This is a genomic window from Armatimonadia bacterium (assembly GCA_039679385.1).
In the GTDB taxonomy this organism is placed as follows: Bacteria; Armatimonadota; Zipacnadia; order Zipacnadales; family JABUFB01; genus JAJFTQ01.
The window spans coordinates 1-57,671 of the sequence record JBDKVB010000005.1; the positions used below are offsets into that span (position 1 = coordinate 1).

The window sequence follows — 57,671 nt, forward strand, 5'->3', positions numbered from 1 at the left end:
AGCTTCTACGCCGTGGGATTCTGTGGGCTGCGCGGCGCGAGGACGCGATCTGACGCCGCCGACCGTCGGTCCGGTGAGTCCCAGGCTGCCAACGGGATGCGCTGACCACCCATCAGCGCTCTGGGCGCGTGGTGCCTTTGCCGTCGTCGTTGCCGTTCCCCCTCGCCACTGCGTGGAGAGGGGGACAAAGGGGGTGAGGTGCCTTTGCCTTTCCCCTTCGCCCAAAGCGGCGCGTCGTTGCTCTGCTCGTGGAGAGGGGGCTGCCGAAGGCAGGGGGTGAGGTGCCGTTCGAGGGCCGCCACGGCCAGAACCTCGGCCTCTTGCAGACGGTCTGCGCAAAAGGGCATAATGCAGCCATGCTGCCTGCCAAAGAGACTTCTACTGCGACCGCAGTCCTGCACTCACACTCACCCGGGGAAACGCGCGACCTTGCCGCACGCCTGGCTGCATACCTGAAGGTCGGCGATGTGGTGGCTCTCTCGGGGTCGCTCGGGGCAGGGAAGACCTGTTTCGTCCAGGGCCTCGCGCGGGGTCTGGGTATCGAAGGCTACGTCACGAGCCCGACCTTCATTCTCATGCGCCACCATCCCGGTAACCCGTCCCTGTGCCATGCGGACGCCTACCGGCTTGAATCGCCCGAGGAACTTGAGGACCTGGGCCTTGAGGATGTCCTGGCCGGTGCCGTCCTGGCGCTCGAGTGGGCCGAGGGTGTGGCCGATGCACTCCCCGCTGAGCGTCTTGAGGTCCACATCACCTCCGACGGGGAGTCGACCCGCACCTTACACATCGAGGGCCGTGGCGACCGTTTTTCGGCAGTAGTCCGGGAGGCCTTTGCGTGAAGATACTTGCCCTGGAGACCTCGGGAGAGCCCGCAAGCGTGGCCCTCCTGGAGGGCGACCGACTACTCGCCCAGCGGACCTTCCCGAGCCGGATGGCGCTCTGCCGCACCTTGCCCGGGCATATCGGCGAGGCACTGTCCGACGCCGGCTTGTCCTCACTGGACAAAGTGGACGCGCTGGCCGTCTCGCTGGGCCCCGGCTCCTTCACTAGCCTTCGAGTGGGCGTGGCGCTGGCCAAGGCCGCAGCCCATGCACTACATCGCCCGCTGGTCGGCGTCCCGACCCATGACGTGCTGGCCCTGGGCGTCCTGCGAGCGATGGGGGAGAGCCTGGCGCCGGACTCCATGATTTGTGTGGTCCAGAGCGCGCGCAGGGAGGACGTCTACACCACCGGCTACACCGTCCAGGGGGCTTCCGTGACGCCCCTTGGTCCCTGCGAGGTCTGCGGCCTCCAGCAGGTCCTTGACCGGCTCCAGGCGAAACAGACACCGGTTGTCCTGGTGGGCGACGGCGTCGTCCTCCACCGTGACAAGCTGCTTGCCCACAATCCCGGGGGACACGTGACTCTCGGCTCCGACGACCTGCATGCTCCACGGGCCGAGTTTGTGGCGGCGCTCGCACAGCCTCAACTCGCAGCCGCCGACCCCTCGGCCGCTTTCGGTCTCCGCCCGATCTACGTGCTTGCTTCACAGGCTGAGCGCTCCCAGGGCATCGACCTGGGCCTCAGCTAGCCCATACCGCAGGGAAGGGTGAGCCAGATGAAGCCGGTGCTCCCACTGACGGTGCCGCTGCTGATGGTCGTGCTGAGCACAGTAAGCTGCTCTGCCCAGGACTGGACCGCCAAGCAGGCGCTGGCCGTAGACCCGACGACGCAGGTCCAGCTTCTGCCGAACGGTGACCTGGAGCGAGTGCAGGAGAAGACCTTCGAGGGATGGCGGCCCTGGCAGATTGGCTACGAGGTGGACGATCAAGTCAAGCACGGCGGCCGCTACAGCGCCAAGTGCACCTCGGCCTCCAACGACGAGCAGCGTGGCATGACCTACGTCCTCACGCTCAACCAGAAGACGCCTGCGCCGATCATGGCCGAGCTCTGGAGTAAGGCCGAGCAGGTCACCGGCGGCCAGGACAGCAACTACTCCCTCTACCTGGACCTGGAGTACATGGACGGCACCCCTCTGTGGGGGCAGGTCTCACCCTTCAAGCCCGGAACTCACGACTGGCAGAAGCGCACGGTAGTCGTGACGCCCGCCAAGCCCATCAAGTCCGTCTCCGTGCATGGCATCTTCCGCGGTCGCACCGGCACCGCCTGGTTTGACGACTTCCGCTTCTGGGAGGTCAGGGTGCCCGGCGGCGTGCAGCAGTTCGACAGCGTGACCATCGCCTCCAGTCAGCCACCCACCGGCCCAGGCACTCCGGGAATCCCGGTGCGCCTGTTCTGCCGTGACGTGGCGGCCAAGTCCAGCTTCCTTGGCCCAGAGCAGACCTGGAGCGCCCCGGTGGACGGTGTCTCGACCTTCTCCCACACGATCGAGGCGCTCAAGCTCTCCCTCGCCGCAACCTGGAAGTCGATCGGTCGCGACGCCTATCGTCTCGACCTGACGGTGAAGGACCTCAGCGGCGCTGACCGGGCTCTGACCGTCTACTGCAGCGTACCCGTCGACGCCGTGCTCTGGACCTGGTACGACGATCAGCGCACCCCCAAACCGATCGAGGAAGGTGGCAAGTACTCGAACTACACCTCCGTCCGCGCCGGTGCCAACGGCATGGCTTCGCGCTGGCCGATTGCCTGCGTTGCCGGTCGAACCGAGGCGATGGTCATCGGCGCTCCCCTCGATGTCCCGCGTCTGTGCCGGTTCTCCTATGACGCCGGTTCGCGCGAGCTGTTCGCGGCAGTCGATCTGGGCCTCTCGGCTGCTGTCCGGCGGTACCCTTCGCAGGCATCCATGAGCCTCGTCGTCTACCGCAGCGATCCGCGGTGGGGGTTCCGGTCGGCCCTGCAGCGCTACTACGAGCTCTTCCCTGACTGCTTCACCAAGCGGAACACCAAAGAGGGCATCTGGATGCCCTTCACCGATATCGCCAAGGTCGAGGGCTTCCAGGACTTCGGCTTCCAGTTCCATGAGGGCAACAACAACGTCGCCTTCGACGAGAAGAACGGCATCGACAGCTTCGTCTACGTGGAGCCCGCGAGTCACTGGCTGTCCATGCCCAAGGATATGGAGCGCACCAACGACCGGGCCATCGCGTACCTGAAGGAGAAGGCCTCCAAGGGCGATCTGCAGTCCCAGGCGACCCTTAGCTCGGCCCTGGAGGATCCCGAGGGTGCCTGGTACGGCGGCACCATCACCGCGCCCTGGTGTGACGGAGCACTGTACTACAACAACCCGAGCCCCTTCGTGAAGGGGCTGGACCCGGCAAGTGTCACGCAGTTTGACGTCCGCTGGCGGAGCATCGACGGGGCCTTCAAAGCGGCGGAGAAGCTGCCCGAGAAGGCAGTCCTCGACGGTACCTATGTTGACTCCTTCGAGATGGCGGCGACGCAGCTCAACTACCGACCGAGTCACCTTGCGGAGACCGGCACGCCACTGGTCTACGACACCGACGGCCGCCTGTGCCAGATGGAGATCTTCAACAGCCTCGACTTCGCCGCCGAGCTTGCTCACCGGATGTGGGGAGCGGGGAAGATGACCTTCGCCAACTCCACGCCGGCCAACTTCCCCTGGGGTGGAGCGTGGTTTGACGTGATGGGCACTGAGACGAACTGGTGCCCGGGAGGCAAGTACACGCCGAACGCCGACGCAACGATGAACTACCGCCGGGGCATCTGCTACCAGCGACCGTATCTTCTCCTCATGAACACGGTCTTTGACGACATGAAGCCGGAGTGGATCGAGCTGTACATGAAGCGCTGCGTGGCCTACGCCATCTTCCCGGGCTTCTTCAGCCACAACGCTTCGAGCGATGTGTACTTCAGCCGGCCGCTGCTGTACAACCGCGATCGGTCGCTGTTCCTCAAGTACGTCCCGGTGATCAAGACCCTGAGCGCCGCGGGCTGGCAGCCGATCACCTGGGCGTGGCCGAAGGAGGCGAAGGTGTACCTCGAGCGGTACGGCGATGGCGCCGGTCCTGTGTACCTAACGGTGTTCAACGATTCCCCTCAGGCGGTGACAACGGAACTGAGCATCGACCTCGCGGCCCTGGGAAGGCCGCTGCAGGCAGCAAGCGTCCGCGAACTGTTCTCGGGCAGCGACCTCGCTTACGACGTCAGCGGGAAGTACGCTCGACTGCCAATCAGCCTCGGCCCAGAGGATGTTAAGGTTCTGTTATTGGGCCGATAGGGAACTTGCGGGTGCTGCGCCTTTGTTGTAGCCTTCCGCTCGTTGTGTATGCTCGACCAAGCTTTGCTGCGGGGTCCTGTCTGGTCTTCCGCGGCCGTAGATACCGATGGGAAGCCAGAAGCGAATGACCAACAGCACAACGTGTTGCCGTACTGCCACCACAGGCGACCAGCCCTCCACCACAGCCCCCGGATTCCTGACCCGTTGGGGTTGGCTGGCGGTCGTGCTGGTCGGTCTGGCCATGTACTTCGTGGGGATCTGGAGCTACCACTTCCTCGACCCCGACGAGGGGCGCTATGCCGAGATTCCGCGCGAGATGCTGGAGAGCGGCGATTTCGTCACCCCGCGCCTCAATTACGTAAAATACTTCGAGAAACCGCCATTGATGTACTGGATCACGGCAGGCGCCTTCGCTCTTGCCGGGGAGAAGGAGTGGGCAGGCCGTGCGGTGCCGGCTACTGCGGGGTTCCTGACGCTGCTTCTGGTTATGGGGCTGGGCCGCCGCATGTGGGGGAAACGCGGCGGCGTGATCTCCGGTTGGGTCTACCTCACCAGCGTTCTCCCGCTGGTGATGGCGCGCCTACTGATCATTGATGGGTTGTTCGGTCTCTGTTTGTCCGCCTGCTGGGCCTCGTGGTGGCTGGGAACAGACACGGAAGAGGCCGTCCCCAAGCGACGTTGGTACCTGGCAGCCTGGGCCTGCCTTGCTCTGGCAACCCTGGCCAAGGGTCCAACAGCGATCGCGATGAGCGTGGGCGTGGTTCTGGTATACTGTGGCCTGCGCCGTGACTTCCGTCCCTTGCGCGAGATGGCCTGGGCCTCGGGGCTGCTGCTCTTCGCAGTGATCGCCTTGCCCTGGCATGTGCTGGTCAGCCTGGCGAACCCGGAGTTCCCTTACTACTACATCGTAGTGCAGCATCTGCTCCGCGCTGCCGGCCAGGAGCATATCAAACCGGCGTGGTACTTCTTCGTCATCACGCCCCTGGGGATGTGGGGCTGGGCGCTCATCGCCCTGCCTGTGTTCTGGGCCGCCTTGCGGAAGTCCCTGACCCTGTGGCGCCGCCCTGTGACGACCGAAGCACAGGACGCCGACACACAGCGAACCGACCGCGAGCACTCGGCCGTGACCTTCCTGGTCGTCTGGGCGCTGGGGGTCGTCGTCTTCTTCAGCCTGAGCCGGTGCAAGCTGGTGCCCTACATGCAGCCGGCGTACCCGGCCCTGGCCCTGCTAATCGGTTGGTACCTGACACGTGGTGTCAGGGCCGTAACAGCAGTAAGGGTCGCTGCAGCGGTGACCGGACTGATGTTCTTGTGCCTGGGAATAGCCGCACCCTTCCTGGCCGCCGACCAGGATGTCGTACCGGCAGCCAGCTTCATGCCTCTTGCATACGGGCTTGCCGCGGGCATGGTGATCAGCGCCCTTGCGCTCTTTGTCAGCTCCTTCCGGGGCCGGTGGCTGACCTTCACGCCCGGTCTGGTACTTGCGCTGATAGTGCCTTTCCTGGTCGCCAACATCCCGCTCTTTGCCCAGTACAAGCGCGTCGGTGCTATACTTGACGGGATGCCGCAACCCATGCCCGCCGATGTGCGGATCGCCGAGTGGAACAGCTACGACCAGAGTCTGAGCTTCTACCTGCACCGCCGCGTCGCCCTGATCGGCACACGGGACGAGCTGAAGTTCGGCAGCGAGATCGGCGACAACCGAGAGTACTTCCTGGAGGGCCCTGAAGACCTCCCGGCCCTGTCCAGCAAGGGGCCCTTGCTGCTGCTTGTGATACCGCGCGACTGGAGCACCGCCAGAACCTGGGAGGAGTTCCAGGTGGCGGCCGCCAACAGCAGCAACATCATGCTCGGGAACCGGGCCTTCTTCGAGCGCACCAAACTGCGGCCCTGGCCGCACGAAGCCGTCACCAAGTCGCCGCTGCTCTTGATGCCGCAGCCGCAGGGCAGCGCTACTACACCTCTACCTGCACGATAGGGAGATGCTCCTTCGTGGGTGAATCACCAAAGCAGCCGCTACGAGACGAGGTCCTGCCCTTCAGCCGCCCGCGCATTGGGGATGAGGAGGTTGACGAGGTCGTAGCGGCCCTGCGTTCGGGCTGGCTGACCACCGGGCCACGAGTCGATGCCTTCGAAGCCGCCCTGGGCGAGTACTTCGGAGCGGGCACCGAGGTCGTCTCGGTAAACTCCGGAACGGCGGCTTTGCATCTCGCCAATCTGGCCACCGGCATCGGCCCCGGCGACGAGGTCCTTACGACCCCGCTCACCTGGGCCGCGACCTCGAACATGCTGCTCCTCGTGGGCGCCAAGCCCGTGTTCGTCGACATCGATCGTGACACCCTGAACATGGATGTCGCTCTGCTGGAGGCCGCGATCACCGAGCGCACGAAGGCGATTCTGCCCGTGCACTTCGCCGGCCTGTGCTGCGACATGGTCCCCATGATGCAAGTGGCGCGCGACCACAACCTCTTCATCATCGAGGACGCGGCACACTGCTTCGGGTCGACCTGCCCCGCGGGAGTTGCCGGGATGATCGGCCGGGCAGGCTGTCTGAGCTTCCATCCCAGCAAGCCCATCACCACCGGCGAGGGCGGCGCGCTCCTCACCCGTGACCCGGAGGTGGCGGAACGTGCCCGACTGCTGCGCTTCCACGGCGTGACCCGTGGCGCACGAGCACGGATGTCGGGCACGGCTGAGTATGAGGTGGAGGCGGTCGGGTTCAAGTACAACATGCTCGACATGCAGGCCGCGATCGGGCTTCACCAGATCAAGCGTGCCGCCCAGACGCGCCAACGACGCTCGGAACTTGCCGCCCTCTACCGCAGTCTGATGGCAGACCTGGACGGGGACGTGCTGTTCCTCCCGGCGAATCCACCGGCTGACTGGCAACATTCCTGGCACTTGTATGTCATAAGACTGAACCTCGATCGTGTAACGCTGGACCGGCCGGCTTTCCGGCAGGCCTTGCGCGACCGTAACATCGCCACAGGTCTGCACTACCGCAGCCTGCACGTCGAGCCGCTCTACCAGCGCGAGCTCGGATGCAAGACCGAGGACTACCCCAACGCAGCCTGGGCTTCCGACCGCGTTGTGAGTCTGCCGCTGTTCGCTGACATGACCGACGAAGATGCCGTGTATGTCGCCAACGCAGTTCGTGAGGTGCTCGATGGGAACCGCCGCTGACCGGCCTGCAATCACGCTCCTGGTGCCGGTCTACAACGAAGAGGACGCGCTCCCCAGCTTCTTTGAGGCCCTGGAGGCTGCTGCGTCCGGGCTACCCAAGCCGCTGGAGTACGTCTTCGTCAACGACGGCAGCATGGACCGATCCTTGTCCATGCTCCACGAGTTCCGCAGCGCGCAGGCAACCGTCAAGGTGGTCGAGCTGACCGGAAACTTCGGCCAGCACGCCGCGATCATGGCAGGCTTCCAGGAGGCACAGGGGGAGATCGTCGTCACCCTGGATGCCGACTTGCAGAACCCGCCTTCCGAGATACACAAGCTCGTCGACAAGGTCCGCGAGGGCTACGACGTGGTGGCCGGCTGGCGTGTGAACCGCCAGGATCCACTGACGCGACGTACTGCCTCCTGGATGATGAACAAGGTCGTGGGCACCACCACCGGGCATCACCTGCACGACTACGGCTGCATGCTCCGAGCCTACTCGCGGCAGGTCGTGGACTGCGTCAACCAGTGCCCGGAGCGGCACCTGTACGTTCCGGTACTGGCCAACTCCTTCGCACGTAGGGTCACCGAAGTCGGCGTCGAGCACTCTGAGCGCGAGATGGGGCAGACCAAGTACTCCTGGGGCAAGCTGTGGCGACTGAACTTCGACCTGGTCACCGGCATCAGCACTCTGCCGCTGCACTGGGTGAGCTTCGGGGGCCTGGTGATCTCCCTGTTCGGCCTGACCTTCGGCATCTTCCTTCTGGTCCGCCGCTTCATAGTGGGCGCCGAGGTCGAGGGCGTGTTCACCCTCTTCGGGCTGCTGTTCTTCCTGGTCGGCGTTCAGATCTTCGCCATAGGGCTGATCGGCGAGTATCTCACCAGGATCTACGATCAGGTCCGTGGTCGGCCGCGCTATCTGGTGCGAGAGGTCACGACTTCTGATCCCCAGACGTCCTAGTGGGGCTGGGCGTCTGTCGCACTCCCTTTGGGTTCACAGCCTGGCAGTACCTGCACATGGAGCGTGCCACTCGTGAGGATCGCCTGCCTGACCTACCAGCTCATCGGCCATGCCGCACTCAGCTACCTGCTGGAAGAGACGGAGGACGAGGTCGTCGGCGTCTTCACCCACGAGGATAGCCCGGGGGAGGAGATCTGGTGGCCGTCGGTGGCCGAGTTGGCTGCCGGTCACGGGGTCGAGGTGCTCACTCCCGAGAACCTCAATGCACCCGAGTGGGTAGAGCGTCTGCGGCAGATGAAGCCGGACATCATCGTGAGCGCCTGGTACCGCAACCTGGTGAAGCAGCCGATTCTGGACATCCCGCCCCTCGGGGCGTACAACCTGCACGGTTCGCTGTTGCCGCTCTACCGGGGACGCGCCCCTGTGAACTGGGTTTTGGTCAACGGTGAGCAGGAGACTGGGATGACCCTGCACCAGATGACGGTGCGGGCCGATGCCGGCGACATCGTGGGGCAGGCAGTAGTCCCGGTTGAGCTGGATGACACCGCGGCGACGCTTTACGAGCGCCTGGCAGCAACCGGCAAGGACGTTCTGCGAGCCGCCTGGCCCCTGCTCCGAGAGGGGAAGGCGCCACGGCGGGTGCAGGACGTGGCGAAGGCGACCTACGTGGGCCGTCGCACGCCCGCCGACGGAGAGTTCGCTTGGGACTGGCCGGCACGGCAGATCCACAATCTGGTCCGAGCAGTAACGCACCCGTACCCGGGCGCCTTTGTAGAGGGGCCCAGGGGTCGCGTGTTTGTCTGGCAGTCGCATCCGGTGCCGGGTCTGCTGTTTCCGAACCCGCCGGCTCCCGGGTCGGTCTGTCGTTGGTCACCCGCGGGTCTGGAGGTCGCAACCAGCGAGGGTAACCTGCTGGTCACCCGCCTCCAGAGGCAGGGGGAGGAAGAGCTGGACGCAGAGGCGTACGTACAGCGGTACGGCGTCGAGGTCGGAGACATTATCTAGGCTACGACACGAGCAGCATCGGAGGAGAACCAATGAAAGTTCTGGTTACGGGCGGTGCGGGGTTCTTGGGTTCGCATCTTTGCGACAAGTTCCTGGCCAGGGGCGATCAGGTCATCTGCATGGACCTCGGCTCCATCCACAAGGTCCAGCACAACTTCAGCAACCCGCGCTTCACTTACGTTCATGACACGATCCTCAACGAGCCGATGGTCGATTCCCTGGTGGCGCAGGCCGACGTCGTCTACCACATGGCTGCAGTTGTGGGCGTCGAGCACTACGTCGCCGACCCCTACAATGTGCTGAACGTCAATGTGAACGGCACCCAGGTCATCCTCCGCTCGGCCTACAAACATGGCAAGAAGCTCGTCTTCACCAGCACCAGCGAAGTCTATGGCCGAAACCCCAAGGTGCCCTGGTCCGAGGACGACGACCGTGTTCTGGGCTCGACCCGCATCGACCGCTGGTGCTACTCGACCTCCAAGGCGGTCGGCGAGCACTTCTGCTTCGCCTACCACAAGATGGGGCTGCCCGTCGTCGTGGTCCGCTACTTCAACGTCTATGGCCCGCGTCTGGACGCTCTCGACCGCGGCCGCGTAGTGACGATCTTCCTGGGACAGGCCCTGCGGAATCGTCCTGTGACCGTCGTCGGCGACGGGCTCCAGACGCGCTGCTTCACTTACATCGATGACGCCATGCATGCCACCCTTGAGGCCGGGCTTCGCGACGAAGCAGTCGGCGAGATCATCAACATCGGTTCCGACGTTGAGTGGAACATGAAGACGCTGGCCGAGATGGTCGTCCGCCTGTCCGGCTCACAGTCGGAAATCGTGTACGTTCCGCAGGAGCAGATCTACGGCAAGAGCTATGAGGACGTGCCCCGGCGCATCCCCGACGTCCGCAAGATGCGGGAGATGCTGGGCATCACCGCCGAGACGCCCCTCGAGGAGGGCCTGAAGGCCACCGTCAAGTACTTCAAGGATCAGCTTGCCTCCGGTGGCGAGTAGCGCTCCGGCCTGAACCTGGCCCACAACCGAACGGAATCCACCATGAGCCTCTCCGCAAAGACCGTCTGCTTGAAGGTGGATGTGGACACCCTCGAGGGCTACCTCGAGGGTGTCCCGCGTCTACTGGACATCATGGAGCGCGTCGGAGTGCCGGCGACCTACTGTGTTGCCATGGGTCCCGATCGCTCCGGCCTCGCCGTGCGTCGCGTGCTGATTCGCCGCGGGTTCCTCGGCAAGATGCTCCGCACCCGTGGAGCCATCAAGTACGGCATGAAGACCATGCTGTACGGTACGCTCCTACCCGCTCCCCGGATTGCAGCCCACAAACCTGAGCTGCTGCAGCGGATTGCCGACGCCGGCCATGAGGTCATCCCGCATGGCTGGGACCATATCAACTGGCATGACTTCCTGCTCAAGTGGCGGCCGGAGAAGGTCCAGGAGCAGCTTGCCCTGGCCTGCGAGGAGTGGGAGCGCTACCTACCGGGCAAGTGCGAGGCTTTCGCTTCTCCCGGTTGGCAAGCGAATGAGACCAGTGTGCTTGCGCAGGAGGCACGAGGCCTGCGATACGCTGCCGATACGCGCGGTGCGACGCCCTTCTTCCCGTTGGTCGAAGGGCGTCGCGCGAAGGTACTGCAGATCCCCACCACACTGCCGACCCTGGACGAGCTGATTGGGCTACCCGAGGTTCCCCTCGACGAGGAGGGCATGCTGAAGCATGTTCAGGGCCTGTTCGCGACTCCTCCGGCCCTGAGTGGCGAGGCCGGCCTTCGCGCAGAGGAGTGGTCCGGGCTGCACATCTTCACCCTCCACACCGAGGTTGAGGGACGGACCTGGGCCACGTGGTTTGAGCGGTTGCTGCGCTCTCTGCAGGAGGACGGCTGCGAGTTTGTGACTCTCGGTGCCCTGGCCGACCGCATGTGTCAGTCGGGAGCAGCTCGCACGGCGTCCCTTCATCAGGGAACGCTCCCCGGCCGGGGTGGGACTGTGTCCTGCCAGGCAATGGGGGAGTAGACAGCGGGCAGTTCGGGGCTAGTGTGGCGCGCACCGCCGGTGCGTGCCTTGATACGTGCAGGGACCAGGTGCTATAATGCCAGCCTAAAATCCAAAGTCAAAGGGCGGCGTAACAATGTCCGGACATTCGAAATGGGCCAACCGCGTCCACCGAAAGACGCGGCAGGATGCCAAGCGCAGCAATCTATTCAGCAAGTTGTCCCGGGAGATCATCGTAGCGGCGAAGGAAGGCGGAGGAAGCCCGGACACCAACATCCGACTGCGCTATGCAATCGATGCGGCCCGTGCCGAGTCCATGCCAAATGACAACATTGACAACGCCATCAAGCGAGGGATGGGTGAACTCGAGGGCGTTGTCTACGAGCCCGTAACCTACGAGTGCCATGGCCCGGCAGGCGTCGCGATCATGATCACCTGCCTCACCGACAACCGGCAGCGCACCGTCGCCGAGTTGCGCAACCTTCTCAGGAAGCGCGACGGCGCCCTGGGCGAGCCGGGCTCTGTGGCCTGGGCTTTCGAGACGAAGGGCGCCATCATCGTGCGCCGCGACGTCACCGATGAGGACACGCTCTTCATGGCCGCCGCCGACGCCGGCGCTGAGGATGTTCTGACCGATGACCCCGAGGTGTTCGAGGTCCGCACGCCGCCGAACGTCTTCGCGCAGGTTCTGGACGCCGTCAAGGAAGCGGGCATCGAGTACCAGCGCGCTGAGCTGACCATGATCCCCACCTCCACGACGCCGGTTCCCGACGAGCAGGCGCCCAAGCTGTTCGCACTCCTTGAGGAGATTGAAGACCACGACGACGTGCAGAAGGTCTTCGCGAACTTCGAGGTCTCCGACGAGGTCATGGAGAAACTGGCAGCGGAGTAGGTCTTCTGCCTGCAGGACCGGCACAGGAACGGGATCCCTCGGGGGAGGCCCGTTCTTTTGTGATGGGACCTAGTGAGGCGCCCTGTCCCCGAGGCAGAGCGCATCGAGCAAGGAGTTAGCAATGGTTGACCTCACCACGGATTTCTGCGGCATCAAGCTCCGCAACCCGATCGTTGCGGCCCCGGCCGGTATCACGGAGAGCGCCGACCGCCTCAAGCGCTGCGATGATGCGGGCTGTGGCGCCGCAGTCATCAAGAGCTACTTCCAGTATGAGCCTGCACGTCACTCCCCGAGCCCGCGGTTCCGGGTGCTTCGCCACCAGATGGGACGGCACCGGACCTTCGCCCTGTACTCCTACGAGCAGGCGAACGTCTACGGGCTGGACGAGTTTGGCGAGCAGATCCGCACCGCCACCGAGCAGTGCGAGATGCCCATCTTCTCCAGCATCAACTGCAACACTCCGGACCGCTGGGAGGAGAGCGCACGGGTGTCGGAGCAAGCCGGTGCCAAAGCCATTGAGCTGAACGTGTCATGCCCTCACGGCACCCACATCATGGCCCACTGCGCGATGCTCGACACCATGGTTGAAGCGGTCGAGGCGGCCAAGAGGGGTGCCCCGAACACCCCGATCATCCCTAAGGTGACCGGACAACTGGACAACCCCGGCGGCGTCGTCCGTGGCATTGCTGAGAGGGGCGCCGACGGAGTGGTGATGTTCAACCGCTTCACCGGGCTAGATATCGACCTGGAGAGCGAGACGCCGGTGATGCACGGCGGCTACGCAGGGCATGGTGGCCCCTTCGCCATCCACTACGTACTGCGGTGGATCTCCGAGACCTACCCGGGGCTGCCGGTCCCGATCGCGGGCAGCGGAGGAGTCACCAACGGGGGAGACGTGGCCAAGTACATCCTCGCCGGGGCGACGACCGTCCAGGTGTGCACGGCGATCGTGATGGAAGGCTACGAGGTAGTGGGCAAGATCCTGGGTGGGTTCACGGAATGGATGGAGCGGAAAGGCCACAGCGACCTTGCTGCAATCCGAGGAAGCGTGTGCGGCAAGATCAAGGGCAATGATGACGTGCAGCGCGAACAGGTCTGTGCCGCCCAGATTGACGCCGAGAAGTGCGTGAACTGCGGGCTGTGCGGCCGAGTGTGCATCTACGGAGCGGCCAGGCCGGCCGGGAAGGTCCATACGGTCGCGCGGGAGACCTGCGTGGGCTGCGGGCTGTGCGCAGAGCTGTGCCCTGCCTCGGCCATTGCGATGACTGAACTCGCAGAGCCTCGGGGGTTTACCCTTGGGGTGAAGTAGCGGGACGCGTGTGGTCAACTGAGGACTGAGACGAGGGGCGCGGCGATATGCCGCGCCCCTTTTCGTGTCTGGAGGAGGGCCACCCTGAGCGCGTGGCCCGGGTCCTGAGGGTCATCGTTTCCCGAGCACCTCGGCTACGGCCTCAAGCAAGGCGTTGCGGCTCACAGGCTTGTCGAGGAAGCGGGCGGCTCCGAGTTCCACCAGTTCCCTGGCGGTGCCGCTGTCGTTCATCCCCGTCATGATGATGACTGGGGGAGGTGCCGCGAGCTTCCCGGCTTCTGCGAGGATCTCACGCCCTCCGCCACCGGGCAGCAGGAGGTCGGAGAGCACCAGGTCGAAGCGGGCGCTCTGGAGCTTCGCCACGGCCTCGGCGGTGGTCATCGCCATCGTCACATTGTGGCCCTCGTGGGCCAGGATGGCGCCGAACAGCACGACCAAGTCTTCGTCATCCTCAGCCAGCAGGATTGCCCGCGACGGCTGCGAGGGGTGCTCAACCTTACCGCCCGGTTGCGCCTGCGACTCTGGGGCTTCGGCCGACGACGACCGAGCCTTGTAGGCCGGGAAGCAGAGGCTGAAGGTGGTGCCGCTCCCCAGGCTGCTTCGCACCTCCATCGTACCGGCGTGGGCAGCAACGATGCGCTGCGACACAGAGAGCCCCAGGCCGGTGCCTCCACGCTGGCCCTGCGCGGGGTCTCCCTTGGTAGTGAAGAAGGGCTCGAAGATCCGTGCCAGATTGTCCGGTGCGATGCCGCAGCCGGTGTCGGCCACCGTCACGCAGACCCAGTCTGAGCCGCCCTTCCGCAGTGGCTCCGTTCCAACGGTCAGCGTGCCTTCAGCCTTGGCTCTCCCGTTGGTGCACATGGCGTCGCAGGCGTTGATGATCAGGTTCAGGAAGACCTGTCCCAGTTGCCCACCATCTGCGCAGATGCGCTCGCCCTCCGTCTGATAGGTCCGACGGACGATGACGTTGGTCTTGTGGAGGCGACCGGCGGCGAGGGAGATCGCAGCCTCCATGACCTGCTCTACGTAGATGGGCTCCTGGGAGGGCTCACTCGGTTTGCCGAAGGCCAGCAGGCTTCGGCAGACCTCTGCTCCGTGAGCACAGGCGCGGGTGATGAACTCCGGCAGGTCGCCGGCAGAGGTGTCGGCGGCGAGGTCTGCCTTTGCCATCATGCCGGCCAGCAGGTTGTTGAACTCGTGCGCTACGCCGGCAGCAACCTGGCCAAGCGTCGCCAGTCGGTGGGTTTCCTCCGCTCGCTTGAGGTCGGTCACGTCGTGCATGGAGGTCACGACCTGTACAACCTGGCCGTTCTCAAACACAGGGGCTTTGGTCGTCTCGAGGGTCAGGACGCTGTCTCCCAGGTGCACGGATTCCACAGTGGTCTGCTTCCTACCGGTGACGAGCAACTCCTCGTAGCTGTTCACCATCTCCGATGGGAAGTCGGGGAAGGCAACCGAGACTGGCAGCCCGGTCACATCTTCTGGTCTGCCGGCCCGGCGAAGCGCCTCGCGCAGGCTCCGGTTGGCCACGAGGACCTTGAGGTCGCCGTCTACGACGAACATCCACGCCTGCACGGCGTCAAGGGCCGTCCGGTACAGCGCCTCGGAGCGTCGCAAGGCGTTCTCAGACCGCTTGAGCGCGGTGATGTTGCGGCTGATCGTGGCCACGCCGGCGATGCTGCCGTCTGGGCCATGGACGGGGCTGCGGTTATCAGAAAACCACTCTTCCTCGCCCTGCCAGGTGACGCTGGTCTCGAAGGTCATGGTCCGGCCGGTCTCGACGACCTGGCGCAGCTGCCGGAGCATCTCCTCGGACTGTTCCGGTGGGAAGAAGGCACCGATCTCCGTCCCCGCCACTGCATCGCGCGGGACTCCGTACCGGGACGGCCCGTTATAGTAGACTATCTGTCCCTCTGCGTCGCTGAGGAGCACGATGTCATCGGTGCTTTCCAGCACTACCCGCAAGCGTTCCTCGCTCTGCTGAAGCTCGCCCTCGGCACGCTTGAGGTCGGAGACGTCGCGAGACACCCCCACGACAGAGGTTGCCGTCCCCGACGCATCCTTGACCGGCACCAGGCAAGTGTCCAACCAAAGCTCGCAGTCGCCGACGGTCACCGGGCTTGTCACTCGGTACATCTCACCCGTCTGGCGCACGCGTTCAAGAGACGCGTTCTGATGCTCGTAGGCCTCCGCGGGGAAGAGATCGGAAGGCATCCTGCCGACGATCTCGGCGAGGGAGAGGCCGAGGAGGCCTCTCGCATGGCGATTGGCGTACTCGATACGGTTGTTCCTGTCCAGGGCGAAGACGAAGTCGGGTGACGCCTCAACCATCACCTGGAACCGCCGAGTGATCTCCCGGGGTACGCACAGCAGGTTCCCCTCGCCATCGATGGTGAGGGCCGTCACTGTTGCCCCGAGCCTGTATCCCTCCCAGGACAGGGGCGCGACGCGGATCAGCCCGCCACAACCGCCTGAGAGTTGCGTCTGTAGGTTGGCGGGGGCCTCCCACGCTCTCCCTTGGCGGCAGGCTACCACGACGGCGTCGATCACTGCCGGGTCTTCGCCTGCGACCACCGGCAGCACGTCTCGCACCGGCTGCCCCAGGCACTCGGAAGTGGCGTTGGGTAGCACGCGCTCAAGATATGGGCTTACGAACATAACCGTGCCTTCGGGATCTACAGCCAGTGCAGCATCCCGTACCTGTCTGGACACGGACTTGAAAGCGCTGATCAGATCCATAGCTATGGAACTCCGAGTTGACATCGTTCTCCATCGACTGGTCCTTAACGGAAGCCGACTATACTACTCCCGCGAGGCGAGGGCAACCTCTGCTGCGATCCCTGGAGGGCCAGAGCGGGCAATCGGCCTCACCAGTTCAACCCTCGAAACTGAACCTGTCGTCGAAGCGTGCCTGACAGTAGCCTGATAGTGCATCCTGAGGCGCTTGCCGAAGCAACTCAGCAAGGTCTTCGGGCAGGTCGAGGTCCAACTGTAGCCCGGGACGCCTGACGACTTCGACACACAGGTCGTGCCCGAGGGCCTGGTCTCGATGGGTGTGGAAGCTACCTGGACCGACGGCCTCCCCGAAGGCATAGGGGAACACTTCGGGCTCGTTCACAAGCAACGCATTCGTCCCTCGCTCCCGTCCATCCGGCGCCAGGACCAGGTCAGCGCAGCGGTTCCAGGCCTCCACCAGCGCCTCCAGGTCCTCGACGGTGACCAGCGGCAGGTCGGAAGAGACGAACAGCATGGCGCTGCGCCCGGCGATCCTCGGGTCACGAGCGGCCGCCATCACATCACGCCGCATTCCCGCTTCGCCACCCGCAATCAGGGTCGCGCCATACTCGCCGGCCAGCGGTTCCAGTTCGGGTGGCGCACACAGGAGCCGCTGCGTCACCCCCTGGAGTTCATAGCATACCCCAAGGACGTGGCGCAGCATCATCAGCGACAGCGCTTGCCGTGCCTCACGCGACAGGACGGACCGCAGTCGCGTCTTGGTGCGCTGCAAGCTCTTGTGGGGCACCAGAACCACGAGTTCCGCCCGCTGTCCCAGTCTCATCGCCGACAGATTCCCCGCTGACCGCACCTCGTCCTGCCCGGGTCTCTCCGCTTGCGACGGTTCAGGGCCTGTGCGGCCTTCGCTGTGCTATACTGGGCGCCATGCCTGAAGTGCAGATTCGTGAGTGCCAGACTTACGAGCGTCCCCTTGTGTCGCAGGCGGTGCGCTCGTGCTTTGACGCTCTGGCGTCAGCGTCCCAGTTGCTCCGTCGCGGGGCCCGGGTGCTCGTGAAGCCCAACGTGATCAATGCACGACCGCCAGAGCGTGCGGTATGCACCCATCCTGAGGTCGTCCGAGCAGTGGCCGAGATTGCCCTGGAGGCCGGCTGTGAGGTGCTGGTCGCCGATGAGCCGGGCTACGCGCTCACCGGGGTGCCGGAGTTGGTCTTCCAGTCCTCCGGGATCGCCCAGGGATGCGAGGGCCTGCCGGTGGAGTTCGACATGCTCAAGCGGGGCGGCTACCGCACAGTGACGGTCCCGCACCCGCTGCAGCTCGAGACCGTCTCCATTGCCCGGCGAGCCCTCGACGCCGACGTGGTCATCAACCTCGCCAAGTGCAAGACCCATCCCCAGACGCTGCTGACGGGTGCGGTCAAGAACATGTTCGGCACCGTGGCCCCGCGGGAGCGCATCCAGGTCCACACCCTGGGGACCTTCAAGGCCCTGGGCGAGGCCCTGGCTGACACCTTCTCGGGCTGCGTACCCCACCTCAACGTCATGGACGCCGTGATCGGCATGGAGGGCAAGGGCCCAAGCCATGGCGTACCGCGTCCCCTGGGGCTGATCTGTGCCTCTGAAGACGCCGTGGCCCTCGATGCGGTGATGGAACACATCACAGGTTTCGCACCGGGTGAGGTGCGTACCACGACCGCCGCAGCCGAGAAGGGCCTCGGGGAAGCTGACCTCTCCCGCATCCAGGTTCGGGGCGCTGACCTGGCCTCGCTGCGGCACCCTCTGAAGCGAGCGCCCGGCGGGATTCGTCACGGCTTCCCAGGCTGGATGGGTCACCTCATCCGCGACATGATCTGGGTGCGTCCGCTGGTCGACCCGAAGGTCTGCATCCGCTGCGGAGCCTGCGCCGGTATCTGTCCGGCCCATGCGGTGACCGTGGAGGACTTCGCGGTGATCGACTACCACAAGTGTCTCGAGTGCTTCTGCTGCCAGGAGGTGTGCCCGGTCGGGGCTATCGATACCCGTCGCAGTTGGCTGGCCAGGCGGATCATCGGGCGGCCCGCAGATCGCCACTGAGACAGCTCCTCGCCCAAGGGTCCCTGGTTCTTGTGGGGCTGTCCTGGATGCGCTAAAATGTGCGCCACGATGTCGTTCTGACGAACGGGAAAGGGGGCGATACGCGACGTGACGACTCGCGTAGCCCACCCTGGTAAGCTCTTCGTCGTGGAGGGGATTGATGGGTCCGGCAAGAGCACGCAGATCTCGCTCTTGTACAAGTGGCTCATCGCCCAGAAGTACTCGGTGTTTTTCTCCGAATGGAACTCGTCGGCGCTGGTGAAACGCACCACTTCGCGTGGCAAGCGCAAGCGCCTGCTGACACCCACAACCTTCAGCCTCATCCATGCGACAGACTTCGCCGACCGCACCGAGCAGAACATCTTGCCGCCGCTGAAGGCGGGCGCGGTCGTCCTGGCCGACCGCTACATCTACACGGCCTTCGCGCGAGACGTTGCGCGTGGCTGTCATCCCGAGTGGGTCCGCGAGCTGTATTCCTTTGCCGTCCAGCCGACCATCGCCTTCTACTTCCGCGTGCCCCTGGAGGTGGCGCTGCAGCGAATCCTCTCGGGACGACCGGAGCTGAAGTGGTATGAGGCCGGTCTGGACCTGGGGCTGGCCGATGACCCCTACGAGAGCTTCCGGCTTTTCCAGGCGCGCATCCTCGAGCAGTACGAGAGCATGGTACCGGAGTTCGGCCTGCATGTGATCGATGCGACCTTGCCGATCGCCCAGCAGCAGGAGCAGGTGCGAGAGGCCGTGAAGCCGTATCTCGAGGCAGTGCTGATGCAGCCGGATACGGGCCAGAGGGTCGAGGCTTCTGTGGTGGGAGGTGAGCACTGATGGCGCCGCTTCGAAGCTACTGGCACCCGCTTCCGGGTGCTCCAACCGAGGATGTACCGGGCAAGCTGATCGTGCTGGAAGGCACTGACGGCGTCGGCCGCAGCACCCAGATCGAGATGCTCAAGCGGTGGCTGGAGAGCCTGGGCCTGGCGGTCTTCGATACGGGTCTGACGCGGTCCAACCTGGCCGGTCGAGACCTCCAGAGCGCCAAAGAGGGCCACACGATGGGTGCGGTGACCCAGGCGTTGTACTACGCCACCGACTTCGCCGACCGTCTCGAGAACGAGATGGTCCCGGCCCTGCGGGCAGGCTACATCGTACTCACCGACCGCTACATCTACTCTCTGATCGCGCGAGCGGTAGTGCGGGGCGCGGATCCTGCGTGGATGAAGCATGTCTACGGGCTCGCGGTCGTTCCCGACCTGGTCCTGTACCTACAGGCCGATCTGCCGACACTTGTGCCGCGGGTTCTGGCCCGGGGAGGCTTCGACTACTGGGAATCCGGCGCGGACTACATCCATGCAGAGAGCCGCTACGACTGCTTCGTCCAGCACCAGCAGGCGCTCCTGAAGGCCTTTGAAACGATGTCCGAGCAGTACGGCTTTGTGGTGGTGGATGCGAACCGACCAGTGCGGGTTGTCTTCCAGGACCTGCGGGCGCATATCGTCCGGCTAGTGGAGGGAATGACCCCGCCCGAATCGGGGCTTGAGGGGATCCCGGAGGACATTCCGACTCCGCGTCCGCTGGAGACTGAGCGGTCCTCGCGCAGCATCGCCGACATCATTGCCGACCTTCTCGGTGCGCTGAAGGACGAATGAGCCGACTGCTCCTGTAGCCAGGGATGGGGCGCTTTCGAGAACTGACCGCGGGCTGAGGGCCGGCGGTCAGTCGGTTCTACGGCTGACCATCTCCCCGCGAGCGGCGAAGCGAAGGAGCAGAGTGCTGATGCGGCAAGGCAAGGTGTTGTGGTACACGTGTCCCCGGGGGAAGCTTGCTGAGGCCCGAAGCCGCTGCACGGTTCGGCAGGTCCTGGCAGCCTGCGTACTCTCGCTCGTGACGGGCGCAGTCACAACCTGTGCCGCGACGCCGGACTGGGTCCGGTTCGGTGACGAGGTCAGCGAGCAGGCGCACCAAGTCGTCGCGCCGAGCACGAGGGTTGACAAGGGCGGCCTGGAGCAGCCCTGCCGTCGGATTGCCGCGGGCGGCTCCCTCACTTTCCAGCTGCGCTGCGACCCAGCCGAGCAGAACTATCTCACGGTGAAGCTGTGGGGCTCGGACACCCAGGTAGCAACGCTCTTCGTCTTCGACGGCGACAAGCGTCTCGGCGCCTACGGCGACGCTTGGCCGGAGCTTGACCTCGGAACCGGCGAAGCCGCCTTCCCCGGTCGTTTCTACTACGCCACCTACACCCTTCCCCGCGACATGACGCAGGGGAAGGACCACGTCACGGTCAAGATCGGCGCCGTCGGCAGCCTCAGCCCCTATGCGCCGAACCCCGCGGACCGTGAGCGACCCCAGACGGGCCTCACCCGGGGTATCTACCGTGCCTACTGTCATGTTGACCCCTGGTTTGAGCCGGGCGCCGAGGAGACACAGGGCGTACCTCCGATCGTCCTGCACAGGCTGATTCCGGCCGGTTCACCCGACCTGCCGGCATATCAACAGCAGGTCGATGGGGCGGTCACGGCGATGCTGCGGTGGCAGCTCTACGGCGCGGAGTGGGATGCCCTGGTTGCCCGTGGCGATGCGCCGGGATCGATCACCGGGGCCATGCTGCGTCCGGTCCGCCTGGAGAAGAAGACCGAGCAGCAGTGGAAGGATCTGGCCGCGTCGCGGGGCGGTGACGGCAACGCGGTCGCCATGAACGCGCTGACGGTCTACGCTGCTGCCTACGGGGCGCCGTGGTCTCGGTACTATCACGACGCGAGCCTCCTGGAACGCATCGCCAAAGGGTTGGACTACGCGTGCAGGGCCCAGAGCAGCATCGGCGGGTTCGTTGCGAAGGCCTGGGTCGGTGGCCCTGAGCGCAAGTTGGCCGGAAGCTGCCTGGAGGGCTTCGGCACCTCCGCCCTGGGACAGTGCCTGGTGCTGGTCGGGCCTGAGCTGGCTGCGGGCGGCTTTGTGGATAAGGCCTGCGACGACGACGGCGACCCTGGTAGTCCTGAGATCAGCCGACGACAGGCCTGGGCGCAGATGCTGGCCAAGCACCGCGACTTCCTTGCGGGTCCCTATGGCCGGGGGCACGCGACCAATCAGGACATGGCCCAGATGGGCGCGTTGTGGCTGGCCAACGAGGCAATCCGCTTCCTGGAGCCCGACAAGGCCTGGCCACGGGACAGGGCGCTCTCCTACGTCTACTCAGCGGCCGGGATCGCGAAGGACGTTCTCGGAGGCTACTGGGTGACCCGCAAGGGTCTGTGTCTGGAGCCCTGGGGAACGCTCGGGGGCGGCTACTGCGGAAACTATGGTGCGAACTGCGTGCGGGAGCTGTGCCGTCTGGCGGCGATGACCGGCGACGCGCAGGTGCGACAGAAGGCAGTGGACGCCGTCGGAGCCTTCGCGCCTTTCGTGTTCCCCTCGACCGACGACGCGGGCTTCGCCTGTATGCGCAAGGAAGACATTGTCAACACGCGGAACACCCACTGGCCCTGCGCCATCAACTACGGCGGCGATTGGATCGCGGCAGGGGCCTTCCATGATCCGGTGGCTCTGCGGTCGGTCCAGCTATACCTTGAGCACGGCAACCTGTTCGGCGTTCTACCGGAGTCCAACGCCCACTTCGCCGACTCGGTGACCCAGGCAGTGCTGACCATGGCGCAGCTTCAGGAGGCACTGAAGCAGCCTCTCAGTGCCTGCCGGTTCCCGATGGAGGAGGGGCTGCCCGACTTCGCGTGGGTCGATGAGCAGGCCGGCACTGCTGCGGTCAAGCACGGGGAGGCGCGGCTGTACCTGGCGTTGAACTGGCGCCGAGGCTTCCGTGACGGCAAGCGCGATCCGGAGCATGCCTGGGTGAACAACATCGCCCGCCTCCACTACACGACGCCTACGATCGACAGGATCGCAACGATTGCCATGGAAAGCCCCTACGGTTTCGGCAAGCTGTACCTGTGCAGCTATGGGCCCTACTGGGTCGCCATGAACCTGTCCGAGGATACCGGCTACACGGTGCGTCCGCCGAAGGGAGCTGCGACCCGGGCTGTTGATCTGATCTCCGCGCGCAGGTATGACCTCCCCGCAGAGATCACCGTGGCCCCCCGGTCCTCGGTAATGCTGTATACGGATCACTAAGGCAAGAAGCCAGGCCCCGGGCGGCACTCTCGCACCACAGAGCGGCCCGACCGAAGGTGGCACTGACCGCGCCACCCACTTCTTCAGATAGCTGTGAGGTGAACCTCGGAGTTGATTTCACGCAGCCCCAGGTCCAAGGGAGAAGGCCCCGCCGTCAGCACTCGTGCGCTGGTTCTCGGGGCCCTTCTCATTCCCGTCAACGTCTACTGGGTGATGACCGTCGAGGGGATCTGGCACACCGGCCATCCGACCGTTATGGCGCTGCCCTGGGGTGTCGTGTTCAACATCATCCTGCTATTGCTGGTGAACGTGGCGCTGAGGCGGCTGGCCCCGAAGTACGCCTTCACGCAGGCGGAGCTTGTCACCATCTACGCCATGGTCGCCGTTGCCTGCATGCTGGCCGGGCATGACACCTTGCAGCTTGGTGTCCCCGACCTGAGCCACGGCTGGTGGTTTGCGACGGAGGCGAACCGCTGGGGAGACCTGTTCCAAAAGGACCTGCCCCGGTTCGCCACGGTCAGCGACCCCAGAGTGCTCGAACCCTTCTACGACGGCCACACGACCTTGTACACCAGGGAGCGCGTACTGGCCTGGTATGGTCCGGTCCTGTGGTGGTGCGCCGTGGTGTTTGCGGTCGGCCTCGTGATGGTGGGCATCAACGTACTGCTCCGCAAGCAGTGGACCGAGCGCGAGAAGCTTGGTTTCCCGATCGTGCAGCTTCCGCTGGCGATGACGGCCGACGGCGGCAGCACACGGTTCTTCTCGAACCGCGCTCTCTGGGTCGGGATTGTCTGCGGTGCCCTCCTGGACCTGTGGAACGGCCTGCACTACTTCTTCCCGCAAATCCCACTGATCGATGTTCGGCACGACGGCACGCACTTCTTGGAGGCTCAGACCTGGGGCCGTCCGTGGAGCGCGATTGGTCGTACCGGCATTCCCCTGTACCCCTTCATGACCGCCCTGGGGTTCCTGATCCCCCTGGACCTGTGCTTTTCGATGTGGTTCTTCTTCCTCTTCCGCAAGCTGGAGCAGGTCGTGGCCGTCACCATGCCGATCCAGATGATGCCGAAGCTGCCCTACCTCGAGGCTCAGACCTACGGCGCCTGGTTCGTGCTGTTCGGGTATGCGATGTGGGTGGGACGACGCTACTTCGGGGAGCTTTGGCAGGGCATCCGCAGCGGTCGCGTCTCGGAGGCGAAGGACGTCGGCGACCCCATGAGCAACCGGGGCGCGCTGCTTGCCATCGTGGGCGGCCTGGCCTTCCTGATCTACTTCTGCCTGCGAATGGGAATGACGGCCGCTGCGGCGATTCCTTTCCTACTGTTCTGCTTCCTGATCCATACCGCGATGACCCGTGTGCGTGCTGAGCTGGGGCCACCTGCGCACGAGATCGCCGGGAACATCAACGCAAGCAACCTCGAGGTGATGGTGGCCGGCACGCGGGCACTGGGGACGCGGAACCTGGTGGCCTACCCGCTCTTCTACTGGCTCTCGGGGCGAGGCTACCGCACAACCCCCATGCCGGTCCAGCTTGAGGCCTTCAAGATGGCGGAGGCCTCCGGCGCCGAACCGTCACGACTGGCGGCCGGGATGGTGCTGGCCTTCCTCCTCGGCGGGCTGTTCAGCTACTGGTCCGCCATCCACCTGACCTACATCCACGGGACAACACCGCTGATCAACCACAACGCAGGCGCCTGGGCCCAGTTGGCGAGCTGGATCAACTACCCGCAGGAGCCCAACTGGCAGGGCATGGTCTTCATGGGAGCCGGAGGCGTCTTCACGGCCCTGCTGACCTGGATGCGAATCAACTTCGTCTGGTGGCCGCTGCATCCAGCCGGCTACGCCCTGGGAATGGTGTTTGGCGTGGAGTACTTCTGGAGCTGCCTTGTGATCGCGTGGGTGGTGAAGTGGGCGATCCTGCACTGGGCCGGCCACAAGGCCTATCAGCGGTTCACCCCGGTGGTCCACGGAATCATCATTGGTGAGTACGCCATCGGCGCCTTCTGGAGTGCGATGAGCGTGATCCTCCAGCGGCCTATGTACGACTTCTCACCAGGTTAGGGCAGGCTACTCGCACGCGTACCGGAGAGCCTGTGTGGGTCTGGGAAGGGCCAACCTGTCCGGGCGGGGAACAGGATGCAGTATCGTGAGCTTACTGTGGCCCGGAGGAACGCCCATGCGCCCCACCAGGACCGTGCTGCTCGCCCTCAGCCTGCTTGTCGTCGTCCCGCTGGCCTCCTGCCAGCAGGTCGCCACTCCCAACCTGAAGTGCGTCTGGTCCGGCATGACTGTGACCGAGCTGCACGACAGCGACGGAACAGTTTTCGCCCAGGCCAAGGCACCCGCAACGCAGGTCGTACTCTCACGACTTGAGGGTGACCTGACGCTTGAGGCTGCGCAAGTCCCTGCCACAGTGGAGAGCCAGCCACCGCAGAGGACTTTCGCCAAACTCAGCGGCGCCGGGGAGGGCACTGCGCGCCTCAGTCTGGCACCGGATGCGGGCAGTGGTGACCTGATCGTGGAGCAGGAGGGGACCTCGGGTCCAGGGCTCCATGACATCTACTGGCGAGTTCAGGGCATTCCGCTGGACTACTCGATCATCATCCCGGGACGCAGTGGAATCCGTCTCGACCGCAACACCCCGGGCACCACGCAGAGCTTCACCTACCCGCAGAGCTGGGAAGCGCAGTTCGTCATCATCCAGGGGCGTGACCGCGGGTTCTGGATCTGGGCCGAGGATACGGAGGGGCAGTTCAAGAGCCTCACCGCCAACCGGCGTGCGACGGGCTGGGAGCTGGTCCTGGGAACCCAGAACCTGGCTCCCTTTGAGGACAAGTCGACGATCCGCAGCGTCCGCTGGCACCTGGGCACCTACCGCGGAGACTGGACGGTTCCGGCGAGTCGCTACCGCACCTGGGCAGCAGCCAACTTCGGGCTTGTCCCGCTGGCGCAGCAGCGTCCCGCCTGGGTCAAGGACGTGCGGGCGATGTTCATCTGCGGGATGGACCTCGAGACCTTGAGGGCGATCGCCGGTGTCTGCGACCCACGCCAGACGGTGCTCTACGTCCCCAGTTGGCGGCGGGACGGGTACGACATCAACTACCCCGACTACACTCCGCTTCCCGCACTGGAGCCCTTCCTCGCCGAGGCGCACCGGCTTGGCTTCCGGGTCATGCTGCATGTGAACTACTTCGGCTGTGACCTCAAGAACCCGCTCTACGAGACCTTCAAGCCCTACCACGTCCGCGACGCCTTCCGCAAAGAGTACCAGTGGTGGATTCCGCCCAGCCAGAAGAAGTGGACGGACCGCGAGCCCACGATCAAGTTCGCCTACATCAACCCGGCCTCGCGCGCCTGGCGCGAGCTGCTGGTTTCCCGACTGAAGAAGCTGTGCACCGACTACGACGTGGACGCGCTGCACCTGGACCAGACGCTGTGCATCTACAACGAGGCCGCCGGTCGCGTCGACGGCATGACGATGGTAGAGGGCAACCTGGCGCTTCACCGGGAACTACGCGAGGCGCTGCCTGAAGTCGCGCTCTCGGGTGAGGGGCTCAATGAGGTTACCTTCCGTATGGAGGCCTTCGCCCAGCGCCATGCCTGGGGAGTGAACCATTCCGAGGGGACCTGGAACCGCAGCCAGATCGACTGCGCGCACCCCATCTCGTCCTTCCTGTTTTGCCCGTACACCACCATCAACGGCTATCTGGGCATGACCTCGCCGAGCAATGAGCAGTACTACGCCGCATGGCGGCAGGCATACGTGAACTGGGGTGTGATCCCGACCTTCGCGCATGTCGGCCTGGCGCAACTGAAGGACCCCACGGGCTTCACTCGGCAGCTTCTGGGAGAGATCGCCTTCTTCCAGCGGGAGAAGGTTGACCCGGACCTGTACCGCGCCTGGAGGCCGGACACGCTGTTCCCGTATCGCACGGCCTCGGGGCAGCCGGTGGAGTACGTGCGCAAGGATGGTTTCGCGCTGATTGCGGGGAGTGGCCCTGCCTCACAGGTGGTGTCGCAGACGCTCACCGGCGTGAGTCAGGTGACGGGAGAGGGCAGCGTCAGTGGCTGGCCTGCGTACAATGCGCAGGGCATTTTCGGCCTGCACACAGACGCCTGGTATCCCTTTGAGCCGCAGACTTCGCGCGATCTGGCCGCCCCGCACCTCGACCGGGCACCCTCCTGGGTCACGGTGGATGGGGTCACTTCGGGGCCGGACATGCTTGCGGTACGGACCTCCGACGCACACCGAGTTGTGGCCTGGGTGGCCGACCTGCTCGGGACCGGGCGCAGCGGCTACACGGTCTTCGGCGGCGCCGGCGAGGAGCAAGAGGGTGAGCTGGCAGGCTCTGCGGCCGGAGCGCGGTTCACGGCGTCGTCCCGCGAACTGATCTCCTTGCACCCTCCCTGGAAGGGCGAGCGCAAGGACCCGGCTATCGGCACCGCAAGCGCAGACGGGACCGGGGAAGTGTACGCGGTGCTGCGCGTGACCTTGCCGGAGGATGGGGCCAGCCGATTCCTGAGCGGCGTGTGCCTGGAACCTGGTGCGCTGGGCGAAGGCAAGAGCGACGGGGTGACCTACATCGTCGAAGCGACCTCGGAGGGCAAGACGCTGCGCAGCCAGGTCCACACTGCGCAGGCAACCGCTGTGCCGCTGGAGCTTGATCTTGCGCCCTTCCGAGGCAAGGGGATCCAGCTAAGGCTTACCGTCGATCCGGGACCAGCACGAAACCCAAGCTTCGACTGGGCACGCTGGGAGAGCCCGAGGATCGAAGTGGACCGCACGAAGGCGGGTGACCTGGAGGTCGTCGCGCCACCGAGGCAGGACTGGGTCGCGGCTCTGTCCTCAAGCGGCACCGCCCAACTCAGTACCCTCGAGGCCACGCGGTATCTTGTCCGGGCGCCACTGCCGGGCTCGGTCTACCTGCTCAAGCGAAAGCCGCAGGCGGTGTCCCTGCCTTGCGATCTCACCGGCTGCAGCTTCAGCCTGCTGTTCCTGACGCAGGGAGGGCAGCAGCTCACGGCTCCTCAGTACGCAGCTGGTGCTGTCGGGGAGGCGTCGGTGCTCGGGCTGCAGCGTCGGGGCTTCACTGCGCATCCGCCCAACCGAGGACGCACGCTCATGGAGTTCCCGCTGCAGATGCCCCAGCGACCGGCTCTGTTCCGGGCTGAAGTCGGGCTCCGAGAGGGATCGCTCTCTGACGGCTGCCTCTTCGTGGTGGAGGTGTCGGGGAAGGAAGTCGCCAGGAAGCTGATCGTGCCTGGGCAGTGGGAGACCCTCGAAGCAGACCTGTCCCCGTGGGCGGGCAAGCCGGTGGTGCTCTCCGTGGTCACCGACTCGGACAAGGCCTATGACTTCGACTGGGCGATGTGGGGGAACCCGCGTCTGGAGCCAGAGCCAGAGCCCGCTGCCAACTAGCGCGCGGCGAGGGATTGCGGGAGGCTGAAGTTGGAGGGCGAACTGGTCGCTCCGAGCTTGAGGAAGGGTAGGTACTTCGTAGCGAAGTTCTCGTCGTAGTTGAAGACCACCCAGCCCTCGATGCCGAGAGACCGACAGAGGGTGATCTGGTCGAGGAGGCTCTGCGGGCCGCCGAAGGTCATCCCGTCGGCGTTGACGCCGATGCCCTGGCACAGCGGCACGCGCCCCTTCACCCAGCCGATCTGGCGACGAGTGTACATCTCGAAGCGCGAGAGCGAGGGCGTGTAGCTCATCGGGCAGACGAAGTCGACCAGCCCGCGGTCGATCCAGACCTTCCAGTCCTGGCCGAAGCCGTCCCTGTGGTCCTCCCAGTTGAGGAACACGGCGGCTGAGAAGGGGAGGTCGGGGCGTGCCGCACGCACGGCGCTGCGCACCTCCACGAGCAGGCTGGTGATCTGCTCACGTCGCCAGTCGAGCCAGCGCTCGCGGACCTCGCCCTTTCGCAGCACCTCCCTGGTCAGGTCGGCGACGGGCTTGCTCAGGGTCGCGAGGAAAGCCTTCCGGCAAAGGGGACACAGACAGCAATCCTCGTCCGGGTAGCGCAGGTAGTCGAGCTGCAGGCCGCTGACCGCGTACCTGCTGACGATCTCCGTCGCCAGGTTGACCAGAAGCTGCCGGTTCTGCGGGTTGGTGGGGCAGAGCCAACGTGTGGTCTTGCCTTTGGCGGTGATGGCGAATCGCCCGGCTGCCTGCAGCGACTGTCTGAAGGACTCCGGCGCGCACATCGCGTACAGGCCGAGAATGCGTGCGTGCACCGGCACCCCGTACTTGCTCCCGGCTGTCACGGCCTCCTGCAGCAGGTCGCGGTCCTCAACCCAGGGCACGTAACGGCTCGGGTACCAGGCAGCTCCCGCCGTCGCAATATAGGGGAACACCGCATTCAGGTTCGCCTCGCGCATGGTTCGGATCGCGGTGTCCCAGTCCGGCGGCGCCGCATAGGTGGCCCAGACCCCACGCAGTTCCCCGTTGACCGAAGGGTAGCTCATCCAGTAGGCGCGCTGCGCTTCCTCCCTGGCCTGTCCGCTGAGCCGGAGGGCCGAGGTGATGTCGCCCAGAGCCAGAGAGCGGCGAGAGAGTGCGAGGGTGTTGGTGGCCGTGCCGACCTGTGCTGCTGCACGCATAACGTCCTCGCCATCACGGGCGCGATCCACAAGACGGGCGCCCAACTCATCAAGGGAGGCGTAGCGGCCAAGAGGCCCAAGGTCGGCCGGTGTCGCGGGGAGGCACTCGCTCCACACCTGTGGGACGAAGTAACCGCAGAGCGCCCGCATCAGGGCGGCCTGCGAGGCCCGGTCGCCGCTGTCCGAGAGGGTTGCCGTGATGAAGGCACCGCCGGCACCGACCACCACGGCCGGTTTCCCGGTGTCCTGACCCTTCGCGGAACGCCAGGTGGCGACAACCTGAGAGGAAGGCGCTGCACTCGCAGAGCGGATTTGTGAGGTGGGTGATACGACGGTAGAGGGGAGACCGGGGAGCCAGGTTGCCGAGGCCACGACGTGTGCATAGGTGCCCTCGGAGCCGGACAGGTAGTCACCGGCTCGTACGGGCAGCGCTTTGAGCAGCTCCGGCGGAGCGACCAGGCAGCAGATGACCTTGCCGCCCGAGCGCAGGAACTCGAGCAGCTTCGTCAACTCCCCCGGTGAGACCGCGCGGTTGTAGGGGAGAAGGCAGACCCGGGCGCCGGGCAGGCCTTCCTTCTCGACCAGCGAGTCACGGCTAAGGCGGTAGCCGATGTGCGCCCGGTCAAGGGCCGCCTGCATGGTGCGTGCGGCAGACTCGGCCCGAGGACGCATCGCCTCGCCGCCTTGCCCGAGGAAGTCGCCCTCAACAACCACCACAGGAGCGGAGCCCACGGCAGCGCAACTGCCAAAGGGCAGTGCCAGAGCAAGCGCCATCCCCCAGACAGGCGTTAGGGCACGGAAGAGGGTCTGCAGGAAGTTACCTCGGGGATCAGCGCCACTCCCCCGAAGCGCGACGGCCAAAGCTACTCCCCCTTGGTCTCGGCTGCCTCCGGGTCGGCCTCTGCGGCAGTCTTCTCGCGCTCCTTGCGTGTCTTCGCGAGGTGCTCATCCACCTTATCCTGGGCACGCTTGAACTGCACCTCACACAGCTTCGTGTACAGGCCGCCTGCGGTCGCCAGTTCGGCGTGAGTACCGCGCTCCACGATCTGGCCGCGGTCGAGCACCAGTATCTGGTCTGCGTTGGTGACCGTCGATAGACGGTGGGCGATGATAAAGGTGGTGCGGTTCTTCATCAACTTCTCGAGGGCGTCCTGAATCAGGACCTCGGACTCCGAGTCCAGATTCGAGGTCGCCTCGTCAAGGATCAGGATCCGTGGGTTGCGCAGCAGCGCACGGGCGATGGCGATGCGCTGGCGTTGCCCGCCTGAGAGACGGGTGCCGCGTTCGCCGACGACGGTCTCATAGCCGTCGGGAAACTCCATGATGAAGTCGTGGCAGTTCGCGGCGATGGAGGCCTGAACGACCTGTTCATCAGTCGCCTCGGGGCGACCGTACTTGATGTTCTCACGCAGGGTGCCCTGGAACAGGAAGTTCTCCTGCAGGACCATCCCGATGTTCCGACGTAGCGTGCTCTGCAGAACATCCCTGAGGTCGTGACCGTCCAGGACGACCTTCCCGTCCGTGGGGTCATAGAAACGGGGAACCAGATGGACCAGGGTGGTCTTGCCGCTGCCGCTGGGACCGACGAGAGCCGTCACGGTCCCGGGCTCAGCCACTATGTTGACGTCCTCCAGCACGACCTCGCCGGGCTCGTAGTAGAAGCCCACATGCTGGAACTCCACATGGCCCTCGACTTCCTCCAGTCGCACCGGCTTCGTCTCCGGGTCCTGGACATCCGGCATGGTATCGAGGGTCTCAAAGATGCGCTCGACGGCAGCCATGACCCAGTTGATGGTGTCGTTGATCGTGACCAGGGCGATGACGGGTCCGTAGAGCATCGTCTGATAGGAGCGGAAGGCGACCATCTCGCCGATGGTCATCTTGTTCTGGATCACGTACATGCCGGCAACGAAGAGAACGCCGACGTTGGCGGCCTGCGTGAGCAGACCGGCGTTGCGGCCGAGGATGGTCCGCAGCCGTCCGGTACGCATGTTCAGGTGGATGCTCTCGCGCAACTCACGGACAAAGCGCCGGGCCTCGAAGTGCTCCCGTGCGAAAGCCTTGATGACGCGGATCCCGGCGATCGACTCGGACAGCGTCGAGTAGACCTCCGAGAACTGGTCGCGGGACTCGGCTGCTGCCTGGCGGATGCGGTTCTGCATGAACAGGAAGTTGATGACATACAGGGGAAGCACACCGAGCGCCAGAGCCGGCAAGACCCACGAGTGCATACGGAAGCTGTAGTAGAGGACGATTCCGACGACGACCAGAAGGGTGACAATGTTGGTGAGCATGTCCACGATGCCGTTACTGAGCACCGACTGGACCGCGTCGACGTCATAGAGGACCCGCGACATGATCCGGCCGCTGGAGTTGCGTTCGAAGTAGCGCATCGACAGTCGCTGAATATGTCGGAACAGGCGCGAGCGAATGTCAAAGACGATGCGGTTCCCAACATACAGCAGGATCATCGAGCGAGTGAAGCCAATCACTGCACCGAGAACTGCGAGGCTGATGAGAATCCCGGTAACCATGTACACGTACCGGGTGGCGCGCTCGACGTCGAGGGTCCTCTCGGCGTCGGGCTTTAGGTTCCACTCACCGACATTGAGTGGGCGCAGTTGGTCGATGAGCTTACCGCTGATCGCAGGCATGGGCATCGACAGAGCCGTGGTGATGAACACCATCAGGATGGCGGTGATCAGCGGGAACCGATAGGGCTTGGCAAACCCTAGAAATCGCCAGAAAAGTGACATGATCGCAACCTCAGGCCGCCGGAGGTCAGGCGGCGTTGTGAGAGTGGCACGGATTATACCGCACCTATCTCGGCACGTAAACCACCGCACGTGAGGGAAAGCGCCGGAGGAGACAGGCGACCATTGACTTAGGAGGTCTGTTTGTGATACAGTTTCTCCACGGGAAGCCAGTTCCCGTGGAGAAGTGTGACACGGCTCAAGGGAATCCCCCTTGAGCCTTTTTTTGTGGGCGGATACCGATGTACTCCGCCTGGAAGGAGTTACGCAGCATGTCTGTCAAGGTGGTCGTGGGTGCGCAGTGGGGTGATGAGGGCAAGGGGAAGATCACGGACATCCTGGCCGAGGGTGCGGACGTCGTCGTGCGCTACCAGGGCGGGAGCAACGCTGGTCATACGGTGGTGGCCGGCGGAGAGGAGTTCAAGCTGCACCTGATCCCGTCTGGGATTCTGCGTGACAAGGTGATCTCGGTCATGGGGGACGGCACCGTCATCGACCCGTCGTCCCTGGTGCAGGAGATCGAGGGGCTTCAGGCGCGCGGCATCTCCTGCAATAACCTGCGGATCAGCGGCTGCGCCCATGTCATCATGCCCTACCACCGCCTGCTCGATGGGCTGGAGGAGGAGTCACGCGGCGTCGGTGGCATCGGTACCACACGTCGGGGAATCGGCCCGGCCTACACGGACAAGACCGCACGTATGCCCAGGCCGATTCGCATGTGGGACATGCTTTCCGCTGAGGTTCTGCGCGAACGAATCACGGCGCAGCTCGCGCAGAAGAACGTGCTGCTGCAGAGCCTGTACAACCAGGCTTCGCTCACGGTGGACGAAGTCTTCGAGGAAGTCTGGGGACCTGCGCAGAGGATCCACCAGTACATCACGGACACTCGGATGATCCTCTTCGAGCAATTTGAAGCCGGGGCCAACATTCTCTTCGAGGGTGCTCAGGGGACCTTCCTGGACCTGGACTACGGGACCTTTCCCTTTGTCACGTCGTCTCATCCGGTCTCCGGCGGCGCCTGCCTGGGCACCGGAATCGGGCCGACGCAGATTCAGGACGTCTACATGGTCGCCAAGGCCTACACCACGCGCGTCGGGGCCGGCGCTTTCCCGACCGAGGACAAGGGCAAAGACGGCAACGAGATCCGTGAGCGCGGGCACGAGTATGGCACCACGACAGGTCGCCCGCGACGCTGCGGATGGCTCGACCTTGTGGTGCTCAAGACCAGTGCGCGAATCAACAGCGCCACGGGAATCGCCCTGACGCTCCTGGACGTGCTGGATGCCTTCGAGAAGCTGCCGGTGTGTGTGGCCTACGAGGTCGACGGCAAGCGCTATGACATGGTGCCCAGCGATGTGGACCTGCTGGAGCGCGTGACGCCCGTCTACGAGGAAAGGCCCGGCTGGGGTCAGAACATCTGCGAATGCGAGACCTACGATGCCCTCCCGGCGGCGGCGCGCGAGTACGTGGAGTACATCGAGAAGTTCACCGGCGTGCCGGTGAAGCTGATCGGAGTGGGGAAGGGACGCGAGCAGACAATCCTGCGATAGAAGACGCTCACACCGGGAGGCAGGCTGCGAAGCCTGCCTCCTTTTGTATTCTGGTTCCCCCGCGTGGGGCAGAGCGCATGAGGTAATCCGATGAACCTGAACCCAGTTGAGCTCAGTCGCGCCCTAACCGCCCTGGACGCCCGCTACGACCCCGCAGAGAGGATGCTTCGCGAGCCTTTCAGTTCGCCGGGCTACCACACAGCGTACCGCGGTGACTTCACTCACCCGACGCGCTCGGCGATCGAATACGCGCAACTGCTGTTCGATTCAGAAGAGGACGACCGCCTGCCGACGGCGCTGGCGGTTCTCGACCGCATCCTCACACTCCAGGACACAGACCCCTCGCACAAGACCTATGGCATCTGGTCGTGGTTCCTCGAGGAGCCCCTGGAGAAGATGTCGCCGCCGGACTGGAACTGGGCCGACTTCGTCGGAACGCACCTCATCCAGATCGCCCGAGAGCACAGGTCGCGGATCCCCGAAGACCTGGCGAGGGCACTGGACGCCGGCTGCCTGCACGCCGCACGATCGATCATGCGGCGAGACGTCGGTCCCGGCTACACGAACATCGCGCTGATGGGTACGCACGTGACCTACACCGTCGGAGAGTTCTACCACGACGAGGAGGTCCTCCAGTACGCCCGCGGGCGACTGGAGAAAGTCTACGAGTTCCACCACGAGCAAGGCGCGTTCTCGGAGTACAACAGTCCGACCTACACCGCGCTGGCCGTCAAGATCCTGGCGCGAATGCTGCGCGACTTCGCCGATCCGCAAGCCCTGGAGAGAGTCCAGTACCTGTATGACCTGGCCTGGTCGGACGTGGCGGGGCACTACCACCCGCCAACAGGTCAGTGGGCCGGGCCGCACTCGCGCTGCTACTCGACGCTGCTTGGGCTTGGCGGCAGGGCCTTCTTCCAGCGGGCTACCGGCGGCAAGGTGCGATTCTGCGAGGATGCCGACCTGCCGCCTGACGCCGAGGCCTACCGGCTGCAGTGGCCCTGCCCGGAGCGCTTTGTGCCGCAACTGCTGTCGGTTTCCGAGCCGCGACGTCTGAGCCAGGTCTACCACAAGGGCGATGCCCCGGTGATCGGGCGCACCTACATGGATGCGCAGGTCGCGCTGGGAGCTGTGAATCGGGGGACCTTCTGGAACCAGCAGCGGGCGCTCGTGGCCTACTGGGGCACCGTCGAGGCACCGCAGGCACTGCAGGTGCGGCTGCTGCACGACGGGTACGACTTCGCCTCCGGAAGGCTGTTCACCAGGCTTGCCGGGCCACGGGTTGTGGCTATCGCCTCCCTCGCGACGGACCAGGGGGATACGCACCCGAGCCTCGATCCGGTGAAGGAGGGGACCATCGAGGCGGAGGACCTGCGGCTGCGGTTCGAGCTCCAGAACCTGCCCGAGGGAACGGAAGCACCCACCGAATTCGCCCTGGGCAAGCCGGTGTTCGTGCAGGCAGGGAACGCAACTGTGTCGCTGCAAATCGCAGGAGCGCAGTTCGGTGACGCCACGCCGACCCTGGAGACGTCTCGGCAGGACAACAGCCTTTGGTTGGACGTGGTCCTCTACCACGGAGCCCGCCAGGCCATCGACCTGAAGGCGCTGGGCAAGTGCTTCGTGGTATTTGGGCTCACGGTCAGTGGTTCGGGCGACGATGCCGGTGTCGCGCAGGTCACCTGTGAGGTCGAGGGCGACCGGGTGAAGGCCGGCTGGTCGACGTCCGAAGGTGATCTAGCGCTGTCGGCACTCGCTCAGCCGGGACCCGGCCGAGAGGTCATTCCCGGGGCACGTGGCATCGACGAGGCCTAGAGCGTGCCCTCATAGATGCTCTCGTCGCCTGCGTAGGGATCGTGCAGCGTGATGCCCTGCGGGGTGAAGCCCGCCGTGACGACCGGCGGCTTGCCGGTGTCCCAGTAGCTCGCGTTCCGGGCCATCACCTGCCGTGCGGCATGGATGATGGCCGTCGGGATGCGCAGGGACCGCGCGTCCGGATAGGTGCCCGCAAGGTCGTGTGCATGTGCCCCGCTGGCGACGCAGCGGGCGACCTTCTCCATGCAGTCCACGAGGCTGTCCTTGCCATACCCCGTGCAGCCGAGTGAGCCGTCAGGCCGCGGCACCCAGCGGAAGAAGTGGGTGTTTGAGGTCCGCGAGCCTTTCCCCTCGATCCAGTAGCGCAGCCCCCGGTACTGCGAATCCGACTCGATCTTGCCCAGGCCACCCACGAAGTGACTCTCCTGATTGACCGGTCCCTCGAAATCCGCGGGAGTGAGCCAGGTGTTCTCGTAGCTGACCGCCATGCCGTTCGTGTGGGTGACCAGCACCTGGGTGGCGTCGAAGGCGTTCTTGCCGAACTCGCTGCGGAGGCGCTGCTTCTCACCGACGGCAAAAAGGCTGAGGGGCTGCAGCTTGAGGTAGTGGCAGAACAGGTCGACCCAGTGGACGCCGACGTAGGTGAAGGGGTCGCTTTGCTCCACCCATTTGAAGATCTGCGTGGAGACCTCCAGTGGCTCCTCCAGGACGCCTCGGGCGTGGATCGGCAGGCCCATCTGCGGAGACAGCTCACGGAAAATCTTCAGGTGGTCGGGGTCGTAGCGCTTGTGCATGTCGACGCCGACGATCAGGTCGCGTTCAGCCGCGAGCCGGAGGATCTCGTCGGCTTCGCGCAGGTCCAGGCACAGGGGCTTCTCGGCGATGACGTGCACGCCGGCCTTCAGCGCACAGAGAATCGGAGCAGTGTGCAGGTGGTCGGGTGTCGCTACCACGAGTACATCCAGATCGGGGTGATCGGCGACGATGGCCTCCCAGGGCGCTTCGCCCCAGTAGGGCTTCGGGGCATACCCGGTGTGCTGCTCGTTGAGGGCGCAGCCGCGGCGGGCCGACTGCTCTGAGCGCGTACCGATCGCAACCATCTGCAGCTTCAGACCGGCGTAGTCAGCGGCGCGCAGGTCGAGGCCGATCCGGTCGAGGTGCGGCGAGAGCCCCGAACGCTGCAGGTCCCACATCGTCCCGGCCACCACATCGCTACCAAACATGCCATACCCAACCTGTGCGATCTGAAGGGTGTTATCGCGCATCGGGGAGCACCTCAGCTCTTGCGTAGTTGATCGGGCGCCTGCGGGGCACCGGTCATCTGGTCTCGGTCCGCTGCTCGCACCAGCGCAGGAAGTCGTCGACTTCGGTGATGCCGCACTCCAGCACGGCCTCGTAGATATCTATGGAAAGGATGGTCCTGCGGTACTGGGGCCCGTCGCAGATGGCCTCTTTGATCGCGAGTATCCTCGCCCGTTTGTCCTCCGTCAGAAGCCGCTGCCAGACCTCATTCCTATCGGTGGGGAACTCCTCACGGAAGGCTGTCCACAGGTCGAGCTTCCAGACCAGCTCTCGCCAGAAGACGCGAGCGCCGATATAGATGCCGCGCGGAAGTGACGGCGAGGGGTGCTCGGTGAAGTCCTCGACTGTCAATCGATAGCAGGACCCGGTCTTGGCCAGGAGCGTAGCGAACTGCCAGTTCTCCTCCCACTCGGGCCGGGCATAGCGGTGGTAGTCGAGATCGCGCCAGGTCATCGTGTGCATCGCATAGCTGCCGACAGGCTGGTAGCCGGCCTCGGCAAGAAGGGCACCGAGGCCGGTCTCCGACAGCATCTGGTCGCCCTCGGCCCTCAGGGCAGCGTCGAGAGCAAAGAGGCGCCTGGTCTCGCAGTCCATCCTGTCTCCTTCATCGAGGCACCCTAGGCAGCCTCAACAGTGAGGCTACCCGTTCAGTCGCTGCAGCATCTCGCGACCTCGTGCGGCCGTATCGTCCTTCTTCGTCAGGTCCTCGGCCCAGGTTCGCAGGCGGCCCTCCAACTCCGCAGCTTCGGCGGTCTGGCCCAGTTCGCGCAAGGCCAGCAGCTTCCACCAGTCCGCTTCGCCAAGCTGGTCGTGCCGCTCGGCTGCCGCAGCCTGAAGGTAGGTCTGACGCTGCTCGGCGTCTTTGAGCAGGCCTGCCTGCTCGGCGGCCAACCACAGGACTTTCGCCTCATGAGGACGAGAGGGCTTGCCGACGCCAAGGTTCAGCGGGTAGGTGAGAGCAGTCTTCAGGTCCTCCAGGGCACCGGCGTGATCGCCGGCCTCCGAACGCTCACGGGCTCGCCCGGTCAGGCAGTCCACCCAGAGGCCGTGCATGTGCCGCGCACCCTCCCAGGGGAAGAAGTGGTGCGCCTTGAGGATCTCCAGCGCCCGCTCCCACTTCCCGGTGCGGGTGAGTAGCTCCGCGATCCGCGCGGCGACCTGCCACTTGCTCTGCACCGACTCGGGGGCCGATAGCATGAGTGATAGCTCGGCGTCAGTGGCACCCGCGGCGTCCTGGCTGAAGCCCTCTGGAAGGCTCTTGTGGTGTCGCTCGTACAGGTCGGTGAGGTCCATATAGTAGTGGTAGTCGCCGGCCTCGCAGGCGATGGCGTCTCGGTAGTGCTGCGCCGCCTCGACGGGGTTTCTCTCCCACTGCAGGCAGCCGACGCCAAGGTTACGGTGCAGCACTGCAAAGGACTGGTCGAGGGAGAGTGCCTCGCGCCACTGCTGCATAGCCTCGTCAGTGCGGTCGAGGAAGGCCAGGACGTTACCGAGCAGATAGCGGGCCTTCCAGTCGGTGGGATCGTCGGCCACGGCGGCCTCGAGGGCCTCGAGCTCTTCGACGCGACTCGGGAAGCAGAAGTCGAGCGGGCACTGGCGGGCCCTCTCGAGCGCCGCCTTGACCTGCTGCCTGCGGCCATTCTGGCGGTTGAAGTGTGCAGACAGGTAGTGGACCATCGGGTAGTCGGCGGCAGCAGGGCAGTGCGCCTCGGCTAGACGCAGCAGATCGAGGCCGGTACCCTCATCCAGGAAGAGCGCTTCCTCGATCCACAGGGCCACGTCACCGCGTGCCCAGCGGGCGAAGTCTGCGCGGTCCAGTTCCTGCCCCCTTTCCCTGTGTCTCAGATAGGAATGGAGGCCAAAGAGACGCAGCTTCCACCAGTCGTCGGTGGTGCCACCGAGGATTGCCGCAGCTAGCGGCTCGGATGCGAGCTCCACGGACAGCTCGGCGGTCCGCGTAACGACCTCATCGTGGCCACGTCGTCGGGCTTCGGTGAGGGCTCTGAAGGCGCCTTCGAAGTCCTTGCAGGCAGCGCGTGCCAGGGCCAGATAGTAGAGGATCTCGGGGTTATCGGCGTCGCGAGCAAGGGCCTCTTCGAGGTGTTCGCGAGCGCACTCGTACTCCGCCGCGCGGTAGTCGAGGATGCCGAGGCCGAGATGTGCCATGGAGTAACCGGCATCGCGACTCAGGGCCACCTCATACAGTCGCCGTGCCTCGCGGTGCTCGAGGCGCTTCATAGCGGTACCAGCCTTGACCGATAGCTGCTCAGCGCTGCACTCGGCTTCCGGCGTCTCAGGCGGGCGCTGGTCCTCACCGGTCTCGGCGACCTTCGGCTTCTTGGTGTAGGCCGGCGGGCAATGGTACTCGGCGAGGATTTCCCCTTCCTCGGTCATCACGGTCAGCTCGAACTCCGTCTTCTCGTCACACCCAAAGGGCATGGCGAGTTCGTGGCAGAGGGGCTTCTCAGGCGTCAACTCGGCGGTGGCTTGCCACGGGGTGCGCCCCTCAGCCTGGAGGGCTAGCCTGACCTTGCCCAGGGGCACCGAGACAAGCGCGCCGATCCGCAGGCGCTCGGCCTCGACCACGAGGTTCAGGATGATGTCCTCGTTGGCATAGACCCATCCGTCCATCCCGTTCTCCGGCATCCACCATTCGTCCCAGTTGAGCGAGCAATGAGGAGGGAGGAACTCCCAGATGGACTGCGTCGGGAACCGCCCGCTCTGAATCTCGCAGTACTGGCCGTCTTCGTCGGTGAGATGGTTGACCCACATCATCCCCTCGTCGCAGGTGCCCCAGGTGAAGAACTTGCGCCCGTAGACCTCCTCGTGCGAGGCGACGTTGACCATGCCGAAGTCTGAGTCCGTGTAGTGGCAGCCGAAGAAGTCCTCGGTGACGTCAAGGGTGAAGATGTCGCCCGCGGCGTGCCGGTTGCGATACCAGGACTGGTCGAGGCCCTCGGAGTTGACCGGGTAGTCGTAGATGCGGCCGCCGATCATGACCTTCCGCGCGGGGTACACAAGGTGCAGGTCGTTGGTTGCCGGCACCGCCGAGTTGTTCCAGAACCAGAACCGCTGCTTGTAGTCCATCGGGTTGTGCAGGGAGACCCGCTCATGGAGACGCCTTGCACCGGCCTCCAGCGACAGCTCGACGCACCACTCCATGCGGCTTACCCGGCATACGTTGCCCACGGCCAGCCAGACAGACCCATCACTGTCGTCCTGGCCCATCTCCCAACTCACCGGTGAGACCGTGGTGTAGGTGTGGCCCATGGGGAAGTTGAACTCGATGCCGCCGGAGACCCAGGCGCCCCGAGTCGCGACCAGGCCGTACTTGACCACATTGTTGCGGTAGAAGACCTCGCGCCCGCAGAGCTTGTCATGGAGCGAGTAGAGGTGTCCGCCCAACTCGGGCAAGACGATGGCATGGAGGTACTCGTTCTCCAGGTGCAGGGCTGTCCAGTCCTTCATCTCGGCCGGGCCCTCGAGCAGATCGTCCTGCATCGGATACGGGTACACCGAGTTCGAACGGTTGAGGCGCTGGATCGGTGGGTTCGGGTCCTCAGGGCCTAGGGGGTACGTCTTCAGGGCTAGCGTATCCTGCCAGCAACGCGCAGACATGGGTCACCTCAGATAGGTTGGGTTCGTAGCTATAACCCGGGGCTGCCATGCCCCGGGCTGGAAGTGCAGGGCCTCAGGCGCGCGGGTAGTGCGCCCCGTAGATCAGCGGCTTCGTGCGGATCGCCAGGTCTCCATCCTTGACGTAGTTCTCGCCCCGGATCGAGAGGGTCTCGACGAGGCGTTCGCGCCATCTTGCCAGCATCTGTGCCTGCGACGGATCCGAAGCGAGGTCGTGGAGCTCGCCGGGATCGCGCCGCAGATCGAACAACTGCTGCCGGCCGGTCGGCGCGAAGTAGACATACTTGTAGTGGCCGTCGGTGAGGGCGTGCCAGTCGTTCTCCGAGAAGTAGCAGCGTGCGTGCTCCAGGTCGAGATAGGGCCGCCAGTCCTCCGTCTCACCTCGCGTCAGGCCGAGGAGACTGCGACCGTCGAAGTCCTCCTGCGAGTAGCGTACTCCCGCCGCCTCCAAGAAGGTCGGCAGGACGTCGCGCAGCTCCACAACCTCGTCGCGCACCTGTCCAGCCACGTCCCCCGAGAGCCCCTCCGGACAGCGCATCAGCATCGATACCCGTGTCGAACCCTCGTAGGGGTAGGTCTTCCGCCACAGGTAGTGATCGCCGAGGTTGTCACCGTGGTCGCTGGTGGACAGGAGGAGCGTGTTCTCCAGCATCCCTCGCTTCTCAAGCGTCTCAAGGACGCGGCCGATCTGCTCGTCGATGAAGGTGACGTTGCCGTAGTAGCCCTGGCGTGAGCGCCGGACTTGCTCGGTCCCCAGATCGCCCCAGAAGGCGTCACTGCGCGGCTTCTCGCCACGGTGCGCATAGCCTTCGCACCAGTCGCCGTGGAGGGCCTCGGGCAGAGCGGCATCCTCGTACATCTTCATGAACCGCTCGGGCGCATCGTAGGGGCTGTGAGGGCGAGCAAAGGAGACCTTGGCGAAGAAGGGCGCATCGTCGTGGTAGGTCTCCAGGAAGCTGACGGCCTGGTCGCCCGTCCAGCGTGTCGGGTGCAGGTGCTCGGGCAGCTTGTAGGGCGCTGCCGCGTAGTCGTTCCAGCCGATTCCGGTGGCGTCGGGGTCCATACCCGGCGCGACCTGGTGGAACCACTGCCGGTAATCGCTGACGAAACCTGGTGACTCGACGCGGCCGGACTCGTCGAGCAGAACTTTGTGGAAGCCGTGCAGATTGCGCTGGGGATGGTAGTGCATCTTGCCGATCCCCAGGGCGTAGTACCCGGCCTCACGAAGCATCCGTGGCATCTCGTGCTCGTAGCGCAGGGCAACCTGGCCATAGCCCAGCATCCCGTGTCGCCAGGGGGAGAGGCCGGTCAGCAGTCCGGCACGAGCCGGGGTGCAAGAGGGCGTCGAGGTGTAGGCGTGGCAGAAGCGGACGCCCTCGTGCGCGATCCGGTCAAGGTGCGGAGTCTGGATGACCGGATTCCCATCGGCACCCAGGCAGTCGCCCCGGTGCTGATCGGTCATGAGAAGGAGGATGTTAGGGCGTCGCGAGCGGTCGGCCAAAGCAGGAGCACCTCGCCTTCCAAGGGCGGCGGCAGTGGCGCCGCCGGCAAGCATACTAAGGAAGCCACGCCGGGTAACGTCCTCAGGCATGATGGGCAACTCCGTTGCCGGAGTGTCGGACCAAGGCCTGGCAACCAAGCGTGGTTCTCCCTGCCCGACAGGAACACCTTCCTAGTGTTGGAAGGTAGCGACGAGACCAAGGGGGAAAGACAGACTTTTGCGGCGACTCGGCCGGGGCCGCTTACCCGGCACAGTGGGGCTATCCAGTCAGTCATGCGCACCGAGAAGCTTCCAGACGAGAAAAGACCCTCACCGGTTCGTGCTCTCCTCATCGGCACGGTGCTGGTGCCTGCCGGCGTGTTCTTCGGCGCCTACGCTTATCTGATCATCCAGGCGCTGACCTGGGCACAGACTTCGCTGCAGTTGGGCTCCGTGTTCACGCTGTTCATCGTCGCGGTTCTCAACGGCTTCGTCGGCCTTATCGCGAAACCTCTGAAGCTGCGCCAGGGCGAGCAGCTCCTCATCTACATCATGATGTGCCTGGCCGCCTGTCTCAGCGGCAACAGCTTCGTGCCCTTCCTGGTCAACACGATGGTCGCGGGCCGTTACTATGCGACTCCCGAGAACAAGTGGGCCGACTTCCACGACCTGCTGCCAAGCTTCTTCGGCCCGACGGATGACCGGGTGATCCGCTGGTACTACGAGGGCAGCGGGACGCTGTACAGTCCCGAGGTGCTCCGCGAGTGGGCTGTGCCCCTGGCCTACTGGGGTGCGATGATCGTCCTGCTGATGATGGGCGCGGTGTTCATCGCCAACCTCCTGGGCAAGCAGTGGGTCCACCGCGAGCGACTTACCTTCCCGCTGGTGCAACTGCCCCTGGAGATGACCTCGGAGGGCACGAGTACACATTTCTGGCGTAGCCGGTACATGTGGGCGGGGCTGCTCACGGCGGCGATCCTCGAGTCCATCGACTTCATCAACTACCTGTACCCGTCCGTCCCGACGGTGTGGCTGAAGGCTCGGCGAGTTGAGGCCTGGGCTTCGTCAACGCCCTGGAATGCCATGCGGCCCTTCTCGGTGGCGTTCTTCCCCTTCATGATCGGGATCGGGTTCCTGCTGACCCGCGACGCCTCCTTCAGTTGCTGGTTCTTCTACCTGTTTGGGAAGCTCGTGACGGTGGGGTGTGCAGCGGCCGGACTTCGGGGAGGCGGAGCGCAGAGCGGTCTGGCCCGGCTGCCCTTGATGCAAGAGCAAGGTGCGGGCGGACTGCTTGGGATCATGGCCGGGGCACTGTGGGTGGCAAAGGGATCGCTGCGCGAGGCCTGGCGGCGCAAGGAGCCTGACGAGACCGCCTTCATCCATCCGCGCTATGCCTTGTGGGGGTTCGTCGCGGTGATGGTGGCCCTGACGCTCATGGCCTCTGCGGCTGGGCTCACCCCGACCATCGGCGTGCTCTACTTCGGCCTGTACTTCCTCTTCGTAACCGCCATTGGCCGCGTCGTGGCTGAGACGGGAGCAGGCTGGACCATGGTCCAGCGTAACCGCGCCCACCAGCTCGTGATGGCCCTCCTGGGCGGCCGACGATTCACCGCCCAGGGGCTCACCAGCTTCATGGTCATGGACTGGCTCGACAACGACTATCGAGACACGCCCGTCGTCCACCTGCTATCCGCACTCAAGATGCGTCACGATACGGGCAAGATTCCCGCGGGGCAACTCCTGGCGGCGGTCAGCCTCACAACGGTCGTCGGGCTGATCTCGTCCTTCTGGACTTTCCTGCACATCTACTACTCCTACGGCGCCGCCACAGCCAAGGTTCGACCGTGGTTCACCGCCGTCGGGAGGCAGCCCTACCAACAGCTCGCCGACGCACTCAACTTCCCGCAGCCTCCCGACCTCTGGGGCCTGGCCGGGTCGGCGATCGGTTTCGTGGTGGTGCTCGTGCTGGGCCTGGCCCGGCAGATGATCCCCAACTTCATGCTGCACCCGGTGGGCTACGCCATCGCCAACACGGCCTCCATGGAGTACCTCTGGATGCCCTTCCTGATCGCCTGGGCGCTCAAGAGCGTTGTGCTGCGCTACGGCGGCATCAAGGTCTACCACCGCATGGTGCCCTTTGCGCTCGGAGCGATCCTTGGCGACCTCGTGGCCCCGGGACTGTGGGGCTTGTACGGGACCATCGTCGGCCGCCAGATGTATATGTTCTTCCCGCACTAGCCCGCTCACTTCGCTCCCAGGGCCTCCAGGCGCCGGGCGATCGCATCGCGCTGACTGATCACCACTGCCGGGTCCCGGGTGAAGGCGGTCAGGCTCTCGGTGACCGGCAGGCAGGCTTCCCGCGCCCTATCGACGCTTCCCGTCCGCTCCTGCAGCAGCCACAAGTACTCGTAGTCCTCGAGGCCATCGCGGATGTTCTCGAGGCGGAGAGAGCCATAGGGTCCTTCCTTGCCCGGGTACAGCAGGACACCGTCGCCGCTGAGAGTGTCGGTCCAGTCGCCCTTGCCGGTCCCCGTGGTGACTCCCCACTTCAGGCGCGGACCATCCTTCTCCGGGTCGATCAGGTAGTTGTTGTCTTTGTGGCTCCAGACGTTCAGACCCCAGTAGAGGAACCCGTCCATCTTCTGCTGATAGGCCTGCCACCAGATCACCCGTGACTCCACCAGCGGCTCTTCCGTCATCCAGTTGGCATAGGGGTACCGAGGTCCGCAGCAGATGTAGGACCACACCTGCAGCCCGGCGGCACGGCAGCGCTCGGCCTCGTCGAAGTGGTAGACGGAGGAGACCGGGCAGTTCCAATCGATGTTCAGGTCCTTCATGACCTGCGGGTCCTGAGGCACCTTCGCCGTGGTCAGGGTCGGGATGCCGTAGCGCTCCTTGATGAGGCCGAAGTACTCCTTCATGATCGGGTTGAACTCCGCCGGCCGCTCATCGAAGGTGTACACATAGGCCTTGTCGCCGAGGCCGCGTCGCTTCATCTCCGGCACGTAGCGGTCGAGGCGCTCGGTCAGGCTTGCCTTGAACTGCGGCGTGTAGAACTCCAGGGGGCTGTAGCAGACCCAGATGCGCTTGCCTCGCGGCTCCACCATATTGATGACATTGAAGGCGTTCAGGCCGCGCGGGTTGTAGTGGGTCAGGTCCTCCAGGTCGGGTGGATCGGTCCGCGAGATGTCGTCGGGGTTGAGGCGGTGCTGGAGGACGTAGTCTCCGTAGGCCTGACGCAGCTTTGGCGTGAGAGGCCCGTAGAGCTTCTCGAGGTAGCCGTCCATGAGCGCGAAAGAGGTCTTGAGGTGGGACTGGGTCGGGAGGTCGAAGCCGTAGACCCTGGCGCTGACCTCGGCCACTAGATCAGAGGAGCCGGGCACATGGATGCGTACCTGGCCCTGGTACTCGCCGCGCGGCGTACCGGGCGGTGCGTAGACGGTGAACCACAGGGACTGCGTGGTCGCCGCAGGCACGTCAAAGCGGCTGACCGGCAGCAGGGGATCGGGCCACCAACCCGGAGCAGCCTCGGTCGGCAGCTTGGGGTGCTGGAAGAGCTTCTTGATCTCCACGAAGCCGACCTGCTCCCAGGTGAGGTTCTTCGCCGGGATCACGCTTCCGTTCGGACCACGCAGGTCGCCGACGTCGACGGTACAGCCCTTGAGGTCCTGGTTGGGCGCTGTGCGGAGGGCCACCTGGAAGCTCTCGTACTCGTTCCCGGCCAGCGTGATATGGGTGCTCAGGGAGGGCGACTCCGGCGGCAAGGTGTTGATGAGCACGCGGTTAATGCTGCTCTCGGTCCAGGCGACATAGCCGCGTCCGGGTCCTGACTGCGTGCGGACGGGCAGCTCATGCTTGAGCTCCTCGCCGAGGAGCTCGTCCTTCGCCACCACCTGCACCCTCCAATCGCCGCCGGGGAGCAGTCGTGAGGAGGCGTCGGTTCCCGGCCAAGACATCTCGATGTTGCGGCCTGAGCCCTGGGTGCTGAAGACCGACTGACCGTCGCGCAGGACCGAGGCGGTCCACTTCGCGGGGAAGGTCAGCGCTGCGTTGTAGTCGATGCTGTTGCCGCCATAGAGGCTGGGGCGAACCCGCTCACCACTGAACTCGAAGGGGACCAGGGACAGTGAGACGTTGTCGAACCAGGCCTTACCCGAGCAGCGACGGAAGAGGAGGAAGAACTGGATCTTGGTTACGGGCTTGGTGACATCGAAGACGTAGGAGATCCTCTGCCAGTCGTGCGTGCCGTTGTCGAAGTGCCGCTGCTGCCCCCAGAGGTTGGTGCCGTCGGCATACCAGCAGTCCATGTACAGGCAGTAGTCAACGCCTTCGGCGCCCTCCGCCTTGCTCCAGCCACTGACGGCGAAGGGATGCTGCACCGGCGGGTCAAACACGACCTCCTGCATGGCGCCGTGGTACTCCGACGGGTCTCCCGACGGGCAGTAGAGGCAGGGACCGCCGTCGACTCCGCCGGTTGGGCTCAGCGAGTAGCCAAGACCGGCCTTCGACCATCCAGCCGATAGCGAACCGGCCGCCTGCTCGAAGCCGGGATTGCTCAGGAGGTTGACGCCTCGCTGGGGTGCGGCGACACAGCAGGCACAACTCAGGACCAGCAGGAGTGCGGCCAGACGATGCATGGTTGTTGCTCCTTGTGTGGCGGTCTGCAGCAAGCGAAGGACGCGAAGAGCTGTCGGCACAGAAGGTTAGCGGCTAACGACCTCGACCTTCGACCAGTAAGCGGCCTCCCAGGCCCACCCGGTGGGCTGGTTCACGAGTTCCACATGGATCGTCTTCCCGGCGAACTCGGAGAGGTCTACGCTCTTCGTCAGCCATCCCCGGTCGGTGGTGTCCTTGCCGACGATCTGGTCGAGCAGGACCTTGCCGTCAGCGCGGACGATCAGCTCCCAGTCGGCACGGGAATCATGGCCCACGACGATGTTGAGGAAGGTCTGCTTGCCCTCGGGAATCGTCAGGTCACGGGATAGCACGCTGCCCGTCGTCTGGTCGAGAGGATGCGTGACGAAGATGTCCTTGCGACCGCGGAAGTCGGAGAGCAGACCCGGCGCCCCCATGTCGAAGCCGCAGTTGCTCAGCTCCCAGCCGGGGGCCGTCTTGCTCAGACCCAGCGCCACCTCATCCGGGAAGCGGATCTGGGCTCTCTCTTCCGGCGTGAATCGGGTGCCGGCGATGGGGCCAGGCTCCCAGGACCGCTCCACGGGAAGCGGCTGAGGTGTCTGGACGGGGATCACGAAGACTCCCTCGCCGGTTGGGTCCTTCTCAACACGTCCGCCAGCCTGCACGACGGCTTCCCGTGCCACCTGCTCACACGCTGCAACCAGCCCCGGGAAGTTGTAGGCGGTGTAGCTGAACTTGCGCTCCAGGTTGAGCTTGTCGCGGAAGCCCGCCGGGAGCTTGTTGTAGCCGATTGTCGCAAAGAGCACTCCGGCCGCGCTGGAGGGGTTGCAGTCGGAGTCCATGCCACAGCGGCAGGCGATCGCCATGGTCTGCTCGGGGTCGCCCTTGCCATAGAGCAGCCCGATCAGCACGTAGGCCCCGTTCGTCTTGGCGTCGATGCCTGCCCCGGCATAGCGGTGGTAGTCGGGGTTCTTGACGTACTTGTCATTGACCCTGGTCCAGGTGGCCTCCCAGTTGTCGGGGTTCTCCTGGTACCAGGCAAGGACGTCGCGGACCATCTCGGCATACTGGCTCTCGGCGGGGATGCAGGCCAACCCGGCGGCGAGGAGGCGGTGAAGGTCGCTCTCGAAGAAGGCCTCGGCGTACAGACCGCCCATGAACATGCCGGCGTACAGACCATCACCGTAGTTGACGATGCGCCCGAACTTGTCACCCAGGGCGATGACCGTTTGCGGAAGACCAGGAGCCACGAGACCGGAGAAGTCGGACTCGATCTGGTAGTCGATGTCATCGGAGTTGCGGCTGAAGTGCGGGTGCCCCGAGTCTGGAGGCGCAATCCCGGCACGGAGGTTGTTGCGCCCGGCTCGGTTCGCACACCAGACTGCATACTCACTGTTGGCGAAGTCGATTCCGGCCTGTCTTGCGGAGACGCCCAGGCCAAACTCCTGCAGCGTTCGCAGGAAGGTCATCTCGACGTAGAGGTCGTCCTGTCCGAAGGCGCTGTTGATCAGGTTGTCCTTCCAGACCGGGGTCTGGTTGGCGGGGATGATGCTGCCCTGCCACTTGAACTCAGTAGGCGCCCCGAAGGAGACGCCCGCGATCTGGCCGATCCACCCGGCCTTCATGTGGTCCAGGTAGTCGGCCACGGGCAGGCGACGGTACTCGATCGCCGCCGGCGCCTCCTGCGACCAGGCGATCTGTGTCAGGCCCAGTGCAAGAAGAAGGGTAACGATTAGTCTGTGCATGGTGTCCTCCCAAGCTGCGCGATGCAAGGGCACGGCGACCGCTGACCTGAAGGGCCTCAGGGCAGGACCTCGACAGGGCCGCTGCCGAGCGGGCTATCGCAGAGCAGGCGGTTCGTGTCTTTGACGTGGAAGTCGTCGGTGTAGCGGTAGCGCAAGGACATCTTCCAGCGCCCTGCACGACTGGGCGTCCAGTTCACTTTGAGCCGAGCGGGATTGGCGGAGGTGACCACGATGCAGTCGTCGGGACGCTTGGTCACCACGGAGGCCTTCGTCGACGCCAGGACCTTGCCCGGTGCGAGGGGCACTAGGATTGGCTCGCCGCCCTCTTCAGGCGTCAGGACGAGCTCGACGTCCTCCATCCAGTCATTGCCTTCGTCGTTCTCGACGCGGTTGATGACCAGCTCGCAGGCCGACGGCTGCCCGACTCTCGGCTGAGCTGGAACGGTCAGGGCGCCAGCGATCTCGACCCAGGTCTTCGTGTCGTTGACGCTCAGCAGCACCTCGAAGGCATCGTCGCGAAGGAGCTGCCCCAGGCGTACCAGGTGGGCAGCTTCGTTCGTGGTGTCGGTGACCCGCACCACCTCGGAGGTCCAGTCGGCGACGCACCCCGGCTTGGACACATCGGCGAAGGCGGTGAGGGCCGTCTCACCCCGGTGCCTCATCGCGACGGTATCCGTGACGGCCCCTCCGGGCGCTTGCTCCTGACTCAGCTTCGTCGTGGCTTCATAGCATCCTGGTGCAACCCTCCGGGCCTGTACCCAGAGCGCGTTAGGTCCAGGCAGCCCAAGGAGGCGGTCGCCCCTGGCGAAGCTGACCCTCACCGAAGCATCGGTCGGCAGCCCGTCAGCGCCCTTGACCCGGACGGTGACCCGGGCCTGGTCGCCCCACTGGTACACGGAGCGATCGCACTCGACGGCGGCTCGCAGTCGTGGCCGATCAGCCGGTCTGGTCTCGGCCCGGTAGGAGGCAGCGTTGGCGACGACCCGGAAGAGCCGCTCAAGCCCACAGGCCGTGTCACGGTCGTAGATGCTGTGCAGGACGCCGCTGGTGGTGGTCTTGACGAGGGCCTCGGCCGTCGCCGACAGGTCCGCGCCAAACACCCAGTGGCTGCCTCGGCCGGCGTCACGAGCCATCACGACTGCTCGGCCCTGGCTGTCCGCCACAGCCGATCGCCAGGCCGGGTCGGTGGCGGAGATGATTCCTGTTGTCGTTGCCGACTTCCAGGCCGGCGTGCTAGGCTTCAGGGCACCGAAGCGCTCCAGCCGGTCGGCTGCGAGGTCGCCCATCTCCGGCACCGATAGCGGGGTCTGCGCCCAGTCGGAGACTCGGTAGCTGTCGGTCAACGGCTCGTCACCCGACACGGACACTCCCAGCGCCTTCGCCTGCTCCGGATTCGCGCCCAGCGTGGCCCCTGACCAGATCACGTTCACGCCCGCTTCGGGAAGACGCAGCAGCAAGGAAGCCTCGGCGTCCGTGAGGGGGCGCTTGACGGCCACGATGACGGCTCCCAGGTCCGTGTAGGCGTCGGCGAGGGTGCGGTCGGCGCGGAGTATCTCCTCGGGCCTAAGGCTCGTGCGGACATCATCGCGGCCAACGAAGGTGCTCCGAGTGGGCAGCTCCATGACGTATCGGGCGAAGGCGCGGGCCACGGTGTCCCTGTCGTCGACCAGCGCCAGCGCGCGACGGCAGGAGGCCTGGCGACCATAGGCTTCTCGCAACCCCTGGGCAGAGGAGGTCAGCTTGTCCAAGGCCGCACGCAAACCCTGAGCGTCCGCTGCGGTTACTGTGACCAGGAAGCGGTCGGGGAAGTAGGGGTTGATGCGCCGCTGCAGGAGGAAGCGCCCCGCAGCGGGGTACTGTGCGCTCGTGGCTCCGATCACGCCGAGGCGCTCCAGGGCCCGGATCGCTTCCGGCTGGTCGTCCCCCGTTCCGCCGATCAGAACCAGGTTCGCCTTGAGGCGGGCGAGCTCAGTGGCCGAAGGCATGGCTGCCTGCTTCGCGTCCTTGCCAAGGCCTCTGAGGACTGCTGTTAGGGCTGCTGCATCGGCCGGGGCAGCGCGATGGGAGGCGACAAGGACCTCACCGGGTGACTCGCAGAGCTCGAGCAAGGGGCTCCCGAAGCCCGCCATCGTGCGCCGCGCGGCGGTGTTGGTGAGCAGATTGGGCCAGATGTCCGGGTACCAGGGCACGCCCTGCTGGAGGTTCCATTTCCACTGACCGCGACGCTTCATCCCCTCGGTGAGGGAGGTCGTGGTGAGGTCCTCAAGGGGCGTCACCACCCAGCTCATGACGAACTCCGTCGAGAAGAGGGTGGCCGGAGTTCGGGTCATCGTGCGGTAGTAGTCGAAGATGTACTGCGCGGCGCCCTCCTCATCGACGCCGGACACGCCGCGCGTGGCCCAGGAGTACTTCGGCCCGTTCCACTCCGTGATGCCCATGGGCTTGCTGTCGAGGGTGCAGCCCAGAGCCAGGGTCTCGAGATCGGAGGTCATGGTACAGCGACGGCCAAAGTAGCGGCCGGTGTACTGGTTGACCCCGCTGTAGTCGTCGCGTGGCACCGAGAGCACGGGGTCCAGGTTGGTCGCGCGGACATACCCCATCGGGACCTGCGGCTTCATCTCGTCGCGGACAACCTTGTTGACTTCGTTGAAGCAGTGCCACAGGTCGTCGCCGTACACGGAGGGCAGGTCAGCACCCCACACGGACAACTCGGCCTCGTTGCCGGTCTGCATCGCCACCACTGCCGGGTGGTCGGCGATCCAGGCGGCCCGATGGCACAGATCGCGGAAGTCCTCCAAGCCCTCTGTCGAGGAAACGTAGTGCCGAAGCGCGGTGTAGGAGGGTGCGATGCTCCCGAAGAGCGTCAGCCCCAGGTCGGCCATTTGATCGGCCTCCTCCGGCGACACTCCGGCAAGGTAGGCGCCGTAGGTGCGCTGGAAGTCGAGCCACAGCTCGGAGAACAGGGCCGAAGCCTCCTGGGGATAGCGGCGTGTCTCGCCCGAGACGACGGTTCCGCGCAGGAAGTAGGGCTGACCGTTGATCGCGAAGGTATAGTCGGTCAGAGCCCAATCCCAGGCGTGGCGCATGGTGGCGTTCACGTCGCACTCGGCGACGGTGACTTCGCGGAAGGCCACGCGCTGCTGGGCAAGGTCCACCAGTTTCCCGTCCGCCACCAGGGCGGCCCGAAGGGTGTAGAGGTAGGGGTAATCAGGGAACCAGAGGTCGACCGGGCGAACCTGGAGGGTCGCCTCAAGGCGGCCGCCGGATACCGGACGACTCGTCGCTGCAACCAACCTGCCGGCGGGGTCGAAGAGCCCCAGTTGCAGCGTTGCCGGTTTGTCCGCGAGGAGTTCGGAGGTAAGTCGAAGGGTACCGGTGCCGCTGCGTCGATCGACGCTCACTCGGACCGTCACGTCGCCCAGTTCACCCGGTGTGGAAGGTGTGAGTCCCGGCGCCAAGAGAGGGTAGTTCGCCACGGGTATGGCGCTGGGTGTTCCGGGTTCAGTCTCGCCTCGCAGGCCCGCAAGCTGAGCCCACAGGTAGAACCGCCGCAGGTCCTCGGAGGCGTCCAGCTTGCGCTTCACGTCGAGCATCCGGCCGAGCTCGCCGAAGCAACGGTTCCGCAGGTCGGCCAACTGCTGCAGCTTGTCGACCTGCGCCACGATCTCCGCGGGCGTCGTGGCTACCGCTCGCTCAAGGTCTTCGCGAGGGCGGGACTGACGGGTCAGGAAGCTGTGACTGCGGACGGCAGCCCCGTAGCGAGTGACCAGACTGTCGAAGCCCTCAGTGGCCTGAGACAGAGCCTCCAGATCGGCCCGGCGCTGCTGAAGGGTCGCCAGCCGGTCGCGCCAGACTTGAACCTCGATCAGGAGCTCACGCGCCATCTCAAGCAGTCGGCGACGCTCCTGAGAGTTGACGGCCTCGCCCGGAAGCGCCCGGCACTCTCGCAACGATAGCTGGTCGGCCCAGACCTGGCCGGTATCACCCGTTCCTGTGACGCGCACGGAGAGGTGTGCCTGGACAGCTCCGGCGGGCCGCTCGACAACCGTGAGAGGGAGCTCGACATACTTCCAGGGGGTCTTGCCGGCAAGACGACGGCCTGTCTGCAGCGACAGGAACCGGCCCTCCTTGTTGCGCCAGGACACCGTGAGGTAGGTCGACTGACCCCGTGCCAGCGAGGTCCTCAGCCATCCAGTCAGGACATAGGAGCGCTGCGGGTCGAGGGAGGGGACCTCAGTGGCACCGGCCATGTAGGTCCCGCGCACGCCGGTGACAAGAAGGCAACTTTTGCCCTCGTGTGGGGCTTCCTGGGATGCACTGGCGTTGCCGGCGCAGTCGCCCCAGTCTGCCGAGAAGCTCCCAACCCAGCCCTGCGGCATCCCCGAGGCAGGATCAAGGGCCTCCATGGAGCCATTCGTGAGGAGCTCCGGGCCTATCGGCTCGGTTGATTGCGCCCAGCAGACCGGCAGGCAGATCAGAAGTAGCAAGAGGGCGTGTCTCATGGTCCAGTCCTCCGTCAATCCGCGGCCTTACTCGTCGGAGCTTGTCCCGGAGTGTTCGCGACGACCGGACCTACGACCTGCGCACGTTGCGGGCTGAGGAGTGCGTGGTATAATGCGGCTCCGAGACATGGCGAGACCGGTCTCATGTCCGCGCCATGCCGACTTGCTCCTGGGAGCTGGTACCATGAGAGTCCGCACTGACCCCGACGCACTCGCAGAGTTCGCCACCGACGAGAGTGGCATCTTCCAGGCCGAGGAGATCGAGGCCGTCTACTACCCCCAGTCCGAGGAGGAGCTGGCCGACGCCATCGTCAAGGCCAACGCCGAGGGCAGTCTCGCCACACTCTCCGGCGGCGGAACTGGGATCACAGGTGGCCGAGTTGCCATCCACGGGGGCCTGGTCATCTCCACCCAGGACCTGCGCGAACCTAGGGCGCGAGACCTCCCACGCTACGAGGTGGAGCAGTACGGCAAGAAGTACGCCATCTATGTGGATGGGGCGGCACGGGAGGCCTACGTGCCTGCCGGTATCTCGCTGGAGATGCTGGCGACGCTGCTGCCGAAGGATCTGCTCTACCCGCCCGATCCGACTGAGAAGACGGCCTTCATGGGCGGCACGATTGCGACCAACGCCTCCGGGGCTCGCACCTTCTACTATGGCCCGACGCGTGACTGGGTGATCGGGCTGCGGCTGGTGCTCCCGACCGGCGAGAGGATGGCCATCAAGAGGGGAGAGGTGACGGCCCGGGACGGCATGCTCACCTTCCAGTCTGAGGCCGGGACCGGGTATGCGGTAAGGGTGCCCACCTACCAGGTGCCGGAGGTGAAGAACGCGGCGGGGCTCTATGCAGCACCCGACATGGACCTGGTGGACCTGTTCATTGGCTGCGAGGGACTGCTGGGTGTCGTGACCGAGGTGCAGGTGCGGCTTGTGCACAAGCCGGAGAGCATCGTCGGTGAGATCGCCTTCTTCGCGGAAGAGGAGCAGGCACTGGGCTTCGTCGATGACCTGCGTCAGGCGGCTCGCGAAGGCACCATGCAGGTCCTGGCGATCGAGTACTTCGATGAGCACTGCCTGCAATTCATGGAGCACGAAGCGGTCGAGAAGACGGCCGGAGCAGCCGTCTACACGGAGATCGCGGGAACGCTCGACGACATTGACCCGCTGATGGAGGCCCTGGAGGCTCACGAAAGCGCGCAGGACTGGTTCGCCGAGACCGAGGACGACCGCCAGGAGCAGAAGGCCTTCCGCCATTCGCTGCCGGAGGGCATCAACAGCTACCTGCGCCGTCAGGGCACGCAGAAGCTCGGCACCGACCTCGTGGTTCCCGCCGAGTACTTCCGCGAGATGATCGAGCACTACCACGCTGCCGGCGAGGCTTTCGCTCAGGAGTACCCCCGAGAGGGCCAGCACTACCTCATGTTCGGCCATATCGGGAACTACCATCTACACGTGAACTTCGTGCCCCACAACGCCGACGAACTGCGCTGCGCCAAGGGACTGTACGCGGGTCTCGCTCGGCGTGCAGTGTCTCTTGGCGGCACGATCTCCGGCGAGCACGGAGTGGGCAAGAAGACGATCCTCATGGACGGCGAGGAGCTGCCCTACCTGGAGATCATGTACGGCAAGGAGGGGCTACTCGAGATTGCGCGTGTGAAGCGCGTTCTTGACCCGAATCTCATTCTCAATGTGGGCAACATGGTGCCGCGCGAGTACCTGCTTGAGGTCTGAGCGCAGGCACGAACTACCTGGGGGCCGATCGATGATTCCCGAACTGATTGCTGACTATCAATGCGGCTGCGGCGAGGGCCCAATGTGGCACCCGCTGGAGAAGCGCGTGTACTGGGTCGACATTCCGACAGGCCGACTCTTCCGCTATGATCCTGCCACCGGTCACCACGAAATGTGCTTCCAGGGGGACCAGATCGGCGGCTTCACGATCCAGGAAGACGGCGCGCTGCTGCTCTTCATGAATCACGGAGCTATCCGCCTGTGGCGAGGAGGGGAACTGCAGACGCTGGTCGAGGAGATCGCTGAGGAGAAGGAGACGCGCTTCAACGACGTGATCGCCGACCCGGAGGGCCGGGTGTTCTGCGGAACCATGCCGACGAAGGAGCGTCTCGGCCGCCTCTACCGGCTGGACCGTGACGGCTCGCTGCGGATCGTCCTGGAGGAAGTCGGCTGCTCCAACGGGATGGGCTTCACGCCGGACCGCAAGGCCATGTACTACACGGACTCAAGGGTGCAGCGGATCTACCGGTTCGACTACAACCGCGCGACCGGTGAGCTGAGTAACCAGACGCTGTTCGTGCAGACGCCGGAGGACGAGGGAGTTCCCGATGGCATGACCGTCGACGCCGAAGGGTACGTATGGACCGCCAAGTGGGACGGGAGCTGCCTTGTGCGGTACGCTCCCAACGGAACCGAGGAGCGACGCGTCACCTTCCCGGCCAAGCAGGTCTCCAGCGTGGTCTTCGGGGGCGAACAGTACCAGGACACGTACGTGACGACAGCGGGCGGCACCAAGAAGGAGACCAACGGTCCGGGAGCCGGCGCGCTGTTCCGGGTCAGCATGGGCATCCGTGGAGTGCCGGAGTTCTACTCCCGCATCGCTGTCTGAGGACTCACCGACGCATCAGCGACCTTCCCATCTCCATGCACAGGCAAAGCAGGCCACCCAGCTTCGGGTGGCCTGCTTCAGGTTCTGGCTGAGGATAGCTGCGACTGGACGTCGCAAGGTGACTAGCGACCTGTGAAGCGCAGCTTGGTGGTCGTCTCGCCGCCGTTGAGGAGGTAGATCAGCGGCATCGGGCGATCGACGCCCTCGATGTAGGCCGGCCGCTGCTGCCACGGCGCGACGGAGAGGACGTTGGCCAGGTCCATCCAGTACTCCAGGACGGCCGGCTTAAGGCCCCAGATCATGTGGAAGTGGTTGGCGGGCGCGAACTGCTTGTACTCGCCCATGGTTGCGTACTTCGGAACGACCCAGGTGTGCGGCCAGGTCGGAGTCGTTGCCTCGCACAGCGCCTTCTCCAGCGGGCCGGGCAGAGAGGTCGTCGTCGCCTCGTCCCAGATCATGGAGAAGATGTTGCTGTCGGCGCTGTAAGCCATGCGAGCGGCGATCCCGTCGATGCCTCCCGGCGATACGAACTGCACGCAGTTGCCGCCGCCCGGGAAGTAGAAGTCCTCGGCCACCGGCATTGAGACGTTGGCCATGATCTTCTCAGGCGAATCGCCCGGCATGCCCGCCCAGTCGAAGGAGGCGCTGCCGGAGTTGTCGCCGTCAACGAGGCCCTTGGTGCGCCACAGCGAGTTCGGCTCGACGTCGCCGAGACCAAGCTCCTCGGCCTTCTTGGCGATCTCCCAGGGTTCCCAGACCTTGCGGAAGTCCATGAACAGCGGCGGGTTGCCGCCACTGAGCCAGGAGGTGAACAGCATGGTGAGCAGGCCCTGCGTGTCCGCCTCGGTGGCGAAGGCCATCGGCTGCTTCGGGCCGTTGTGGTCGAAGCTGGAGTTGAACAGCGACTCCATGATATCGACCACGGGTAGCGGGATACCGCGACGGTCTGAGCCCCACTCCAACTGGTTCATGAAGCCGCCGCCGACCGCGTTGAGGTCCTTGGCGAGGTCGCGCATGATCAGGTAGATGCCAAGGCTCCGGTTGAGGTTCTCGCTGGCGCCTTCGTCCGGAAGGCTGATGCGGTCGCCGACCATCTTGTCGACCCAGGCGCGGAGAGCCTTGAGCTCCTCCTCGTCCCAGGCGCGTTTGTTCAGCAGGTCGGCCATGAGCTTCATGTCGAGTCGGGTGATCTCAAGCCCGAGCAGATTGCGAGTCGGGATGACGTGGGCCAGCGCAGTCTCCATGCCCATGCTGTCATGGCCGAAGACAACGACGCGGCGACCCTTGAGGCCGACCTTGGTCACGGCGGCATAGCACCAGTCGACGAGTGCATCGGCTGTGGACTCGGTCATCACCGGGTTCATGCCGGTGTCGGGCCAGGTGCCGACGTTGATGTGGATCATGCGGCCGTACTGGCTGACTGCGCCACTGCAGGCCTGAACGAACACGACGCCCGGCTTTGGGCCACTGTTGCCGCAGGTCATGTTGAAGGGCGTGTCCTTGGGGAACTGCGACAGCAGGGACATGACGCTGAGCTGCGGGAAGGCCCAGGTGTCGGGGACGCAGACGAGGATGTTGACGCCCTCGGCCTCAAACTGGCGAGCGACCTTGTCGGCCTCTTTCTCGCCATCAACCAGGATGGGGGTCCATACGACCTTGACCGGCGTGCCGTCGGGCATCTTCACACGGTCGGCGAGGATGTCCGCCGTCATCTCAATGATATTGCGGCACCGCTGCCGAGAGTCCTCATCCACCCGCGGGTCACCACTGGCCCAAACACCGATAGTCGGCGCCTTCGATACGTGCGCCTGATTGTCTGATAGCCGAATAGCTGGCACGATACGACGCTCCTTTGTGCTGTGTACTTGCACCTCAATACGGTTAGGTTGCCTGTGTAATTCGCTGCGGCCGGGGCGGATACCTTCTGCGGGGCACAGAACGGGACGAAGGTCGGCTCGATGCACGAGCCTTCTAGGCTCGGGGCAGTCGGACGGTGAAGGTGCTTCCGCGGCCCGGCTCGCTGTCCACGGAGATCTGGGCCTGATGGTGCTCAAGGATCGAGCGGACGATCGCGAGTCCCAGACCGGTGCCTGGGATTCCGGCCTTGCGGCTGGCTGAGGATCGGTAGAACTCCTCGAAGATGCGGTCGAGTTCGTCGGCAGGGATGCCGATGCCTTCGTCCTGGACCTGCAGCACGACCTGTTCCTGATCTTGGTAGGCTCGCAGCCAGACCCGTCCGCCGGAGTGGCTGTGTCGCGTGGCGTTGCTGAGCAGGTTGCGAACCAGGGCGATCAGCTCGGACTGGTATCCGCGCACCAGGGGCAGCCCCGCCTGGATCTCAGCCACCAGGGCAAGGCCCTGCTCCCTCGCCAGCACCTCCTCTTCGGCCACGACGCTCTCCACCAGGTGTGCGAGGCTGACCTCCGAGGGCGCTTCGGCATCGTGGGCTTCGCGGATCTCGCTCAGGGTGAGCAGGTCTTCGGTGAGGTCCAGGGCTGCCTTCGCCCGGGCATCCGCGCGCGTCATCATGTCCTGCTGCCGTGGTGGGAGGCAGGAGGAGCTGGTGCCGAGGATGGCCTTGAGCATCATGCAGATGGCCGACAGGGGCGACTTGAGCTCGTG

At 65.0% G+C, this 57,671-nt stretch carries 35 protein-coding genes (1 of these 35 running past the window's edge); 22 read left to right on the forward strand and 13 right to left on the reverse strand.

Annotated features, from left to right (window positions below):
* The first annotated feature begins 356 nt into the window (after positions 1 to 356).
* From tsaE to ABFE16_00335, 11 genes are all read left to right on the forward strand, one after another.
* The gene (gene tsaE / locus ABFE16_00285; protein MEN6343708.1) at positions 357 to 839 is read left to right on the forward strand and encodes a tRNA (adenosine(37)-N6)-threonylcarbamoyltransferase complex ATPase subunit type 1 TsaE; all 483 of its coding nucleotides are present in this window, start codon (positions 357 to 359) and stop codon (positions 837 to 839) included.
* The gene (tsaB, locus tag ABFE16_00290) at positions 836 to 1,570 is read left to right on the forward strand and encodes a tRNA (adenosine(37)-N6)-threonylcarbamoyltransferase complex dimerization subunit type 1 TsaB (GenBank protein MEN6343709.1); all 735 of its coding nucleotides are present in this window, start codon (positions 836 to 838) and stop codon (positions 1,568 to 1,570) included. Before tsaE ends, tsaB begins: the two co-directional genes overlap by 4 nt.
* Before the next feature lie 27 nt (positions 1,571 to 1,597).
* Entirely contained in the window at positions 1,598 to 4,177 is a 2,580-nt protein-coding gene (locus tag ABFE16_00295; protein MEN6343710.1) for a hypothetical protein, read from the forward strand.
* A 124-nt stretch (positions 4,178 to 4,301) separates the two neighbouring features.
* Positions 4,302 to 6,155 (forward strand): glycosyltransferase family 39 protein, encoded by a 1,854-nt coding sequence (locus ABFE16_00300; protein MEN6343711.1) that lies wholly within the window; start codon positions 4,302 to 4,304, stop codon positions 6,153 to 6,155.
* Between the two features lie 14 nt (positions 6,156 to 6,169).
* Positions 6,170 to 7,360, forward strand: a complete 1,191-nt coding sequence (locus tag ABFE16_00305; protein ID MEN6343712.1) for a DegT/DnrJ/EryC1/StrS aminotransferase family protein — start codon at positions 6,170 to 6,172, stop codon at positions 7,358 to 7,360.
* Positions 7,344 to 8,300, forward strand: a complete 957-nt coding sequence (locus tag ABFE16_00310) for a glycosyltransferase (protein ID MEN6343713.1) — start codon at positions 7,344 to 7,346, stop codon at positions 8,298 to 8,300. Before ABFE16_00305 ends, ABFE16_00310 begins: the two co-directional genes overlap by 17 nt.
* 72 nt (positions 8,301 to 8,372) lie before the next feature.
* Entirely contained in the window at positions 8,373 to 9,305 is a 933-nt protein-coding gene (locus ABFE16_00315; GenBank protein MEN6343714.1) for a formyltransferase family protein, read from the forward strand.
* A gap of 32 nt (positions 9,306 to 9,337) precedes the next feature.
* Entirely contained in the window at positions 9,338 to 10,309 is a 972-nt protein-coding gene (locus ABFE16_00320; GenBank protein ID MEN6343715.1) for an NAD-dependent epimerase/dehydratase family protein, read from the forward strand.
* 42 nt (positions 10,310 to 10,351) lie between these two features.
* Complete coding sequence (locus ABFE16_00325) at positions 10,352 to 11,320, forward strand: polysaccharide deacetylase family protein (protein ID MEN6343716.1); 969 nt, start codon at positions 10,352 to 10,354, stop codon at positions 11,318 to 11,320.
* Between the two features lie 115 nt (positions 11,321 to 11,435).
* Positions 11,436 to 12,191: a YebC/PmpR family DNA-binding transcriptional regulator gene (locus ABFE16_00330; GenBank protein MEN6343717.1), complete on the forward strand. Its 756-nt coding sequence runs from the start codon at positions 11,436 to 11,438 to the stop codon at positions 12,189 to 12,191.
* Between the two features lie 121 nt (positions 12,192 to 12,312).
* Positions 12,313 to 13,500, forward strand: coding sequence for a 4Fe-4S dicluster-binding protein (locus ABFE16_00335; GenBank protein MEN6343718.1), 1,188 nt, complete (start codon positions 12,313 to 12,315; stop codon positions 13,498 to 13,500).
* Between the two features lie 111 nt (positions 13,501 to 13,611).
* Here ABFE16_00335 and ABFE16_00340 read toward each other — a convergent pair whose 3' ends face one another.
* Entirely contained in the window at positions 13,612 to 16,239 is a 2,628-nt protein-coding gene (locus ABFE16_00340) for a PAS domain-containing protein (protein ID MEN6343719.1), read from the reverse strand.
* A 136-nt stretch (positions 16,240 to 16,375) separates the two neighbouring features.
* A complete protein-coding gene (gene cofC, locus ABFE16_00345) occupies positions 16,376 to 17,059 on the reverse strand; it encodes a 2-phospho-L-lactate guanylyltransferase (GenBank protein ID MEN6343720.1) in 684 nt (227 codons plus the stop codon).
* Positions 17,060 to 17,160: 101 nt separating this feature from the next.
* Between cofC and ABFE16_00350 the strand changes: the two genes are divergently transcribed.
* The 6 genes from ABFE16_00350 (at position 17,161) to ABFE16_00375 (ending at position 27,835) form a co-directional block, all read left to right on the forward strand.
* The gene (locus ABFE16_00350; GenBank protein ID MEN6343721.1) at positions 17,161 to 18,306 is read left to right on the forward strand and encodes a DUF362 domain-containing protein; all 1,146 of its coding nucleotides are present in this window, start codon (positions 17,161 to 17,163) and stop codon (positions 18,304 to 18,306) included.
* 108 nt (positions 18,307 to 18,414) lie between these two features.
* Positions 18,415 to 19,128, forward strand: a complete 714-nt coding sequence (locus ABFE16_00355; protein MEN6343722.1) for a thymidylate kinase — start codon at positions 18,415 to 18,417, stop codon at positions 19,126 to 19,128.
* On the forward strand, positions 19,128 to 19,946 hold the full coding sequence (locus ABFE16_00360; GenBank protein ID MEN6343723.1) for a thymidylate kinase: 819 nt from the start codon (positions 19,128 to 19,130) through the stop codon (positions 19,944 to 19,946). The genes ABFE16_00355 and ABFE16_00360 overlap by 1 nt, the downstream gene beginning before the upstream one ends.
* Positions 19,947 to 20,073: 127 nt before the next feature.
* On the forward strand, positions 20,074 to 22,416 hold the full coding sequence (locus tag ABFE16_00365; GenBank protein ID MEN6343724.1) for a hypothetical protein: 2,343 nt from the start codon (positions 20,074 to 20,076) through the stop codon (positions 22,414 to 22,416).
* A gap of 111 nt (positions 22,417 to 22,527) precedes the next feature.
* Positions 22,528 to 24,477, forward strand: coding sequence for a DUF6785 family protein (locus ABFE16_00370; protein ID MEN6343725.1), 1,950 nt, complete (start codon positions 22,528 to 22,530; stop codon positions 24,475 to 24,477).
* A 115-nt stretch (positions 24,478 to 24,592) separates the two neighbouring features.
* The gene (locus ABFE16_00375) at positions 24,593 to 27,835 is read left to right on the forward strand and encodes a DUF6259 domain-containing protein (GenBank protein MEN6343726.1); all 3,243 of its coding nucleotides are present in this window, start codon (positions 24,593 to 24,595) and stop codon (positions 27,833 to 27,835) included.
* On the opposite strand, the gene ABFE16_00380 is transcribed toward ABFE16_00375, so the two are convergent.
* A complete protein-coding gene (locus ABFE16_00380) occupies positions 27,832 to 29,877 on the reverse strand; it encodes a family 10 glycosylhydrolase (protein MEN6343727.1) in 2,046 nt (681 codons plus the stop codon). The genes ABFE16_00375 and ABFE16_00380 overlap by 4 nt on opposite strands.
* A 2-nt stretch (positions 29,878 to 29,879) precedes the next feature.
* The gene (locus ABFE16_00385) at positions 29,880 to 31,772 is read right to left on the reverse strand and encodes an ABC transporter ATP-binding protein (protein ID MEN6343728.1); all 1,893 of its coding nucleotides are present in this window, start codon (positions 31,770 to 31,772) and stop codon (positions 29,880 to 29,882) included.
* A gap of 269 nt (positions 31,773 to 32,041) precedes the next feature.
* Here ABFE16_00385 and ABFE16_00390 point away from each other — a divergent pair, with 269 nt between their 5' ends.
* Complete coding sequence (locus ABFE16_00390) at positions 32,042 to 33,319, forward strand: adenylosuccinate synthase (GenBank protein ID MEN6343729.1); 1,278 nt, start codon at positions 32,042 to 32,044, stop codon at positions 33,317 to 33,319.
* Positions 33,320 to 33,409: 90 nt separating this feature from the next.
* Complete coding sequence (locus tag ABFE16_00395) at positions 33,410 to 35,128, forward strand: hypothetical protein (GenBank protein ID MEN6343730.1); 1,719 nt, start codon at positions 33,410 to 33,412, stop codon at positions 35,126 to 35,128.
* On the opposite strand, the gene ABFE16_00400 is transcribed toward ABFE16_00395, so the two are convergent.
* The 4 genes from ABFE16_00400 to ABFE16_00415 form a co-directional block, all read right to left on the reverse strand.
* Positions 35,125 to 36,393 (reverse strand): Gfo/Idh/MocA family oxidoreductase, encoded by a 1,269-nt coding sequence (locus ABFE16_00400; GenBank protein MEN6343731.1) that lies wholly within the window; start codon positions 36,391 to 36,393, stop codon positions 35,125 to 35,127. The two genes, ABFE16_00395 and ABFE16_00400, sit on opposite strands and share 4 nt — an antisense overlap.
* 52 nt (positions 36,394 to 36,445) lie before the next feature.
* Positions 36,446 to 37,024 carry a hypothetical protein gene (locus ABFE16_00405; GenBank protein MEN6343732.1) on the reverse strand — a complete coding sequence of 193 codons (579 nt, stop codon included), beginning with the start codon at positions 37,022 to 37,024 and terminating at the stop codon, positions 36,446 to 36,448.
* A 45-nt stretch (positions 37,025 to 37,069) separates the two neighbouring features.
* A complete protein-coding gene (locus ABFE16_00410; protein ID MEN6343733.1) occupies positions 37,070 to 40,048 on the reverse strand; it encodes a DUF5107 domain-containing protein in 2,979 nt (992 codons plus the stop codon).
* Positions 40,049 to 40,121: 73 nt separating this feature from the next.
* Positions 40,122 to 41,657 (reverse strand): arylsulfatase, encoded by a 1,536-nt coding sequence (locus tag ABFE16_00415; protein MEN6343734.1) that lies wholly within the window; start codon positions 41,655 to 41,657, stop codon positions 40,122 to 40,124.
* Positions 41,658 to 41,840: 183 nt separating this feature from the next.
* Between ABFE16_00415 and ABFE16_00420 the strand changes: the two genes are divergently transcribed.
* Entirely contained in the window at positions 41,841 to 43,784 is a 1,944-nt protein-coding gene (locus ABFE16_00420; GenBank protein MEN6343735.1) for a DUF6785 family protein, read from the forward strand.
* A gap of 5 nt (positions 43,785 to 43,789) precedes the next feature.
* Here the strand turns inward: ABFE16_00420 and ABFE16_00425 are convergent, their stop codons facing one another.
* The 3 genes from ABFE16_00425 to ABFE16_00435 all read right to left on the reverse strand — a co-directional run bounded on the left by ABFE16_00425 (position 43,790) and on the right by ABFE16_00435 (position 52,428).
* Positions 43,790 to 46,183, reverse strand: coding sequence for a glycoside hydrolase domain-containing protein (locus ABFE16_00425; GenBank protein MEN6343736.1), 2,394 nt, complete (start codon positions 46,181 to 46,183; stop codon positions 43,790 to 43,792).
* Positions 46,184 to 46,249: 66 nt separating this feature from the next.
* Positions 46,250 to 47,926, reverse strand: coding sequence for an ADP-ribosylglycohydrolase family protein (locus ABFE16_00430; protein ID MEN6343737.1), 1,677 nt, complete (start codon positions 47,924 to 47,926; stop codon positions 46,250 to 46,252).
* Between the two features lie 56 nt (positions 47,927 to 47,982).
* Entirely contained in the window at positions 47,983 to 52,428 is a 4,446-nt protein-coding gene (locus tag ABFE16_00435) for a hypothetical protein (protein ID MEN6343738.1), read from the reverse strand.
* 184 nt (positions 52,429 to 52,612) lie between these two features.
* On the opposite strand from ABFE16_00435, the gene ABFE16_00440 reads away from it, so the two are divergent.
* Positions 52,613 to 54,160 (forward strand): FAD-binding oxidoreductase, encoded by a 1,548-nt coding sequence (locus tag ABFE16_00440; GenBank protein ID MEN6343739.1) that lies wholly within the window; start codon positions 52,613 to 52,615, stop codon positions 54,158 to 54,160.
* A gap of 31 nt (positions 54,161 to 54,191) precedes the next feature.
* Positions 54,192 to 55,049: an SMP-30/gluconolactonase/LRE family protein gene (locus ABFE16_00445; protein ID MEN6343740.1), complete on the forward strand. Its 858-nt coding sequence runs from the start codon at positions 54,192 to 54,194 to the stop codon at positions 55,047 to 55,049.
* Between the two features lie 122 nt (positions 55,050 to 55,171).
* Here ABFE16_00445 and ABFE16_00450 read toward each other — a convergent pair whose 3' ends face one another.
* On the reverse strand, positions 55,172 to 57,013 hold the full coding sequence (locus ABFE16_00450; GenBank protein ID MEN6343741.1) for a hypothetical protein: 1,842 nt from the start codon (positions 57,011 to 57,013) through the stop codon (positions 55,172 to 55,174).
* 7 nt (positions 57,014 to 57,020) lie between these two features.
* Positions 57,021 to 57,671 carry the 3' end of a sensor histidine kinase gene (locus tag ABFE16_00455; protein MEN6343742.1) on the reverse strand. The gene runs 720 nt beyond the window's last position, so only the last 651 of its 1,371 coding nucleotides appear in the window; the start codon falls outside the window, past its right edge; the stop codon is at positions 57,021 to 57,023.

Bases quoted from the DNA above. Each gene is read 5' to 3' on its own strand.
- tsaE (MEN6343708.1), top strand. From the start codon at position 357: ATGCTGCCTGCCAAAGAGACTTCTACTGCGACCGCAGTCCTGCACTCA.
- ABFE16_00295 (MEN6343710.1), top strand. From the start codon at position 1,598: ATGAAGCCGGTGCTCCCACTGACGGTGCCGCTGCTGATGGTCGTGCTG.
- ABFE16_00300 (MEN6343711.1), top strand. From the start codon at position 4,302: ATGACCAACAGCACAACGTGTTGCCGTACTGCCACCACAGGCGACCAG.
- ABFE16_00310 (MEN6343713.1), top strand. From the start codon at position 7,344: ATGGGAACCGCCGCTGACCGGCCTGCAATCACGCTCCTGGTGCCGGTC.
- ABFE16_00320 (MEN6343715.1), top strand. From the start codon at position 9,338: ATGAAAGTTCTGGTTACGGGCGGTGCGGGGTTCTTGGGTTCGCATCTT.
- ABFE16_00325 (MEN6343716.1), top strand. From the start codon at position 10,352: ATGAGCCTCTCCGCAAAGACCGTCTGCTTGAAGGTGGATGTGGACACC.
- ABFE16_00330 (MEN6343717.1), top strand. From the start codon at position 11,436: ATGTCCGGACATTCGAAATGGGCCAACCGCGTCCACCGAAAGACGCGG.
- ABFE16_00335 (MEN6343718.1), top strand. From the start codon at position 12,313: ATGGTTGACCTCACCACGGATTTCTGCGGCATCAAGCTCCGCAACCCG.
- ABFE16_00340 (MEN6343719.1), bottom strand. From the start codon at position 16,239: ATGGATCTGATCAGCGCTTTCAAGTCCGTGTCCAGACAGGTACGGGAT.
- cofC (MEN6343720.1), bottom strand. From the start codon at position 17,059: ATGAGACTGGGACAGCGGGCGGAACTCGTGGTTCTGGTGCCCCACAAG.
- ABFE16_00350 (MEN6343721.1), top strand. From the start codon at position 17,161: ATGCCTGAAGTGCAGATTCGTGAGTGCCAGACTTACGAGCGTCCCCTT.
- ABFE16_00360 (MEN6343723.1), top strand. From the start codon at position 19,128: ATGGCGCCGCTTCGAAGCTACTGGCACCCGCTTCCGGGTGCTCCAACC.
- ABFE16_00365 (MEN6343724.1), top strand. From the start codon at position 20,074: ATGCGGCAAGGCAAGGTGTTGTGGTACACGTGTCCCCGGGGGAAGCTT.
- ABFE16_00375 (MEN6343726.1), top strand. From the start codon at position 24,593: ATGCGCCCCACCAGGACCGTGCTGCTCGCCCTCAGCCTGCTTGTCGTC.
- ABFE16_00385 (MEN6343728.1), bottom strand. From the start codon at position 31,772: ATGTCACTTTTCTGGCGATTTCTAGGGTTTGCCAAGCCCTATCGGTTC.
- ABFE16_00390 (MEN6343729.1), top strand. From the start codon at position 32,042: ATGTCTGTCAAGGTGGTCGTGGGTGCGCAGTGGGGTGATGAGGGCAAG.
- ABFE16_00395 (MEN6343730.1), top strand. From the start codon at position 33,410: ATGAACCTGAACCCAGTTGAGCTCAGTCGCGCCCTAACCGCCCTGGAC.
- ABFE16_00400 (MEN6343731.1), bottom strand. From the start codon at position 36,393: ATGCGCGATAACACCCTTCAGATCGCACAGGTTGGGTATGGCATGTTT.
- ABFE16_00405 (MEN6343732.1), bottom strand. From the start codon at position 37,024: ATGGACTGCGAGACCAGGCGCCTCTTTGCTCTCGACGCTGCCCTGAGG.
- ABFE16_00410 (MEN6343733.1), bottom strand. From the start codon at position 40,048: ATGTCTGCGCGTTGCTGGCAGGATACGCTAGCCCTGAAGACGTACCCC.
- ABFE16_00415 (MEN6343734.1), bottom strand. From the start codon at position 41,657: ATGCCTGAGGACGTTACCCGGCGTGGCTTCCTTAGTATGCTTGCCGGC.
- ABFE16_00420 (MEN6343735.1), top strand. From the start codon at position 41,841: ATGCGCACCGAGAAGCTTCCAGACGAGAAAAGACCCTCACCGGTTCGT.
- ABFE16_00425 (MEN6343736.1), bottom strand. From the start codon at position 46,183: ATGCATCGTCTGGCCGCACTCCTGCTGGTCCTGAGTTGTGCCTGCTGT.
- ABFE16_00430 (MEN6343737.1), bottom strand. From the start codon at position 47,926: ATGCACAGACTAATCGTTACCCTTCTTCTTGCACTGGGCCTGACACAG.
- ABFE16_00435 (MEN6343738.1), bottom strand. From the start codon at position 52,428: ATGAGACACGCCCTCTTGCTACTTCTGATCTGCCTGCCGGTCTGCTGG.
- ABFE16_00440 (MEN6343739.1), top strand. From the start codon at position 52,613: ATGAGAGTCCGCACTGACCCCGACGCACTCGCAGAGTTCGCCACCGAC.
- ABFE16_00445 (MEN6343740.1), top strand. From the start codon at position 54,192: ATGATTCCCGAACTGATTGCTGACTATCAATGCGGCTGCGGCGAGGGC.